At 30.6% G+C, this 57,671-nt stretch carries 48 protein-coding genes and 19 pseudogenes (2 of these 67 only partly in view); 39 read left to right on the top strand and 28 right to left on the bottom strand.

Annotated features, from left to right (window positions below):
- On the top strand, nucleotides 1-404 hold the 3' end of the coding sequence (locus tag OTBS_RS07885) for an aminopeptidase P family protein (RefSeq protein WP_011945023.1). The gene continues 1,369 nt to the left of window position 1, outside the view; the window shows 404 of its 1,773 coding nt (coding positions 1,370-1,773); its start codon lies off the left edge, out of view; its stop codon occupies nucleotides 402-404.
- Nucleotides 405-646: 242 nt separating this feature from the next.
- On the opposite strand, the pseudogene OTBS_RS07890 reads toward OTBS_RS07885, so the two are convergent.
- Nucleotides 647-1,057, bottom strand: a pseudogene (locus OTBS_RS07890) (transposase); the annotation flags it as partial.
- Here OTBS_RS07890 and OTBS_RS18505 point away from each other — a divergent pair.
- Nucleotides 1,037-1,257 (top strand): annotated as a pseudogene (locus OTBS_RS18505) (hypothetical protein); the annotation flags it as partial. The pseudogenes OTBS_RS07890 and OTBS_RS18505 sit on opposite strands and share 21 nt — an antisense overlap.
- A 22-nt stretch (nucleotides 1,258-1,279) precedes the next feature.
- Here OTBS_RS18505 and OTBS_RS07895 read toward each other — a convergent pair.
- A pseudogene (locus OTBS_RS07895) lies at nucleotides 1,280-2,084 on the bottom strand (DNA adenine methylase).
- A 137-nt stretch (nucleotides 2,085-2,221) separates the two neighbouring features.
- Between OTBS_RS07895 and OTBS_RS07900 the strand changes: the two are divergent.
- The 16 genes and pseudogenes from OTBS_RS07900 (at nucleotide 2,222) to OTBS_RS07980 (ending at nucleotide 14,104) form a co-directional block, all read left to right on the top strand.
- Entirely contained in the window at nucleotides 2,222-2,446 is a 225-nt protein-coding gene (locus OTBS_RS07900) for an ATP-binding protein (RefSeq protein WP_232488982.1), read from the top strand.
- A gap of 22 nt (nucleotides 2,447-2,468) precedes the next feature.
- Nucleotides 2,469-3,404 carry a sensor histidine kinase gene (locus tag OTBS_RS16995; RefSeq protein ID WP_041621150.1) on the top strand — a complete coding sequence of 312 codons (936 nt, stop codon included), beginning with the start codon at nucleotides 2,469-2,471 and terminating at the stop codon, nucleotides 3,402-3,404.
- A gap of 5 nt (nucleotides 3,405-3,409) precedes the next feature.
- The gene (locus OTBS_RS07910; RefSeq protein ID WP_041621331.1) at nucleotides 3,410-3,766 is read left to right on the top strand and encodes a hypothetical protein; all 357 of its coding nucleotides are present in this window, start codon (nucleotides 3,410-3,412) and stop codon (nucleotides 3,764-3,766) included.
- Between the two features lie 26 nt (nucleotides 3,767-3,792).
- Nucleotides 3,793-3,957, top strand: coding sequence for a hypothetical protein (locus tag OTBS_RS07915; protein ID WP_232488983.1), 165 nt, complete (start codon nucleotides 3,793-3,795; stop codon nucleotides 3,955-3,957).
- A gap of 390 nt (nucleotides 3,958-4,347) precedes the next feature.
- Nucleotides 4,348-5,586, top strand: a complete 1,239-nt coding sequence (locus OTBS_RS07920; protein WP_080571893.1) for a tyrosine-type recombinase/integrase — start codon at nucleotides 4,348-4,350, stop codon at nucleotides 5,584-5,586.
- A gap of 125 nt (nucleotides 5,587-5,711) precedes the next feature.
- Nucleotides 5,712-6,047, top strand: a complete 336-nt coding sequence (locus tag OTBS_RS07925) for a hypothetical protein (protein ID WP_011944246.1) — start codon at nucleotides 5,712-5,714, stop codon at nucleotides 6,045-6,047.
- Nucleotides 6,047-6,598: a TraE/TraK family type IV conjugative transfer system protein gene (locus tag OTBS_RS07930; RefSeq protein ID WP_011944688.1), complete on the top strand. Its 552-nt coding sequence runs from the start codon at nucleotides 6,047-6,049 to the stop codon at nucleotides 6,596-6,598. Before OTBS_RS07925 ends, OTBS_RS07930 begins: the two co-directional genes overlap by 1 nt.
- A complete protein-coding gene (locus OTBS_RS07935; RefSeq protein WP_011944247.1) occupies nucleotides 6,595-6,996 on the top strand; it encodes a hypothetical protein in 402 nt (133 codons plus the stop codon). Before OTBS_RS07930 ends, OTBS_RS07935 begins: the two co-directional genes overlap by 4 nt.
- A gap of 111 nt (nucleotides 6,997-7,107) precedes the next feature.
- Complete coding sequence (locus tag OTBS_RS07940; RefSeq protein ID WP_011944248.1) at nucleotides 7,108-7,572, top strand: TrbI/VirB10 family protein; 465 nt, start codon at nucleotides 7,108-7,110, stop codon at nucleotides 7,570-7,572.
- On the top strand, nucleotides 7,572-7,862 hold the full coding sequence (locus OTBS_RS07945; RefSeq protein WP_011944249.1) for a hypothetical protein: 291 nt from the start codon (nucleotides 7,572-7,574) through the stop codon (nucleotides 7,860-7,862). Before OTBS_RS07940 ends, OTBS_RS07945 begins: the two co-directional genes overlap by 1 nt.
- 52 nt (nucleotides 7,863-7,914) lie before the next feature.
- Nucleotides 7,915-8,738: pseudogene (locus tag OTBS_RS07950) on the top strand (TraU family protein); the annotation flags it as partial.
- Between the two features lie 80 nt (nucleotides 8,739-8,818).
- Nucleotides 8,819-9,139 carry a type-F conjugative transfer system pilin assembly protein TrbC gene (trbC, locus tag OTBS_RS07955; RefSeq protein ID WP_011944350.1) on the top strand — a complete coding sequence of 107 codons (321 nt, stop codon included), beginning with the start codon at nucleotides 8,819-8,821 and terminating at the stop codon, nucleotides 9,137-9,139.
- A pseudogene (traN, locus tag OTBS_RS18510) lies at nucleotides 9,136-10,827 on the top strand (conjugal transfer protein TraN). The gene trbC and the pseudogene traN overlap by 4 nt, the downstream one beginning before the upstream one ends.
- A 5-nt stretch (nucleotides 10,828-10,832) precedes the next feature.
- Nucleotides 10,833-11,537, top strand: a pseudogene (locus OTBS_RS07970) (conjugal transfer protein TraF).
- Nucleotides 11,534-12,834 (top strand): annotated as a pseudogene (locus OTBS_RS07975) (conjugal transfer protein TraH). The pseudogenes OTBS_RS07970 and OTBS_RS07975 overlap by 4 nt, the downstream one beginning before the upstream one ends.
- 313 nt (nucleotides 12,835-13,147) lie before the next feature.
- Nucleotides 13,148-14,104, top strand: coding sequence for a type IV secretion system DNA-binding domain-containing protein (locus tag OTBS_RS07980; protein ID WP_041621523.1), 957 nt, complete (start codon nucleotides 13,148-13,150; stop codon nucleotides 14,102-14,104).
- 1 nt (nucleotide 14,105) lies between these two features.
- Here the strand turns inward: OTBS_RS07980 and OTBS_RS07985 are convergent, their stop codons facing one another.
- The 3 genes from OTBS_RS07985 to OTBS_RS13060 form a co-directional block, all read right to left on the bottom strand.
- Nucleotides 14,106-15,017, bottom strand: a complete 912-nt coding sequence (locus OTBS_RS07985; protein ID WP_011944584.1) for an Rpn family recombination-promoting nuclease/putative transposase — start codon at nucleotides 15,015-15,017, stop codon at nucleotides 14,106-14,108.
- A 50-nt stretch (nucleotides 15,018-15,067) separates the two neighbouring features.
- Complete coding sequence (locus OTBS_RS17010; RefSeq protein WP_232489038.1) at nucleotides 15,068-16,171, bottom strand: toprim domain-containing protein; 1,104 nt, start codon at nucleotides 16,169-16,171, stop codon at nucleotides 15,068-15,070.
- Between the two features lie 880 nt (nucleotides 16,172-17,051).
- Nucleotides 17,052-19,520, bottom strand: a complete 2,469-nt coding sequence (locus OTBS_RS13060) for an AAA family ATPase (RefSeq protein WP_232489062.1) — start codon at nucleotides 19,518-19,520, stop codon at nucleotides 17,052-17,054.
- Between the two features lie 293 nt (nucleotides 19,521-19,813).
- Here OTBS_RS13060 and OTBS_RS08000 point away from each other — a divergent pair, with 293 nt between their 5' ends.
- Nucleotides 19,814-20,269 (top strand): conjugal transfer protein TraD, encoded by a 456-nt coding sequence (locus OTBS_RS08000; RefSeq protein ID WP_011945025.1) that lies wholly within the window; start codon nucleotides 19,814-19,816, stop codon nucleotides 20,267-20,269.
- 94 nt (nucleotides 20,270-20,363) lie between these two features.
- The gene (locus OTBS_RS08005; protein ID WP_011945026.1) at nucleotides 20,364-20,912 is read left to right on the top strand and encodes a hypothetical protein; all 549 of its coding nucleotides are present in this window, start codon (nucleotides 20,364-20,366) and stop codon (nucleotides 20,910-20,912) included.
- A gap of 80 nt (nucleotides 20,913-20,992) precedes the next feature.
- Here the strand turns inward: OTBS_RS08005 and OTBS_RS08010 are convergent, their stop codons facing one another.
- The 3 genes from OTBS_RS08010 to OTBS_RS17015 all read right to left on the bottom strand — a co-directional run bounded on the left by OTBS_RS08010 (nucleotide 20,993) and on the right by OTBS_RS17015 (nucleotide 24,288).
- Entirely contained in the window at nucleotides 20,993-21,826 is an 834-nt protein-coding gene (locus OTBS_RS08010; protein ID WP_157866439.1) for a hypothetical protein, read from the bottom strand.
- A gap of 184 nt (nucleotides 21,827-22,010) precedes the next feature.
- A complete protein-coding gene (locus OTBS_RS08015) occupies nucleotides 22,011-22,586 on the bottom strand; it encodes an HD domain-containing protein (protein WP_011945028.1) in 576 nt (191 codons plus the stop codon).
- Nucleotides 22,587-22,686: 100 nt separating this feature from the next.
- Nucleotides 22,687-24,288 (bottom strand): ATP-binding protein, encoded by a 1,602-nt coding sequence (locus OTBS_RS17015; RefSeq protein WP_011944723.1) that lies wholly within the window; start codon nucleotides 24,286-24,288, stop codon nucleotides 22,687-22,689.
- Nucleotides 24,289-25,451: 1,163 nt separating this feature from the next.
- On the opposite strand from OTBS_RS17015, the gene OTBS_RS08030 reads away from it, so the two are divergent.
- Together OTBS_RS08030 and OTBS_RS08035 are read left to right on the top strand one after the other, a co-directional pair.
- Nucleotides 25,452-27,320, top strand: coding sequence for a hypothetical protein (locus OTBS_RS08030; protein ID WP_011944903.1), 1,869 nt, complete (start codon nucleotides 25,452-25,454; stop codon nucleotides 27,318-27,320).
- 969 nt (nucleotides 27,321-28,289) lie between these two features.
- A pseudogene (locus tag OTBS_RS08035) lies at nucleotides 28,290-29,102 on the top strand (DNA adenine methylase).
- 3 nt (nucleotides 29,103-29,105) lie between these two features.
- Here the strand turns inward: OTBS_RS08035 and OTBS_RS08040 are convergent.
- From OTBS_RS08040 to OTBS_RS08060, 5 genes and pseudogenes are all read right to left on the bottom strand, one after another.
- Nucleotides 29,106-29,609 carry a hypothetical protein gene (locus OTBS_RS08040; protein ID WP_011944266.1) on the bottom strand — a complete coding sequence of 168 codons (504 nt, stop codon included), beginning with the start codon at nucleotides 29,607-29,609 and terminating at the stop codon, nucleotides 29,106-29,108.
- A 100-nt stretch (nucleotides 29,610-29,709) separates the two neighbouring features.
- Nucleotides 29,710-30,354, bottom strand: a complete 645-nt coding sequence (locus OTBS_RS08045) for an ankyrin repeat domain-containing protein (RefSeq protein WP_011945029.1) — start codon at nucleotides 30,352-30,354, stop codon at nucleotides 29,710-29,712.
- 37 nt (nucleotides 30,355-30,391) lie between these two features.
- A pseudogene (locus OTBS_RS08050) lies at nucleotides 30,392-30,658 on the bottom strand (bifunctional (p)ppGpp synthetase/guanosine-3',5'-bis(diphosphate) 3'-pyrophosphohydrolase); the annotation flags it as partial.
- 425 nt (nucleotides 30,659-31,083) lie between these two features.
- Nucleotides 31,084-33,039 carry an ankyrin repeat domain-containing protein gene (locus tag OTBS_RS08055; protein WP_011945030.1) on the bottom strand — a complete coding sequence of 652 codons (1,956 nt, stop codon included), beginning with the start codon at nucleotides 33,037-33,039 and terminating at the stop codon, nucleotides 31,084-31,086.
- Nucleotides 33,040-33,526: 487 nt separating this feature from the next.
- Nucleotides 33,527-33,883, bottom strand: coding sequence for a hypothetical protein (locus tag OTBS_RS08060; RefSeq protein WP_011945031.1), 357 nt, complete (start codon nucleotides 33,881-33,883; stop codon nucleotides 33,527-33,529).
- A 459-nt stretch (nucleotides 33,884-34,342) separates the two neighbouring features.
- Here OTBS_RS08060 and OTBS_RS17020 point away from each other — a divergent pair, with 459 nt between their 5' ends.
- The 4 genes from OTBS_RS17020 to secD all read left to right on the top strand — a co-directional run bounded on the left by OTBS_RS17020 (nucleotide 34,343) and on the right by secD (nucleotide 37,616).
- Nucleotides 34,343-34,555, top strand: a complete 213-nt coding sequence (locus OTBS_RS17020; protein ID WP_232488984.1) for a transposase — start codon at nucleotides 34,343-34,345, stop codon at nucleotides 34,553-34,555.
- A gap of 406 nt (nucleotides 34,556-34,961) precedes the next feature.
- A complete protein-coding gene (locus OTBS_RS13070; protein WP_410517970.1) occupies nucleotides 34,962-35,297 on the top strand; it encodes a transposase in 336 nt (111 codons plus the stop codon).
- Nucleotides 35,298-35,676: 379 nt separating this feature from the next.
- A complete protein-coding gene (yajC, locus tag OTBS_RS08070) occupies nucleotides 35,677-36,057 on the top strand; it encodes a preprotein translocase subunit YajC (RefSeq protein ID WP_011945032.1) in 381 nt (126 codons plus the stop codon).
- Nucleotides 36,054-37,616: a protein translocase subunit SecD gene (gene secD, locus OTBS_RS08075; protein ID WP_011945033.1), complete on the top strand. Its 1,563-nt coding sequence runs from the start codon at nucleotides 36,054-36,056 to the stop codon at nucleotides 37,614-37,616. The genes yajC and secD overlap by 4 nt, the downstream gene beginning before the upstream one ends.
- 91 nt (nucleotides 37,617-37,707) lie before the next feature.
- Here secD and OTBS_RS18515 read toward each other — a convergent pair.
- Nucleotides 37,708-37,881, bottom strand: a pseudogene (locus tag OTBS_RS18515) (IS630 transposase-related protein); the annotation flags it as partial.
- A gap of 524 nt (nucleotides 37,882-38,405) precedes the next feature.
- Nucleotides 38,406-38,910: pseudogene (locus OTBS_RS08080) on the bottom strand (transposase family protein); the annotation flags it as partial.
- A gap of 62 nt (nucleotides 38,911-38,972) precedes the next feature.
- Here OTBS_RS08080 and OTBS_RS08085 point away from each other — a divergent pair.
- Nucleotides 38,973-39,623: pseudogene (locus OTBS_RS08085) on the top strand (transposase family protein).
- A 20-nt stretch (nucleotides 39,624-39,643) separates the two neighbouring features.
- Here OTBS_RS08085 and OTBS_RS14615 read toward each other — a convergent pair.
- Both OTBS_RS14615 and OTBS_RS08090 read right to left on the bottom strand, forming a co-directional pair.
- Nucleotides 39,644-39,832, bottom strand: a pseudogene (locus OTBS_RS14615) (IS5/IS1182 family transposase); the annotation flags it as partial.
- A gap of 379 nt (nucleotides 39,833-40,211) precedes the next feature.
- Nucleotides 40,212-41,414, bottom strand: coding sequence for a pyridoxal phosphate-dependent aminotransferase (locus tag OTBS_RS08090; RefSeq protein WP_011945034.1), 1,203 nt, complete (start codon nucleotides 41,412-41,414; stop codon nucleotides 40,212-40,214).
- Between the two features lie 108 nt (nucleotides 41,415-41,522).
- On the opposite strand from OTBS_RS08090, the gene OTBS_RS08095 reads away from it, so the two are divergent.
- Genes OTBS_RS08095 through recO form a run of 6 tightly spaced genes read left to right on the top strand, consistent with a single transcriptional unit; the run spans nucleotide 41,523 to nucleotide 46,605 of the window.
- Nucleotides 41,523-42,560, top strand: a complete 1,038-nt coding sequence (locus tag OTBS_RS08095; RefSeq protein WP_011945035.1) for a methyltransferase domain-containing protein — start codon at nucleotides 41,523-41,525, stop codon at nucleotides 42,558-42,560.
- Nucleotides 42,561-42,619: 59 nt separating this feature from the next.
- Complete coding sequence (locus OTBS_RS08100) at nucleotides 42,620-43,453, top strand: VacJ family lipoprotein (RefSeq protein WP_011945036.1); 834 nt, start codon at nucleotides 42,620-42,622, stop codon at nucleotides 43,451-43,453.
- On the top strand, nucleotides 43,450-44,040 hold the full coding sequence (locus OTBS_RS08105) for a phospholipid-binding protein MlaC (protein ID WP_011945037.1): 591 nt from the start codon (nucleotides 43,450-43,452) through the stop codon (nucleotides 44,038-44,040). The genes OTBS_RS08100 and OTBS_RS08105 overlap by 4 nt, the downstream gene beginning before the upstream one ends.
- Nucleotides 44,041-44,067: 27 nt before the next feature.
- Nucleotides 44,068-45,288 (top strand): radical SAM family heme chaperone HemW, encoded by a 1,221-nt coding sequence (hemW, locus tag OTBS_RS08110; RefSeq protein ID WP_041621335.1) that lies wholly within the window; start codon nucleotides 44,068-44,070, stop codon nucleotides 45,286-45,288.
- Between the two features lie 21 nt (nucleotides 45,289-45,309).
- Entirely contained in the window at nucleotides 45,310-45,822 is a 513-nt protein-coding gene (locus OTBS_RS08115; RefSeq protein ID WP_011945038.1) for a pyrimidine dimer DNA glycosylase/endonuclease V, read from the top strand.
- 57 nt (nucleotides 45,823-45,879) lie between these two features.
- Nucleotides 45,880-46,605 carry a DNA repair protein RecO gene (gene recO / locus OTBS_RS08120; RefSeq protein ID WP_011945039.1) on the top strand — a complete coding sequence of 242 codons (726 nt, stop codon included), beginning with the start codon at nucleotides 45,880-45,882 and terminating at the stop codon, nucleotides 46,603-46,605.
- 183 nt (nucleotides 46,606-46,788) lie between these two features.
- Here the strand turns inward: recO and OTBS_RS14620 are convergent.
- Nucleotides 46,789-46,884, bottom strand: a pseudogene (locus OTBS_RS14620) (IS5/IS1182 family transposase); the annotation flags it as partial.
- 339 nt (nucleotides 46,885-47,223) lie between these two features.
- On the opposite strand from OTBS_RS14620, the pseudogene OTBS_RS08130 reads away from it, so the two are divergent.
- A pseudogene (locus OTBS_RS08130) lies at nucleotides 47,224-47,803 on the top strand (transposase family protein); the annotation flags it as partial.
- 215 nt (nucleotides 47,804-48,018) lie between these two features.
- Here OTBS_RS08130 and OTBS_RS18520 read toward each other — a convergent pair.
- From OTBS_RS18520 to OTBS_RS18015, 3 genes and pseudogenes are all read right to left on the bottom strand, one after another.
- Nucleotides 48,019-48,348: pseudogene (locus tag OTBS_RS18520) on the bottom strand (hypothetical protein); the annotation flags it as partial.
- A complete protein-coding gene (locus OTBS_RS18010; protein ID WP_041621338.1) occupies nucleotides 48,325-48,513 on the bottom strand; it encodes a hypothetical protein in 189 nt (62 codons plus the stop codon). The pseudogene OTBS_RS18520 and the gene OTBS_RS18010, both read right to left, overlap by 24 nt.
- A gap of 171 nt (nucleotides 48,514-48,684) precedes the next feature.
- Nucleotides 48,685-48,810 carry an Arm DNA-binding domain-containing protein gene (locus OTBS_RS18015; protein ID WP_308810074.1) on the bottom strand — a complete coding sequence of 42 codons (126 nt, stop codon included), beginning with the start codon at nucleotides 48,808-48,810 and terminating at the stop codon, nucleotides 48,685-48,687.
- Nucleotides 48,811-48,941: 131 nt separating this feature from the next.
- On the opposite strand from OTBS_RS18015, the pseudogene OTBS_RS14625 reads away from it, so the two are divergent.
- A pseudogene (locus tag OTBS_RS14625) lies at nucleotides 48,942-49,037 on the top strand (IS5/IS1182 family transposase); the annotation flags it as partial.
- Here OTBS_RS14625 and OTBS_RS17720 read toward each other — a convergent pair.
- From OTBS_RS17720 to radC, 3 genes are all read right to left on the bottom strand, one after another.
- Nucleotides 49,009-49,137, bottom strand: a complete 129-nt coding sequence (locus tag OTBS_RS17720; RefSeq protein ID WP_269763924.1) for a hypothetical protein — start codon at nucleotides 49,135-49,137, stop codon at nucleotides 49,009-49,011. The pseudogene OTBS_RS14625 and the gene OTBS_RS17720 overlap by 29 nt on opposite strands.
- Before the next feature lie 440 nt (nucleotides 49,138-49,577).
- Entirely contained in the window at nucleotides 49,578-49,901 is a 324-nt protein-coding gene (locus OTBS_RS08140; protein ID WP_011945041.1) for a DUF721 domain-containing protein, read from the bottom strand.
- 38 nt (nucleotides 49,902-49,939) lie between these two features.
- Nucleotides 49,940-50,620, bottom strand: a complete 681-nt coding sequence (gene radC / locus OTBS_RS08145) for a RadC family protein (RefSeq protein WP_011945042.1) — start codon at nucleotides 50,618-50,620, stop codon at nucleotides 49,940-49,942.
- Nucleotides 50,621-50,871: 251 nt separating this feature from the next.
- Between radC and rpsL the strand changes: the two genes are divergently transcribed.
- The 4 genes from rpsL to OTBS_RS08165 all read left to right on the top strand — a co-directional run bounded on the left by rpsL (nucleotide 50,872) and on the right by OTBS_RS08165 (nucleotide 55,644).
- Nucleotides 50,872-51,243, top strand: a complete 372-nt coding sequence (gene rpsL / locus OTBS_RS08150; protein WP_011945043.1) for a 30S ribosomal protein S12 — start codon at nucleotides 50,872-50,874, stop codon at nucleotides 51,241-51,243.
- 23 nt (nucleotides 51,244-51,266) lie between these two features.
- Nucleotides 51,267-51,788: a 30S ribosomal protein S7 gene (rpsG, locus tag OTBS_RS08155; protein ID WP_011945044.1), complete on the top strand. Its 522-nt coding sequence runs from the start codon at nucleotides 51,267-51,269 to the stop codon at nucleotides 51,786-51,788.
- 3 nt (nucleotides 51,789-51,791) lie between these two features.
- Entirely contained in the window at nucleotides 51,792-53,912 is a 2,121-nt protein-coding gene (fusA, locus tag OTBS_RS08160; protein ID WP_011945045.1) for an elongation factor G, read from the top strand.
- Nucleotides 53,913-54,120: 208 nt separating this feature from the next.
- Nucleotides 54,121-55,644, top strand: a complete 1,524-nt coding sequence (locus tag OTBS_RS08165) for a S1 RNA-binding domain-containing protein (RefSeq protein ID WP_011945046.1) — start codon at nucleotides 54,121-54,123, stop codon at nucleotides 55,642-55,644.
- A 99-nt stretch (nucleotides 55,645-55,743) separates the two neighbouring features.
- Here OTBS_RS08165 and OTBS_RS17030 read toward each other — a convergent pair.
- The 4 genes and pseudogenes from OTBS_RS17030 to OTBS_RS13095 all read right to left on the bottom strand — a co-directional run.
- Nucleotides 55,744-55,935, bottom strand: a pseudogene (locus OTBS_RS17030) (IS5/IS1182 family transposase); the annotation flags it as partial.
- Between the two features lie 22 nt (nucleotides 55,936-55,957).
- Nucleotides 55,958-56,053 (bottom strand): annotated as a pseudogene (locus tag OTBS_RS18525) (IS5/IS1182 family transposase); the annotation flags it as partial.
- Between the two features lie 307 nt (nucleotides 56,054-56,360).
- Entirely contained in the window at nucleotides 56,361-56,537 is a 177-nt protein-coding gene (locus tag OTBS_RS18530) for a hypothetical protein (protein ID WP_410517971.1), read from the bottom strand.
- 515 nt (nucleotides 56,538-57,052) lie between these two features.
- Nucleotides 57,053-57,671, bottom strand: partial view of an IS630 family transposase gene (locus OTBS_RS13095; protein WP_011945047.1) — the 3' portion only. The gene runs 248 nt beyond the window's last position; the window shows 619 of its 867 coding nt (coding positions 249-867); its start codon lies beyond the right edge, outside the window; its stop codon occupies nucleotides 57,053-57,055.

Raw genomic sequence — 57,671 nt, forward strand, 5'->3', positions numbered from 1 at the left:
TATGGCATCATGGCCTTGATTATCCTCATGGTACTGGACATGGAGTTAGTAATTGTCTTAGTGTTCACGAAGGTCCTCAATCTATTGGGCAATATAATAACGATGTAGCATTAGCTGAAGGTATGATACTTTCAAATGAACCAGGGTACTATGAAGAAGGTAAGTATGGTATTAGAATAGAAAATCTTATGTTTGTTAAAAATTCAAAATATGAAGGATTTTTAGAATTTGAGACTTTAACGCTTGTTCCATATTGTAGTGATCTTATTTTAACCTCACTACTAACTAACGAAGAAAAAGAATATATTCATCATTATTGTCAAAGAATAAACGATCAAGTGAAGCTACTTCTTAGTGATAAAGCAAAACTTTGGATTGAAAAGCACATAAGTATGAATATTTGAAAATCATGGTTTAACTAAATATTAGGCAGTGTTAACAAACATCTAACCTTATAATAAAAGCATAAGTTGGATAAATTGATACATCATAGAGTAGCAAGAAAGAGGAATGATTTTGTCTTTTTCAGTTGAATGCTGAAAATTTTTAGGATAATGGAAAGTATGAAGTGAGAATGTTGAGTTATAAAGAAAATTTAAATAAAATGGAATAACCTAACATGAAAAAATGCATTGTAAACATCAATTTAGGATAAGGAGTCAGGAGAAGAAGAAGAGATAAGATGGGGATTAAGTTTAGAGATAGAATAACTAGCAAGAGAAGCAATTATATGAACAAAGAAATTAAGAGGAGAACGGTGTCTAGTATGCTCTAAAAGCATATGTTTTTTTAGTACATTAAAGACAGATTCAATTAAAGAACGTTTATTTAATAACCGATTATCTTGTATATCCAATAAATATGTTTTCATATTTTTACGAAGATTAGTAAATAAACGTAAACCATTGGTCAGCAGTTGATGAAATAACTCTTTAGATATGTAAGCTTTATCACCAAACAATTTACCAGATAAGCATTTAGAAAAAACTGAAGATACAGATAGGTCGCTTTTATTGCCTTTAGTAATTTTAACTGACATTATTTTGCCTTTATTATTGAAGGTAACAAAGCATCAATTTTTGTTACAGGTGGCCTAGTATCAGTTTTCAATGGTGATAGCGATACTGGTATAGACTTAGGAGTTGGTATAACAATAAACTTATCAAGAGATACATAGTTAGACATTGAATGTAGCACAATGGCTAACTATATACACTTCCTATTCATATACGGTTTGAATGGCGAGTTCGTCTTTAATTGCTAAGCTCAGGTCAAATAGTTAGGTTGAATAGTTAGTAATGATTAGCTCATTAACAGGATTGCGTTGTTCATTGATTGAGTATATGACTGTAACGGTATTGATATTAAAATCTTTGTATAAGTCTCTAATAAAGGTAGTGTTATTGTTAGAAATCATAATCTTAACACCTTTATTTGTTAATTCTTGGACAAAATCCCGTAATCTAATTTGATCTTTTTCATCAAATGGAAGTCTAGTATAGAACAGTTCTCCAGATTTATGGTAAGGAGGATCAAAATAAACGAAGTCATTTTGTTGAGGCTCTATAAATGAAAAATCAGTAGCATATTGATACGCCATGTAAAAGGTTGCTACATTGATTTATTCTAGATGCAATATGGAGTTTAATGTAGCATTCACCAGAAAATGTTTGAGCAGATTGTCCATTTTTGTAGACTCTATAAATTCCTCTAAAAGAATATTTATTAAGATATATAAATTTTGCGGTAATCTCATTCGGATTATTACTATATTTGTTTTTAACTTTATAATAATAATCCTTCGAATGATTTTTGTGATATAGATTTAGTAATCTATTGACCTCATTAGGATTATTTTTAACAGCATTATAGCTAGTAATTAAATCGAGATTGATGTCAGACAAAAAACATTGTTTAAAAAGATGCCTAACTTGAAAAAATAAAGCACCTCCACCAAGGAATGGTTCATAGTGATTATAGTGTGGACTTTGAGGAAGATGTTCTATTAATTTATTAACAATTCTTCGTTTACTACCAATCCAATGAAGAAAAGGCTTAGACTTATTAGCAACAGCTACTGACACATGAAGTTTAATTAATTGCTGTTAGTTGAATCTCTATTGAGATTATACCAAAAAACAGCTCGTAATACTAGTAATAATAACGCTTACAAGGCTCTTTATGCATATCAGATTCAAAAGATAGAATATTGCAATTTGTAGTGCATAGCGTAGGAGATGGCATTTCAAAAAACAAATTACAAGAGATGAACTCTGAATTAAAAAATCCACACTTAATTAAGCATCAAGCATTAGATTCAGGGTTAGCATTTATCAAACATCTTACATATGAAATGAAAGGAAGCATTAAGATAGACAGTAAAGAAGGACATTATACAAAGTTTTTAGTCAGCATTCCGATACAAACTAGTAATTTAAATTCGTAACATTAGTCAAATGGAGAATATTATGAAAAATAAAAAAAAGAATATCAAGAAAACGAAAGACATTTCTCAAGATGTTTGGACAATTCATCTACCACCTATTCCAGTTAAGTTAGTATCTACAGCTAAGGAAAGAAATATTTATCTTTGTACCGAAAATATGAAGGCAGATAAATATATTGGAATGAAAATAAAGCTACAACAAGCGAAAGATTATCTAGAGGAAGCTGAGTCAATGAAGCAATATTGTATAGATTTGATTCAAAAAATTAAATATACGTTTGATCTTACTACTGCTAAAATCAAAGATCTAGCAGATGATCTACTATGCAGGCAAAGTGATTTCAAAGAAAAAGAATATAAAACTACTAGCGTAGCAAGAATACTTAATTGTGCCGCTAACCTACAAGACTACTGTAACAGGATAGTTTACTCACTTAGAGGCCAAATTAAGCTTCAAAATGTACATTCAAAAAAATTTAGCATACAAAAACTATTGAAGGATACAATTAGCTCGCTGAAAGAAATTGCTGAAGATAGAGAAATATCGATCAGTTACAATGTTCAGGATAACATCAATGATATTGTTATTGGAGATAGTTGTCTATTGCAAACTATACTTAGTCAATTAATAAGTGGAGCTATTAGAGTTAATAAATTCTGTCAGGTTGATGTTATAGTTAGGTTATTTACTTCGCCGTATCGAAAGGCGAATGAAAAAGACAGAATATTAAGATTCATAGTACGTGATAACGGAAAAGGTATTTCACAAGAAAAACTACAAGAAATAAATGCAAAATTTACTGATTTGCATCCAGCATTAGAGTATCCAGAAATATTAAACTCGAGTCTAGAATTTGCAAATTACATTGTTAACAAACTAAGTGGCAAATTAGAAATAAAGAGCGAGGCAAATAAGTTCACAGCTATTACTTGCGATATACCAGTACAACTTAATTAAAAGATATGGAAGCATTTTATGAGTCATACTATAAAATCTGGAGATTTTGGTATTCAGGCAAAAGTAAATGTAATATTAGAGCACTGAAGCCATTCACAGAAAATAAAGGAATAAATCTTAGCTGCAATTTTAAAAATGATATAAAAGATTTAATCATTGTAAATAGTATTCAAATACAGGCAGTACTAACACTATTAATTTGCAATGCTACTAATAGTAAATGCAGCGAAATTAGTGTTGAAGTTGATTTGCTGGCTTCTACAAATCAAAAGACAAATCATAGAATATTACTATTAATTGTTCATGATAATGGAATTGAAATTTCGACAGAACAATGGAATAATATGATGACTGAAAATTAGAATTATTAATGGAGACTGATGAAATAATGTTGGCATTTTTAAATTGTGAACATATCAATAAACTACTTGATAAGCTGGACTTGATTAATCATAGTTTTGATAAACGCATTAATCTTGATAAAGTTAAAAAAGCTATATTTTATGTAAAAACATTGCCTACTAATAAAGCTACAAAGACATATCAAATATAAAGAAGAAAAAATGTTAATTTTTATTAACTTCTATACTTTATAGAACCTACTATTAACTTGTGTTAACTTTTATTAATATTTATAATTAATCTTCAACTTTAACTATAAATATATTTCCAATATTTGTCAATATAACAAAAAAATTAAAGCAAAAGGTTGACAAAAGGTTGACAGAAAATTTAGGAAATTGGGGGCCAGTTTTCAATCTAGAGGTTAATCTAATGATCGAAAAATATATACAATCTAGGATTGATAAGTGATTTTTAAGTTATATGTATTATGAACAAATTAGTATAAAAATTTGCTATCAAATAAAAAGTATAATATAGATCATCTGTTTAATTAAACGTAATACTTTAATAATAAATATTAATATTATGTGGGGTGATTATGACTTCAATATCATCAAAGTTTATAAATCGAGCACTACGTAAAATTAAAATTCCTAAGGGAGAAAAATTATTAATTATCCACGATCCAGATATAATAGGACTTAAACTGAAAATCTCATGTACAGTCTGTGGAGGAATAGTAAGAAAAACATGGATTTTAGAACAAAAATATAAAAACCAGAGTTTAAAAATAAGGATAGTGGAATTTCCATATTTATCTATTAAAGAAGCTAGAAAAATAGCAAGAGAATTAAAGACATTAATGGCGAACGGAATAGATCCAAGAGCAGTAAAACATCAACAACAGATAGAAGAAAATGAGAATCGTATAAAAGAAAGAGAAAGAAAAGCTAACGATATTACATTCAAAGAGCTGTGTTATAAGTATATTGAAGAGTATGCCAAAATATATACTATAAACTGGAAAGAGAATGCTGACAGAGTACATACTTATGCACAAGCATTATATGAAAAAAAGATAAGCAAGATTCGAATGAGTGATATTGAACCAATATTCAATGATATCAGCAAAGAGGGAAAATATGCCACAGCAAATGCATTGCTAGCAACCTTACGCACTATATTTAATAAGGCAATAAAATGGGGATTAATAGAAAACAATCCTACTCTAGGGATAGAGCAGCATAAACTGCAAGCAAGAGAGAGACGTCTAAGTTACGATGAAATGGGTAGATTTTTACAAGTATTATGCGGAGAAGCAAGTCCATTGATAAGAGATTTTGCATTACTAGCGTTATATACTGGAGCTAGAAAAAGTAATGTGTTAGAGATGGAATGGGACAATATAGATTTTGAAAGAAAAATATGGCATATACCAAAAACTAAGAACGGAAAGGCGCAAAATATACCATTAACAGATGAGGCAATGGAAATATTGCAAGCAAGGAAATTAATATCTACAAGTAAATGGGTACTACCAAGTTCTACTAGCGAAAGCGGACACTTATCGCATCCAAATACCGCATGGAAGATAATTTGTGAAAAGGCAAGCATAAAAAATTTCAGAATACACGATCTAAGAAGGACGTTTGCAAGTTGTATGTGGGATGCAGGCGAAAGTCAGAGGACAATTAGTATAGCATTGAATCATATTAATCCAAACTCAACAATACCTTATACTATAGCTTGTATGGAGTTAGTACGAGAGTATATGTCTAAGGCTATACAAATAATTAGTGAATGTGCTAGAAGTTATAATATTTATAATACTATCTGACTGATATAAACGTTGTGGTAAGAATAGTGCGATTTCATGTCGCACATGCATATATGAACACTAATTATTGCAGGTAAAATCTGTGTTTGAAGATATTTAGCTAATTTAAACATTATAGTAGCAGAATGAGAAATCTCATGCTACAATTGAGGCTGAAGGTGATTATACAAAATCAAAAATTATGTTGGGCATTATCGAGGCCGTTGAAGTATATGGGTTTGAGCATTGACGAATGGGGAGTAGTGCTAGCTGGAGTAGCTCCAGGAATTGTACTACTAAACAGCAGGCATGCTAAATTAGGCCTAGCCTTTATGGTTGGAGGAATTGCTCTATGTTATTGCTTTAAGAAAATTAAGAAGGTATCTGAGAATTTTTTGCTAAAAAGTTTTTTAGTAGCTAAAGGTTTATTGCCAGCTCCATTAGGATATCCAAGGCTTTTGGGCAAAAAAGTTGGCAAGTAATGAATCATCTCTTTAAGCAAAATGCTATACAAGAGCTGGTTAAATATAATAAATGCTTACTTTCAGTAACTATATTGCTAGCTGCAGCTAATATAATTGCGATAATGGCTGCAATTACCAAAGAAGAAAAGTGGTTATTAATTCCAGCAATGGAGCCTGATCGTAAAATGATGGTTTCATCAAAAAATTACCATGAAACCTATTTAAAGGAATGGGCAATTTATGTAACGAAACTCTTATTTACTACTTCTCCAAATGAGGTAGAAAGACAAATAGCAGACATGAAAGTTGCATCTAGTAATACTGAATCTTTAAATAAATTTTTTCATGATCACTTGCAATTTGTTAAAGGCTCAAATGTGTCTTCAGTCTTTTTTCCGAAGAAGGTTGAAGTGATAAAGGATGGAGTATTAATTAGTGGAACGCTTCGTTATTGGTTTAGCGATAGTAAACATATAGCTGTCGATAAGACTTACCTTTTGACTTACAAGCGAAGTCCTAATTACCTTTTGTTGTTAACTGGCGTTAAAGAGAATGGAATAAAAAAATGAGTATTAGAATTTTGAGGTTTATGATAGGGTTTATTGCTTTAGTCAAGTTTAGTGATGTATATGCGGTAGAATATGAGTTAGAAGTTGATAATTTGCTGAAGCTTGAGATTTCTGATAGTGGGCCAACAAGAATTAATCTTAAAGATGAAAAAATCAATGATATTTTTATGTATCCTCAAAATGCAGCCGAAGTTGTAGTTCATGAGTCTGGATGTTTGTTTATTGCTCCACGAGAAGAAGAAAAGAAGCTTTATTTAACAGTAATAGGAGAACACAAAACAATTCAAGATTTAATGTTAACTTTTACTCCAAAAACTCCAAGCCATGTAACGCTTATTAATGCTGCTACAGAAGAAGCTGAAAAGGATAATTCAAAAGGAAAAATAAAATTAGCTTAAAATGCTAGTTTTTACTTTAAAGCTTGTTAAGCTCAGCATCAAGCATATTAAAACTGCTTCAAAGTAAAATTTCATTATGGAGATATTATTGAAAACAAGGCGGAAGGCTGGTTGATAGGTGAAGATGGACGTTCTGGAATTAAAGGAATCGTGGTAGATAAATCGTCTAACATAGCAAGCATGGCTGCATTAAATGGAGTATTTAGCAATATTGCTAAGTTTCTACAAGCTAAGGCTATTAAACCTGATATGCTACCAACTTTAAACCTAGTAGCTGGAGGTCATCAACAACAAGAGTTTCAGATTGGAGATGCGCTTCAGTCTGGAGCTTACTCTGGAGCTAGTAATGCTTTTGATAAGCTAGCTGATTTTGCTATAAAACAAGCTGATTCTATGAGCCCAGTCGTTCTTATTGCGTCAGGTAGAGTCATCGATGTTGTATTTAAAAAAGGTTTTGACTTACGTGAGCACAAGAAGAAGCCACATAATTTAACTTATTCACAATCAACTAACAATGAAAAAGTTAATTTGCATAATAAATTCGACCAATCACAAAAGTTAGAGGAGCATTTATAATGAAGTTTTTATTATTGCTATTGGGCTGTATGAGCCTAACAAGCTTCTTTTTCGAAAGTAATTTTGATTGTAAAATTCCTAAAGGGCAAAAATGTAAGTCTTTATATGAAATAAAGAAAATGGCTGCTCAAGGAGTTTTTGACCCTGATAATGTTGAGAAAGTTGAAACATCAAAAATTAAATCAAAAAGGCGTTGTGTTCTATACTGTAAGCGATCTAAAGCAGTTCAAGGTGTAGCTGTTGTTAACACTTCACCTAAAAAACCAAAAATGAGTGATATTGCAACTTAAAAATGATTTATGTGATAATATAGGTTAAATTACTATATCTCTGTACTTTACAAACACTTCAATGCCTGATACTAATGCTTCTGGTAGACTTATATGTCTTTGTCCTAAGCCAGGGATTCCAATACCTGTACCTGGTATATTCCGGTAGGATTTTGGGAGCCAGTACGCCTTGTAGATGTTACAAAGTCGCCAATGTGTATGGTAAGTCTTGGAGGTTTGTCATTTGGAAGTGCTACTCAAAAAGGCATGAAAGATGAGGCTGAAGGAAGTGCTTTTTATCACATTCATTGGTATGTCTATCCTGTGATTTATTGGCTGGAAATTTTGCTTGATTTTATTTGTCTGGAAATGGCTGCAGTCGATATAGCATATTTAACAGAGTTTGATCCATTATGGAGTGATGACGCTAAATCTGCGATTTTAAATCCAGAAACGCTGTTGTTTCAAAATGTAGCTGCTTATCAAGCATGTATAGCTGATTGCATGAGTTGCAGCGCTGGTTTATTAGCAAGTGATTATGCTTTTTGGTGTGCTGAATGTCAAGGAATGCTTTACCCTTTTACTGGAACAGCTGCGGCGCATAATGGTGGAGTTGGAACATCTGTATTAATGGTAAGTAAGTTTATGGCTAGAATGCATAGGCAACTGATGTTATGGGGATATTATGGTTATAAAGGCTTATGTGGCAAGTATCCCATGCCTATTATGAAGAAAAGTCAGTATCGACTACAAATGACTTATCCGATTCCAGAAACCAGATCCTGCAAGAGCATAGGCCAAACAGAAGCTACATGGCAGGCTGGAAGAGAATTTCCAGTTAATGGTGAAGATTTTGGTTACTTGATTTGGCGAAAAAGAGATTACTGTTTGCTTTGATAAGGGTTAGAGAGGAATATGGTTATACGAGTAATGATGTTGATGGTTTTATTATTTGTTAATAATGCTAATGCTTTTTTTTGGGCCAGCAAAAAACTTTTATTTTTGTCTCATTTTCAATGAGTGATGAGGCTTTAAAAAGCTATTTTGCTGAATCTCAAAAGGCTGGAGCTCAATTGATTATGCGTGGGTTAATTAATAACTCATTTACACAAACAAAGAATAAAACTATGGAGCTTGGTATTAGCTTCGATATAGATCCTAGCTTGTTTGAACAATATAAAATTGATGTTGTTCCTGTGATAGTAATAGATGATGAAAAAAGAGGATTAACCAAGAAATTAACTGGCCATATTCCTTTAGCAATAGCATTAGAAATTATGAATGAGAATACTCAATGAGATTATTATCTATATTAACTTTTTGATAGTGCTCAATATTAGCTGTTGTTTAGCTTCAATGCAAAGCAGTTATAATGAAGCTAGCAACTATAATGTAAATCTTGGAAATTCTTCAAATACACAAGAATTATTTCATCAAGGTAGTAATGTCAATTATCCTAACAATGATGAGGATTTAACCTACCATGGCCGTAATCAGCTTGGTACAGAAAGTGGGGCAATGTTATTTCAAGCTGAAAACAGTAAAAACAATGCCTTAACTCAACATAATATCAACGATCAAAATTATATGATAGCTAATTCAATGAGAATTGAATCTGATCCTTTAAGTGCCCTTGATAGCAGTAACTTCGTAACTCAGACAAGTAAAACTAATACTGAAATTATTCAAAGTTGTAATGAAGGTAGTAATTTTAACATTGAACTTATTCGAGAATTAAATGTTGAGTGCAGATTAGAGAATGTATGGCTTTCTTGGCAAAACCGGCAAATGGAATTTGCAACAGAAGAAATAGTAGAGAATCATAGTAATTGGCTTAATGGTCGTGCAGATTTCCATGACGTAGATAAAAATAATGAAAAAATATACAAGTTAGCAGGTGATAGCCAAATGGCTGCAAGACGAATGAGGAGTGCTGTTGCTGATAGGCTTGGCGTATCTATAGAGCATATTGGAACAAAGTTTATATTATATCAAAAAGAGGTAAAATATGTATACTTCGCTATGACTACAGAGATAAGACTCAAGAACTAAGGGAAGTAGCAGAATATTGGCAAGTTGTAAAGCCTGAACTTGAACAATTAATAGAAAGTAATGAATGCTATGAGGTGAATAGACTCAACTATGAGAGTGGTGATAGAGTATTTTTTGACAAGTTTAGAGTCAATCGTTCATATTGGAAACAAAAGATTGTTTTTTCTTGTACTAGCGATCCAAAAGATGGTTGCAAACACCTTAAAATTCAAAATTGTGAATTAAAAACAGCACTTGCCAAAAATCAGTAGCAAATATTTGTTTACTATGGCAGCATGACTATAGCTGTTCAACTGATGAGCAAACAATGCTACACTCATCATTGCGTAATAACTCAATTTTTTGTTTAGGAGGTAATTGCAACACTCCGACTATTATACCAAACAGAGATATAGCTAAGGTAGCTCATCTAGCGATGCTAAATCAGATGAGCAAGGACATTAAAACAAATCCCGTTTCTGTATTTTCAGGTAAACATCGAAAATGCAAAAAAGATGTATTTAGTTTTTTGAATTGCTGCTCTTCAATGACTGGCTGGGGGCGTGATATAGGCTTATCGCAATGCAAATCTAAGGAACAAGAATTAGCTCTATATAGAAAAAAAGGTTACTGCTATTACATTGGAACCTATTGTTCTTCAAGAATTCCGATATTGGGTATTTGCCTAGCTAGAAAGTCTACTTATTGCTGCTTTCAGTCAAAACTTGCAAGAATTTTTCAGGAAGAAGCAAGAAAGCAGCTAAAAATAGACTTCGGTACACCTGAATGTCCAAAGTGTAGAGGCCTTACTGTTGAAGAGTTACAAAAAGTTGATTTCACTAAAATCAATATGGATGAACTATTTGGAGATATACTCACTAAGGCTCAAAACAGCATGAACAAAGACATTATTGCAGGAATCAAAGATAAAGTTCATCGTATGCAACAAACTTAGTCTAAATGAGCAGATTATTAATGTTTATGATATTAATTAGTCATTTATCCACTGTTGATGCTTCACCAACAAGATTTTTATGGTACAATGATAAACATGGTCATGAGCTTGATGACTCTGCTGCTAATTCTAAGTTGATGAGTAGGCCTCATGACCAGAGAATCGAGGAATTAAAGGAGCGATTTAATCGAGCTTAGCGTATAGCGCTGGATAATCCAACGCTCGAAAATGTGATTACAGCTCAAAGATTGCAGAAGCAAATCATGGAGAAGGCTCATAAGTTTGCTACTATGTGGCAACTAGCTACTCTACTTGATTACCAACTGATTAATGCTAATGAGCCTGCTAATAGCTTACATAGAAAGCTATATCAAGAAAAATCAGAGCAAAAAAATGATTTCAAACTCAAAAACATTGCTAAAAACTGGGGATTGATTTTGCAAGTTAAACAAGATTGCTTGCTCTGTAAGGCCTTTATGCCTATTGTTCAGTGCTTTGCTAATAAATATGCATTTCAGTTGCTAGCTGTCAGTAAGAATAATGAGTTGCTTAATAAACTAAATCCTAAGCATATTGTACCTGTATTATATTCAGTAGCTAGCGATGGTAAAAAAATATATGCAGTAGCTAGAGGCATAATCTCTGAAGATAAAATTATCGACAATATTCTAGCAATCGATAGATATTATCATAAGTTGGAGACTACATGAGCACCAAAATCAGAGTTTATGCCATTACAATGCTATTATTGCTACAAGCTCCAGTATCACTAGCTTGGAATATCGAAAACGTATTTCAAGGAATGAGTATTAATGTCACAAGATCTGGATCATATCAAGATCAAGCGGCTGGATATTATGCGGCTGGCGGATTATCTGCCAGAACAAGCCAAACATCATTTCAGCCATTTGCTATAACTCCACCATCTTTAAACATGAGCTGTAGCAGTATTGATGCCTATCTTGGTAGCTTCTCTGTTATTTCTGGAGAAGAATTAGTTCAATTGATGAAAAACATTGGTTCTCAAGCTAAAGTCTATGCTTTTTCATTAGGATTAAAAACATTTGCTCCACAGATTGAGAACGCTCTCAAGGACTTACGTAATCTAGCAATGGAGATGAATCAATTTGCCAAAGGAGATTGTGAATTAACAAAAGCATTATTTGCTACAGCTTTACCAAAGAACTGGGCTATGAGAGAAGCTGTTTGCCGTGATATACAGTCACAAAGCGGGTTTGATTATTTTGCTGCTGGTAAAAAATGTCGTAATGATTTAGCCCAAAAACAAGCTCTGCGACAAGCACAAAATAAGGATTCAGAGTTATGCTGGATGATTATAACATCTTCACTAAAGCAGCAGCAAAGGTTGGAATACCATCAAATATGCGTGATTCAATCATGTCTATGACTGGCACTATCGTGGTTACAAACAATAATGTGTACTTTTTTGACTCCTTAGCTCAGGATGAAAAAAGTTGGATTAGTCATTTAAAAGGTGGAGAATCAGCTTCAATTTACAGCTGTGATAGTGTTAGTTGCCTGCATCCAAGCCTACAACGAAATATCACAATATCACCAGAGCAGTCTTATGCAGGTAAAGCTAAGCAAAAATTGACTGATCTAAAAAATAAGTTTGATAAGAATTCTGAATATAGCAACTCTGAGATAGCCTTTTTATCTTCGATTGGAGATATATTTCCAATTTATGATTATATCACATTAGAAGCTATTTCTGGAGTCACAATTTTAGAGATCTCATCAGAATTAATAGCTAGCTATACATTAGTTCAGCATTTGAAGGAAGTAATCACCGAAATACGTAGAGCCGTTACTTCACTAGGTGCTAAGCAAGTTTCGAATGAACATTTAGAAAGATATTTGAAGGAATTGAATCGAGTACAACTTTTTGCAAATGAAAAATGGACTAGCCTACAAACCGATGCAAGTCGAATAGATAAAAGGGCTAGATTAATAGAGCAGCATTTAATAGCGAAGGAGAAAAGTTAATGGATTACGTAATATACACATTTGGTGGTGGAGATCTGTTATGGCATGTGTTTAATGGCATAGGCAGAGGTCTTTGCTTCAAATAGCGAATACTTCACTCCAGTGGGTCACTTAGCCTTGACTATTGGTGGCATATGGGCTGCTACTAGGGCTATTTTTAGAGGAAATATCGGCATCTTTGCTATGGGAATGGTTTTTTCCATCGATATTTATTTTTACGCTGTTATTTGCCCCCAAATCTACTGTTTGGCTGAAGGATGAAGTATCAATGAGTGCGCCAGTAAAGGTTGATAATATTCCCATAAGTATTGCAATGTTTGCTTCTCTTTCATCGCAAACGAGTTACTTTGTATCTAAAATTGATGACTTTTTTGCTAAAAATGCTGAATTAGTCTTGTCTGAAGCGTTGAAGCTATATCAGGATGACAAAGATATCATAAAACTAATTCATACAATCATTTACTCTGATAATAGACAATTTGTAAAAGCTTTTAGAAACACCGCTGTATCAGGCATTATAAGCGAAAGCGCGCCTGAAACTTCTGCAGGAATTCAATCTACTCTTGGAAAGAATATTACTTCGCTACAATATTTAAAGCCTGGAGGTAATTTTAGCATCAAGGAATGGTTTAGTAATTCTGCTGAAACTGGATGGTTATTTATCACAGCTAACCCAAGTCAAAGAGCTACTTTACGCCCACTTATTTCAGCCTGGATAAGCATAGCTATCAAGGCTTTGATGTGTAGAAATCCTAATCATGATAACAAAAACATGTGGTTTATACTTGATGAACTTCCAGCTCTACAAAAAGTTTCGTCTTTACCAGTTGCTTTAGCTGAAAGTAGAAAGTATGGAGGTTGCTTTGTTGCTGGATTGCAGAATATTCATCAATTAGAAGCAATATATGGTTCTGCTGAATGCGCTTCTATGCTGGATTTGTTTAATAGTAAATTTATTTTTCGAGTTAGCGATCAGGTTACAGCTTATAAATCAGCATTAACACTAGGTGAGGAAGAAATTATTGAAACTCAAGAGAACTTGTCATATGGATCAAATACTATGAGAGATGGAGTAAATATGAATAATGTTGAGCGTAAAAAGCTTTTAGTTATGCCATCTGAAATTATGAATCTACCAGACCTTACATGTTATGTAAAGCTTGTTGGTAACTTTCACATCACAAAACTAACTATGAAGCTACAAAACTTAAATATAGCATATGTTTGGGGATATACATTGCTCAAAAAACTTAAGTTAGTGAATTATTAATTCAAGAATTATCCATGCTAACTTTTAAATTAACCACTTCTTCGTTTGATAACCCAGTATTTTCAGCAATAAATTCAACTGAAAAGCCAGCTTTTAATAAGTTCCTTGCAAGCCCTTGTGCAGCTTCAGCTCTGCCTTTAGCTATGCCTTCATCAATATATTTTGCAGCAATAGTTCTCATAATATTACCTTTTTCTTCTTCAGATAAATACTTAGCCAGAATCTGCTCTAATTCTGGTTGCTGATTCTCTAGTAATTTAGTATCAGTATACCATAAAAATGATCTTAGGTAAACATAACCTTTTTCTTTATCAAGTATTAAAACATGTTTGAAGTTTATTAGAAACTCTTGCCAAAGCTTTAACATATCTCGTTGATGAATGTGTTTTAGCATATATTCGAGCATTCCGATATGCTTTTTCCTAATAATTTCATCATTCGACATACTTTGCAAATCGACTAATTGATAGTCAGAGGTCATTAATTGCTTAGCTATCATTGAATCGGTAAATAAATCCCACAAATTTCTAGGTGCGTTGTAGACTTCTTTGCCGTTATAGATCACTAAATTATACACTAATGGTAATTTAGTTTTTTCTTTCTTATGCCTTTCGCACAATAACAATGTGTATCTCCATAACCGCAGAGCTGTCCAATAATCAACGGTTGATTGAGCTTCAATTAATATATAAATAAAAGCATTGCCATGCTTTTTGGTTGCAACTTTATAGACGATATCGCTATATTTTTTTAACGATTCTTCTATATAACTTTCTTGCTCTACTTTTATTTTTGATAAATCTATTAAACTCTTGAAATCACTTGGTAAATAATACTCTAGAAATTCTTGTGCAGCCACTGGATCGCTCATGATTGTCTTTGCCAATGAATCATGCTTTAATTTTTTTGTCATATTTTTCAGCCTATAGTTTTTTTTATAAAAAATGCTGCGTCATACTCTGCCTAGTGTTTCAGACATAATCTTGGTTGTATATTAGTTTGTATGGATTTATTCTTTTCATTAAGTTTTCTTATTTCAGGGCTGATAATATTTCTAACAGCATATAATCCTTGAGTTTTTAATACATTATTGAAGTCATTTTTGACTGTACAGACTACTGCTTCCTTATCCTCTAGAACTTTTTCAGCTTTTTCAGTATTTACGTCATTTTTAACTGCTAGAATGATCTTTTCTTTTGAGGCAGGATTATAGTTTTGCAAATTTTGGGCTTCAATGGCACATAAGATTTTTCCTTCGACTCCAGCATGTTTAATGCTTAGAGCAGTTTCAATATTCTCTGTAAGAATTGTTATAGAAGAGTAGTCTGAATTTTGTTGAGCAATTTCAACAAATGATCCACTAATTGTACCAACAGAATTTTCAGCTGCATCCGCTTTATTACATGTTTTTGAATTCAAGGCTAATATCTTAGCTCCAGTAATTTCATCTTTGTCATTTTTAACAAAAATAGTGAGTGCAGGCCAGGATTTTTGAGTCTCTTCATCAAAAACCATATTTGCTCTTAAATTAGGATTGTCAAAGATTTTTGAACTATAAATTTCTGTATGATTTTCTAAAAATTTGTTGACTGTTGTTACTTCCGCATTAGCTTTTTCCTTTTTGTTATAGTCGTATAGGGGCAAAGATTTTGCATATAATTCTTTAACGTCACTTTGATTAGGTATTTCAGATGATTTATTTTGTATTTCGTTCAATTTAATAAGTTTGGCAATTTCAGGTATTATAATCTGTCTAATAGCTTCAGCCCCATGAATTTGTAATAGGTCGTTGAAATCACCTTCTTGTGTTGGCATCACTTTTAACACCTTTGCTCCACTATTTTCGAGTGTTTTTTTCGCTTTATCAACAGTATTCATTGTTATAGAATTTTGTCCATCATTATCTGCCGCTATGATTATGTTTTCTCCTTCAAATGGTTGATAGTTCTTGAAATTATGTATGCCAATAGCAGCGATAATTTTTCCATTAATTCCTGCTTGTTTTAGACTTAAAGCTGTTTCAACGCCTTCTGTTATAATTGTTATAGGCGAATCATGTGGTGCCAATGGAGTAATTCTAACAAACGATTCGCTAATTTTGCCAAAAGCCCTCCTAGGGACTGAAATATCTGCCTTATCGCACGTTTGCGAATTCAAATATACAACTTGTACACCAGTAATTTTACCTTTCGCATTTCTTGAAAATGCTGAAAATGCTGGATAATTTTCATTCGTTTCTCTATCAAGAATTACACTTGCTCTCAAGTCAGAATTCATTGTAAAACAATCAATTCCTCTATGTTGTTCAAGATATCTTTTTACGATTTGAACTTCAGTATTATTAGTAAAATATAATGGAGAAGACTGATTATAAAAGTATTGAACTTTTCGAATTTTAGCTAGCTCATTTTGAGTGGCTTCTTTATGTACCTGCCGAGGATAAGACTCATTATAAGTTGACATTCCTACTATGCTTGTTAGATATTCCTTAGCTCTAACAAAATCACCGCCACGTTCTTTTCTAGCTAAGTCAAATAAATCTCCACCTTCGCCAGAACTAAAGTCATACCATTTTCCAGCATGCTTGCCACTAGTATTGACGACAATTTTCCCTTTATCTCCCCAACGTGTCTCTCCACGTCTTGATAAATGTTTATTAGGCTCTCCAAGCAAATCACATGCTATGGTTTCTGCATGAGAAGCTATTCTGTCTCTCAATTCTTCCATTAAATTATGATTGTTTGAATTATTGATTTTATCAGTCATACAGAACCTCACCTTCGCTAAATTTATTTGTATTTTTACCGTTTAAATGGTATAATATTTTTGCTGAGTGATTGTTGAGATAGTATTTCTGTTAACGAATCTCTCTAAGTTTCAGGACTTTCGCATTCTGCTTAGCAAAGTCGTATTTTTATTACCCTTGAGCTGCTCTATGCAGCTCATTTTACCTTCGAATACTAATTCTTGGATTTTGTTGTTCAGGCTTTGTGTTGATTTTTTCTGTAGTTGAAATATCGTTTGCGGTCTTTGTAGCCTTTAATTCATTATTTGGACTTATTTCTGATTTTCTTATATCATTAACTATATTAGGTTGTTCGATCTTAATGTCAGCTAATTGCTCTGGTTTTTTATCGTACTGATAATATTTAGCGTTTTTATGAAATCTGTCTCCTACATCAGTTACTATAGACTTAAACCAACCACAAATTTTACTTAAAATAGTTGGATTTTCTTTATTTAAATCTTCATTAGTTTTTAAGTTTATGCTTGCTGATTTATCATTTGGTCTGCTAAGCTGATTTATTAAGCTGTTAATGCTTCTAGTTGCTTCCTTATTGCAATATAGCTGTAATTTCTCTATATGCCTTGTCATAGCTACGTATGAGCTGCTTATATTACTTACTCCATTATGTAAAACGTATACATCTTTTATAGAAGCTCCCTGGGCCTTATAAACAGTACTTGCATAACCATGTTTAAATTGTATTTTGCTTGGGTCAAAACTCACATCTTGTCCTGCATCTGTCTTAGCTACAAATTCATTTTTATTAACCGAAGTTAAAGTTGCAAATTCACTATTTTGTATTTGTAAATCCTTATCGCTTTTTTGAAATACAATTCGATCTCCAGCCATGTAGGACTCTTTCCTTCCAGCTATTGAACGCCTATATTCTGTGCCTTGTAGCGTGCCATTAGCTTTTAACAAAGATCTAATACTTGAATTAAGAATGTCTACCTCTTTATTACGTACTGTAATTACCAATTTTTCATGTAGCTTAAACTTGCTTAGACTCCAGTTGTATCTTAACTTACTCATTGAGTCCTGCAACGTATTATCAAACTTAATACATTTATTTTGTCTCAGTAATGTTATACCGCTTAAAATATTACTCTCAGCAAACTTTGTTGCTGCTTCTCTACTCCAGTTTTCACTTTGTCTTCGAATATTCACTAAAACATGTGAACTGAAAATATTACTCAGCATCTCAAACATTCCGCCTCTTTCTATTGAAGCTAACTGCTTTTCATCTCCAGCAAGTATCAGTTGACAATTATTGTTTCTAACTACTCTAAACAGCTCTGCATATTCTCTAGTAGCAACCATTCCAGCTTCATCTACTACTATTAAACTGTCTCTAGTAACGCTATTTTTATATAAAAATCCTTTTATTGTATCACATTTCTGGTAGCCATTATCCTTCAGCACTGATATAGCCTTATGTGTAGGAGCAAGTCCAATAACATTTTGTCTACGATTTGTTGCAATTTTATATGCTTTTGCTAAAACAGTGGATTTACCTGTTCCAGCTCTTCCTCTTAGTATTCTAACTCCACTATTACTAAGCAAAATACGTCGTAGAGCATGTTTTTGCTCTTCACTAACACTTGTTAAGCTTTCGATATCGTTTTTAAGATGATAAATATCATTGTAATAAGCTTGAGTATCGATTTTATTAGCTATTCTTATTATTCTTGCTTCCTCATCTCTAACCTCAGTTGTCGTAAAATATTTACTACTTTCACCATCATCATGATATAACTCTAGTATTCTATTTGAACTAAGCACTTGCTGAACTAACAGTTCTCTTGCTGTTAGGTCTGGTATATCTTTCACGGCTTTTTCAATATCATGCTTAGTAAAAATAGATTTGTAATGTGTTATAGAATCCGTTATTACATCAACATCATTAATAATCTTCAAATGAGCCTCTTTACGTAACTCATTTTCATTTGCAACTTCATTAATTAAACCCCTAATTCTAGTAGGTCCAATATGCTCTTGCGGAACTGTACTTATCTTATCAACTCTATTTGTTAAGCCTAATTTAGCAAAATATGCATTAATTATTTCCTTCACTTTTTCGTGAATCATCTCAGCTTCTGGAATAATAAATGCCTTACCTTTTGATGTTCTGAATTTAGGCTCCAAGTCAACAGCTTTACCACCTAATTCTTCGCCATTCTCTTTAAATCTTCTTGTAGTAACCAATATATGCACATGCCAGTTTTTATCTCCTCTATGAGGCTTATGAATATCTATCTGTACTCCAAGACCATTTTTTACCCATTCCATTACATCAACTATTTGATGAGTTATTTCTATTCTATGCTCTAAATTCAATTCCTTATCGTCTGGCAGTGCTATTACGATATCCTTCAACAACTTACTGTTTCTTCGTTTTTCTGTTTGTTCCACCTCATTCATTAATCTTTGGACATTCTTGAATTTTTGATTTACATAATCTGGTATCAGTACTGTATGATATACGTTATCTTTCTTATAAGAGAAGTTATACCTTATATTTGTCTGCTCATTTTTAACAATAGTTCTTGCATTATACGCTGCCTTACAACAACTATCTCCTCCTTTACTTCTACTTAAAAATTCAATCATTGCAAACTGTATAGCCATCTCAACACCAATTCTCACCTGAGTTTTAAGTTAGCATGGTTTTTTTGATTTTGCTAGCACAAACTTCTTTTTTTTAACACTCAATCGGCTAATGAGTGCTCATTTTTTAGCAGTAAACTTTCAAGTTTACATATTGCGTATAAGCTTATTCTTTAATGAAGCTTCTAACCTGAATTCACGTTTTTTTGACTATAATTATTTGATGTTGGTTTGGCAGGTGCGGTTTTTTTCTTTACTGGAATTTTATTTTGATATATTCTTGCCTGATTTTTTTATCTTTCTGAATTACTAACATGGCAAATCTTATGCAGCAAAAAATTACTCTCCAACAAAAAAAGGCTAAGCTAATCATGGATGAGGTTAACCTTAAAATTAAAGAACGTAAAATGCGTACTCGACGTCTTATCGAAATGGGTGGATTAGTTGCTAAGGCTAAGCTTGATCACTTATCAGCAAATACTTTATTTGGTGCAATTGTTTCACTAAAAGAAACTTTAACACAACATCCAAATGTTCAGAATCATTGGACTACAATCGGTAAAGATATTTTTGATAAAGAACAGCAAAATAAAGCTGCCGTGATTTTAAAATTTTCCTCTGAACCAGACGAAAACACTAAGCTCCACATTCGCCTTCATGGCTTAAAATGGAATAGCTTTCACCAAGAATGGTGCGGCCATGTTAAGGATATTGAAGCCTTAAAGAATGGCCTTCTTAATGTTCAATATAATCTAAAATTGGTATCCTGAATTGAAAATATTTAAGCAACAAAAAAGTTATTGCTAATTAGCTAGTATAATTTATAAACTTATAATATAAACTTACTTAACAATAGGGTGATTTATGTATAGTACTAATTTTTATCAAGCTGAATCTAGTAGCGAAAGTTCGATAAATATAGCGCAGCTAGCTACAACTTTTACATTAAAAAAAGAAGGCAATAATACTTTAATCTTGATTGGATGGAGTAATATTGAATATGCCAATATTATTCAACAAGTAAAATTGAATTGTAATAGAGAAAAAGAATCAGTTAGTTATCGTTATGTAGATAGTGATAGTAGTTATATAGCAATAGAATATCATGAGTACGCTGTACAAACATGCAATACATTATACGCAGTAGAAAACTTTAATTATGACCAACTTATGTCTGTAGTATTAAAGTATGATCATGAACCTCTTAATTATCAAAGACAAAAGTCATTAGATAATAAGGATTTAACCATTGCATGTAATGATTTGAGTGAAAATCTACTAGAGCAATTAGATATATTCACTGATGACAATAGACTTGCCTATTATAGTGATAATATTCGTGTTCATAATTATGATCAATTTAAAGATTTTATAGGTGGTATATTATTAAGTGATGTTCCAGAAGAAAGATAATACATGCAAATACTACATGTATCTAATCTAGCATTAATAAGCATAAAGAGACACTCAAAGTTAAAGAAGGACGGGCATTACTATGCAGTAGTGCTGCCAATTGGTTGCATATCAGCAATAGCTTCATTAAGCTCTACAAGACTTTCATACAAATTATCTTCTTCATCTTCTTCATCTTCTTCATTAGTAGTGCTGCCAATTGGTTGCATATCAGCAATAGCTTCATTAAGCTCTACAAGACTTTCATACAAATTATCTTCTTCATTTAGAATTTCGGTTTCTGTTTTTCTATCTTTAACATCAATAATATCAGTCTTAATATGCTTTACTGCTATAGTAGTTGGGCAAGTTAGCTTCTTCAAGAGCTTGTATGCCATATATAATGTTCCTCCTGCTGGTACTAAATATACTGCATATTCTGCAGCAAACTTCCAAGCTTTCTCAAAAACACCAGAAGCGTTTTTATCACTATCAATATTATCATCGAGTCCTTCTTTAAAAAGTTCCATAACTTTTTGTAGATAATTAATACAGTGATCTATAAAACAACGATTCAGACAATATCTTTGCTTGATAGGGTCATTACATGCTAACAATGTATCATTAAATTTAAACGTGGATATACTCTGGCTTGTACACTTGTCACCTACGCCTGAGCTGTTTTCCAAAAAAGGTCCTTCCACTTTAATACTCCGTTGTATATTATAAATAATAGCATCATAGCTATTATTAAGAAGCCTTGTAAAGAAATCACCACCTGTAGCATTACATTTCAACTGAGCTATGTTTTCTGTACTAACTGATGGTGCTGTATCTGTAATTGTAGTAACTGTACATCTATAGGTATAACCTGTTATATTTTTGTATTGTTCACTAGCTATAAAATCTTTAACGCAGCTAACAATATACTCCATAGTTGTTTTTGCTGCTTGTAAAGCTGGTATGTTATTAGTTATAATAGTCATAAATCACCCATATCTTGACTGTATTTATGTTATATTATGAGTTATCTCTATTACCTGTCAAGGATATTTAGCGCCTTTAACAATACTAAACTGATATTAATAGTATGATTGCTAGTTAGAAAAAGTTTGCATTCTAACTAGCATAAAGCTCACAGTATTTATTTAGTTCTATGGCAATTTCTCGTAATTTAAGGTATTCAGCAAGAGGTATAAATTCTTGCTGAGTTTCAATGAGTATTTTTTGTCTTTTTTCATAAGGTTTTATATGTATGGTTTGAATATTATGGAATCGATCGAAAAGCTTAATTAATAATAGTTCTGTTTTATTTTGCCTATAAAATGTTTGAATCATTTCTCCAGAACTGATTTTTTGATTATCCTTAATTCTGGTGAGGTCTGAAACCTGTTCTGCAATATTATTACCAAATTCTTGACTTATTATTTCTTTGGTTAGTGTTGTGTCTTCGAGTGTATCATGTAGTATTGCTGTAATAATCGTATCAGTTTCAAAGCTGTAGTCTGCAACCATATAAGCTACTTCTAATTGATGTGTGTAGTATAGTTCTCCAGTATCTCGCTTTTGCTGACCATGATATTTTTGGGCATAAAATATAGCTTTTTCAACTTTATCAAGATCAATTTCAGTATTAAATCTTACGTTGGTTTCAAACAGCTTATTTAGTAAGCTTTCGCTATAAAAGTCTATCATTTTTCATCTCTAAATAATCTTTAATAAATTATACAATAAATTAAACTTTTTATATACTTCAATCTCAGATAAAAACTGTAAAAGAAGCGAATTAATTTGATTAAAAAAGTTGTACTGGAATATTGCAAGTAATGGTTGTAAACTTGTCTTTTTCACTCTCTATTTCCATTTCTCCATTAAGTTGATTAATAAGGTAATTTACAAACCATAATCCTGATTCAAGCATTAGCGGACAGTCTCTTACCAAGTCAAAATCAGCTAATTTAGCTTTTATATTCCCTAATTTTTCTTTTGAAATACCGCTTCCTTTATCGTGTATTCTAAATTGTAGTATGTTATCGCTTTTTATATAATTTTTTACAGTAAACAAATGAACTGTAATTATAACCTTGTAGCTGTGATTAAATCTAATGACGCTTCCTATTAATTGACTTAATATAGCTTGTAAGTGATCATTATTTCCAATCACAATATCCTTCATTTTGTACTGAAAATTGTAATTGATTTTTATATCTTTCTCTTTTGCAATGTCTTCTAGTCTCCTGACAGCATCCTTTACTAACTTTTGTATGCTAAATTTTTTTAAACATAAATTTTCATTCTCAATTTCGCTTCTAAGCGTGTAAACTACATCGTTACAGTACTCTTGGAGATTTGCTGATCGATTTAATATTGTTTTCAGCTTATCTTTATTTTTTGAATCACTTAACATGATCTCGCTTGCTAGCCTTACAATTTCACTAGTTGCAATATTAAATCTATATTTGATATTCTGTATCAGATTCACACAATATTCTTTCAATGATTCAGCTACCTCGACCTGATACTTAGCTTTTCTTAACTTTGTTATTATCTCTATATATTCATCGATATTCTCCCTTTCTCCATTTACCAACGTAATTAGCATTGAAGGGATTTGTACTATCCATTGGTTACTTATTTTTTTTTCATAACATTCGCCAAAAGAAGAGTTAAAACTAGTTATTGGAACTTCAAATGCAAAAGTTATGTAATTATTTTCCTCTTTTGCTCTTAGCCTTCCTTTTAGCTGATGTATAAGATGTTTAATAAATGCTAATCCTTCTCCTAGTTCTTGATATGTTACCAAATTCAAATTCTCTAGTTCGGAATTTATTCTTTCTAATTTTTCTTTAGAAGGGCTTAGTACTATATTTTGTACTGTAAATTGTAATATTTCTGAATACTGATTGATGTTAATAGTAATCTTGCTATGCTTACTACTATTTATAATAGCACTACCAATTAACTGGCTTATTACTGCTTTTATTCGAAAACTATCTCCAATCAGAACTGTCTTTATATCATTTTGAACATTTAGATTTATATTCTCATTTTCAAAATTTTTCCTCATTCTGATAACAGTATTATTTATTAGTGATTCTATGTTAAATGTTTCAATCCTTATATTTGTTGATGCTATGTATTGTCTAAATAAAAAAATTATTCCATTCAGAGAAGCTATTATATTTATCTTTTTTTTATCATAGTTATTTACGATTCGCCTAAAATATTGTATCCAATCTATGAGTTTTATGCTTACTTGCCCAGATTTTTCCAGCTGACAGTATAGTTTTTGCAATTCTGCATCTACCTGTTTTATTGTTGTGCTATTAATTCCTTCTGTAGATAATTTTTCGGTTAATTTATTGATTTTATTTTGACCTTCGTCTTCAATAGGCATAGAATTCTCCTGCTATTTAAGTTGTTAAATTGCTTCCTAGAGATTAAAAAGAAAATTTTGCGGTTTAAGTTTTAATCTCTATCAGAATATTATCTAAATCTTAAATCTCAGATAATATCAGGTATACAGTATCATTTCGATTTTTATCAGTACATGACTTTTTGTTATATTTATGAAATTTTTTTTCATAATATTACACATTGATGCGAAATTATCGCATTGTCATTTACATCTGAAAAAAGCAAAATATCTTTCAAAATGAGATATACAATTGATCCTGAGTTATAAAAGGACTTTGATAATTTAGTATATTAATTGAAAAAGTTCTGGACTTATCTTATTTGCTCTTAACTTAAACATCAGGTTCAAACACGTCTTTAAAACGACCTATAATATCTAAAATATAAAAATCAAGCGCTGTATTAACTAAGTCAAAATCTTTTTTCTCTATAGAATTAAGACACAAGCTTAGGATAAAGAAAAGTATGAAAGGTATAATCTAACAGTTCTGCAAAGAAAAATATTTTGTTATAACGTTTAATACACTACATTAAATACAATCTTAATTTAGAACTATGCATTTAACATTTACTGCTCTAATATTTCTAGCAAATATGCATTTATAATATCCATTCTTAATAATTGACTGTTTTTTGTATGCCTTCTATATTATACCTTTCATGCTTTCCATTATCCTAATAATCTGGCGTTTAAGAGCTTCTTAAGTTGTAATACTGCTCTGTTAAACAACTGTTTAAATATAAGTTAGGTATAAGAAATACAGCAAAACTTAAGAAGAATAAGTGTTATATCTCTTTTAATACTTATGTATGGCGTAACATATGTATTTTTGTACTTCTTTTGTTTAAATGCTTACTGAAATTCTCTATTAGGAAAAAAACTTAACTATAGAAATCATAGTAGTTCTTCTTGTTTTTTAGAGTTATTCTATCCGTATTTATATTTCTTCTTTAGTTTTATCTTTTTTTATTTTTTTGTAAATCTATCACTGTAACTCTTATTCTTCCTACTTCTCATTATTTTACTTATATCGAACTTGTGATAAATCAGATCCTAATCTTAACATTTCTTAACTTTTTAGTTGCGTTTTTTAATTATTCATAATATATATAAAAAAACTTTAAACTATAAGGTAACGATATATGGCAAATTTTATCCTTGAGTATATAGAAAATGCTCATACAAATATAGAAGCTAAAATTGAACAACAGGAATATGTCCAGCGAAAGTTGTTCATTATGACTCAAACCATAAAAACATCAGACTTTAATATAAAATATGCAATTGCGTACTTAACGCCGTATGATCAGCAACTTGTAAAACAAAAATTAATAACCAAATTAACTCCACTGTTTAAGGAATATTTTACAAAGTATGGTTGCGTTGAAGAAGTAAGCGAAAGAATGGCTGAATGGCTTATAAATCAAGAATCACAGTCTGATAAACCAAAGCTTATAGCATCAAATTTTGCCAACTTTTTTAACGATAATAAATTACAAAAGACTATTAAAAATAATATAACAAAGCTAACAACAGATACTCAGAATCTGTATAAAGGAATTTTTTGCTTAAAAGTTTTGTCACATATAACACAATCTTCACTACAAAATATAACTTCAGGCGCAATCGATATTTTAAAAACAGAATTAACACAGCGATTTGAAGAAGAATACTTGGTTGAATGTTTTATAGAATGTATAAAACCATTTATACACAAATTTGCATGTTTTTTTATTATGCGCACTGAAGGAGATGGACATATTGATATGGCAGATGAGTTCTCAGATGTTAATAGTTGTATAGAAGATATTTACAATTTCAAGTTTGATGAATCAGGCAAAAATGCAGTTACAAAAATGAAATCTGAAATAAATCATCTTATAGAACTAAATCATCTAAATAAGAATTTTTTTACAAGCTTAAGTAGTAAAATGGTTACATTTATAGAAAAACATAAAACACAACAGCCTAATTTCATTGCCATGAAAACAGACATTGAGACTGAAAATGGAAAAAGCAACAGTGACATTCAGTCAATACAATCTGATCAATATTGTGACTTGAGTTATATGGAAGCTGAAACTGAAATTGATACTGAAAGTGAAACTGAAAATGGAAAAAGTAACACTGACATTCAGTTAATGCAATCTGATCAATATTATGATTTGAGTTACATGGAAGCTGAAACTGAAATTGATACTGAAAGTGAAATTGAAAGTGAAAATGGAAAAAGCAATAGTGACATTCAGTCAATACAATCTGATTTATATTATGACCTAACTGATATAGAAGATCAAATAGAAGTTGACCTGCGAGATGCTGGATTGCTATCTGAAGACAATCTACCTCAATCTGAAAAATTGTCTGAAAACATTACAGAGCAGCTTAGATTGATACTTGAAAACCAACAACACGACTTAACTAATAGTAATATTGACAGCGACAATGAGATTATGTTAACAGAAGCTGCAGACTTAGTAATAGACGGACGGGTATTGAAAGATATTCCTCAACCTGCAAAATTTTCTGAAAACATTACAGAGCAGATTAGATTGACATCTGAAAACCAACAACATGACTTAACTAATAGTAATATTGACAGCAACAATGAGTTTCTGGTAAGAGAAGCTGAAGACTTGGTAATAGACGTATGGGTATTGGAAGATATTCCTCAATCTGAAAAATGGCCTGAAAACATTACAGAGCTGATTAGATTGACATCTGAAAACCAACAACATGACTTAACTAATAGTAATATTGACAGCGACAATGAGTTTCTGGTAACAGAAGATCAAGACTTGGTAATAGACGTATGGGTATTGGAAGATATTCCTCAACCTGCAAAATTTCCTGAAAACATTACAGAGCTGATTAGATTGACACCTGAAAACCAACAACATGACTTAACTAATAGTAATATTGACAGCTACAATGAGATTATGTTAACAGAAGCTGAAGAATTGGTATTTGAAAAGCTTCCTAACCATAATGAAATACCTGACTGGATATAAACTGCTTTTTATTAAGTAAAGATGAAACTAAAATGCTATACCGCATGTAGATCAGCCTGAAGAGTAGTCACTTATTGCGCTATGTTATCAGCACAGCCTCAATTTAATTATGTAATAGTAACACATAGTATTCTTGTTAACTAACCAGAGTTTGATATAACGGTAAGGAAGTATAAAGATAGTAAGCATTATAGCTCTTTTTACACTTATTATGCCTAAGGTTTTATATTTCTTATATCGAACTCATGTTATTAAAATTTGTATTAAATTTTTTTGTTCTGTATGACTATGCAAGTCATTAAAAAAAGCAAACCATTTTTCCTGTGAAACTGAAAAAATTTGTGTTGCTTTATTTTGTTTGTATAGGTTAAACATTCGATAGAACAAGTGTTTTGCTGCGCTTAAGACTTGTATATGCATACTTTACTCTTTAAAACCCCGCATAATATTTAACAATTATATATTTATTATTAATCTTGAGTTATAAATTGAGATAGCCTAAAATAATTAGGCCATTAGCAAAATGTAAAACGTAGCTATGGAGATAGCGTATTTTTAGATTTTTTTTGTTTATTGTTATTCTTATAACTAATAATCATAGCATTACTTTTGCTATTTGAAGTAGTAATTAAAGTGTAGCTAGAGATTCATTTGTACCTTTAATAGCAGATTATGAAGTTTTAATGAAATAACCTCTAGCTAAATATTATCTAAATCTTGAATCTCAGATAATATCAGGTATACAGTATCATTTTGATTTTTATCAGTACATGACTTTTTGTCATAATTATGAAAAATTTTTTCATCTTTTTTAAAGTAGATGCGAAATTATCACATTGTATCTCTAGCTTCAAAAACATCATTCAAAAAAGATTTATAAAAAAAGCTCTGCAGCAGTTATTATTACTAGCTTTAAGGCTTATTTTCTACTATAATTCATAGTAGAGATTTAATTAATCAAAAATTCTTGTGTCAATAGCAATTTCTAATGAACCAAAGCCTTTTCTTCACTGGGTTGGAGGCAAAAGGAGAATTGTTGCTAAACTAATAAAGCATCTTCCTTCAGGGCCATACTATAATTACTATGAACCATTCCTTGGAGGTGGGGCTTTATTTTTTCAAGTTAGGCATCTGTTTAAACAATGTTTTTTGTCTGATATTAATCTCAACTTAATTACTAGTTATAACGCTGTAAAAAAGAATCCAAATGAGGTTAATAGATTACTAAATCTATATCACAAAAACCATTCTGAAAATTATTACTATAAAATAAGGGACAATTATTATAGTAATGATCCTAACGATATTACTGCAAAATTTATATATCTTAATAAATATTCCTTTAGGGGAATTTATAGGCTAAACAGAGACGGCACATCCGCTCAAACATTTTCTGATAAGTAATATCTTAAGCTTCATATTTGCTCTAGAATAAACAAATGTAGTAAACTTTTAACCGATGTATCAATTTGCGCAATGGATTTTTCATTTATAGGGCCTCAACAAAATGACTTTGTTTATTTCGATCCTCCTTACCACCAATCAGGAGAAAGGTTCTACACTAGAGTCCCATTTGATGAAAAAGAGCAAATCAGACTACGAGATTTTGTTTATGAACTCAACAATAAAGGTGTTAAAATTATGCTTTCAAATAATAACACTACCTTTATTAAAGCTTTATACAAAGACCTCTTCATCACTCATATTGGAGTTACATACTCAATTAATGAACAACGCAATCTCGTTAATGGGCTAATAATTACCAACTATAAAACTTATTAGTTATTAAATGTGAACCCGCCATCCAAAACGTATATGAATAGGAAGTGGTCTATAGTTAGCCATTGTGCTACATTCAATGTCTAAATATGTATCTCTTGATAAGTTTATTGTTGTACCAACTCCTACATCTATACCAGTACCACTATCACCATTGAAAACTGATACTAGGCCACCTGTAACAAAAATTGATGCTTTGTTACCTTCAATTATATTGTAATAATAATTTCCTTGAACAAAGTTATCTCTACAGTTGTGATGCCCAATAAATCCTAATCTTATATCCATTCTGTGCCGATCTAATCTATAACCAATTCCAGCTTCTAATGTATCGTAGTTAGTAGCAATACCAGTTGAAAATTTTATATAGAATTGTGAAGTATCAATACTAACTTTAGAAGTATTGAAGTTTACATTATTATTCGCTGTACATATTGATGGTGAAGATAATACAACGAATGCTAATATAACAGCATAACACGGTTGTAAAAGTGATTTTAAAATACTCATATCAGTATCTATCTAATTTAATATTTTTATAAAGTTAATGTTAATTATACTTTTTGTCAATTCTATTTCCTGGAATTAATCTATAGTTGTCTGTTGAAAATTAATACCATGGGACCAATTGTTCCGTTAGAAGGTTTAATACATCTGCATTACCGCTTTTAGCAGCATAATCTATAGGATTCATGCCGTTATCATCTTTTGCATCAATATCTGCTCCATAATCAATCAAAAGCTGTATAACATCTATGATTTCATTACGAACAGCAATATGTAGTAGTGTTTCTCCTTCATCATATTTTTTATTAATACTAGTAGAATTATGTTTTAGCATAATTGCTAAAGGTTCTATACATCTGCATTCAACAGCATCAGATAAAGGTGTATTACCTTGATTATTCTCGATATTTACATCAGCATTATATTTTAGCAGTAATGCTATATGATCATTGCAATAGACAGGATATTTTTCGAAAAATTCATAATATACTTGAATTCTGTCAACGACAAGATGTAAAGCAGTGTGCCCATCATTATTTTTTGCATTTACATTAGCTCCATTGTTCAGCAAAATCTTAGCAATAGGTAGATTCTTATATTTCAAAGCAACAGATAAAGCTGTAGTACCATCTTTATATTTTGAATTGACAAGTGTACTATCCTTATTAATAAGCTGCTTCACTTTTTTAATATCACTATCTTGAATAGCGCTATGTAAAGTATATTTAGTCTTAGATTTGAATATCATATATTTAATCGCTTCATTCTCAATTATTTACTACATTTTAACTAGCATGAAGTTTACAATATTCACTTAAGCGTTCTCCAATCTCTGGTAGTTTAAGGTATTCAGCAAGAGATATAAATTCTTGCTGAGTTTCAAATATTATTTCTTGCATTTTTTGAGGAGGTTTGATGAATATAGTTGTAATGTTATGGAATCTATCAAAAAGCTTGATCAGTAATAGTTCTGTTTTATTTTTGCTACGTAATATTTGTATCATTTCCATAGCACTGATTTTCTTATTATTCCTAACCCTTGTAACGCCAGATTAGGATAAGGAAAAGTATGAAAGATCTAATGAAAAAGGGCTGCAAGAGATAATATACAATTATAATTGCGCAATATATTTAAATATAATTTCAATTAATAGCGGTTTATTTATTGCTCATATTTCTACAAGTATTAGTTCATAATACTATACTTAATAACCTGAACATTCTCCATTGTAACACTTGTATATTATCTCTTTCTAACTGTTTCTTATTCTAAATTTGCATTTGCAGATATGCGAACAATAAATAAACCGTTATTGACTGAAATTATATTTAAATATATTGCATAATTATAATTGTACATTATCTCTTGTAGCCCTTTTTTGTTATGCTTTTCATACTTTCTCTTATCCTAAATCTGGCGTACTAAATAATACTATCATTTACACATAGTAGGAACACATATATCATTTTCAGATTCTTATTGCTGTATTTCATTTGTACAGCTTTGACCTGCTACTTGTATATTAAGATTGTTGAAATCATCTTGAACTTCGTCTATACGTACTAATGCTGCTTTATTAAGATTTTCAATACCATCATTGCTGAGCTGATTTAGTATGGATTGTATGCAGTCAAAATTAATCTCAAATATCTGAAAAATATCTTTTTCTGAACTTTCATCACTTTGATATTCCTTGTGTACTTGTTTAATATTGTCAATCTGTTTTTTTCTGTCAGTTATTCTATCTATGATATCTATAATATCATTAGCCATAGGTACATCAATAGACTGATTATTAATCTCAGTACATATTTCATCAACCTTTGCTTTATCAAATATAGATGGCAGATCTTGATCTTTTATATCATTATTCATAAGAACATCAAAGAATGTTCTTTTATCATCACTATTACTTTCGCAAATTTTGCCCTTGGAATGTATAAATTTTACTAGTTTAATCTTTGTATATATTTCTAATAGAATAACAGTATCAGAATCAGACCTATCAGATATCTTGTTATAAAAATCTTCTTCACATAAATCAAATATTCCAGCATTTGAATAATCTTTATCCAAGATCAGTTTTATAATTTTCATATCATAACCACATCTAACAGCATAACTTAATATAGGAGTCCTTGTTAAAGCAGGATCTGCACCTGCATGTAGAAGATGATATATAATGTCTTGGTTATTATTACTCATAGCAGCACATAAAGCAGACAGTCCATAATCATCTTGCAGATCAATATTTGCCCCTGCAGCTATAAGTGTCTGTACAACATCTATGTAACCTCGTGCACTAGCCATATGCAGAGCAGATCGTCCATTATTATCTTGCAGATCAATATTTGCCCCTGCAGCTATAAGTGTCTCTACAACATCTATGTCACCTATTGTACTAGCCATATACAGAGCAGACAGTCCATCATTATCTTGCAGATTAATATTTGCCCCTGCAGCTATAAATTTTTGTACAACATCTATGCAACCTCGTGCACCACTAGCCATATGCATAGCAGATTGCCCATTAATATCTTGCAGATCAATATTTGCCCCTGCAGCTATAAGTGTTTCTACAACATCTATGTCACCTATTGTACTAGCCATATACAGAGCAGACAGTCCATCATTATCTTGCAGATTAATATTTGCCCCTGCAGCTATAAGTTTCTGTACAACATCTATGTAACCTCGGGTACTAGCCATATGCAAAGCAGACAGTCCATCATTATCTTGCAGATCAATATTTGCCCCTGCAGCTATAAGTTTCTGTACAACATCTATGTAACCTTGTACACTACTAACCATATGCAGAGCAGATTGCCCATTAATACCTTGCAGATCAATATTTGCCCCTGCAGCTATAAGTGTCTCTACAACATCTATGTAACCTCGGGCACTAGCTATATGCAGAGCAGATTGCCTATTAATATCTTGCAGATCAATATTTGCCCCTGCAGCTATAAGTTTCTGTACAACATCTATGTAACCTCGGGCACTAGCTATATGCAGAGCAGATTGCTTATTAATATCTTGCAGATCAATATTTGCCCCTGCAGCTATAAGTTTCTGTACAACATCTATGTAACCTCGGGCACTACTAGCCATATGCAGAGCAGATTGCTTATTAATATCTTGCAGATCAATATTTGCCCCTGCAGCTATAAGTTTCTGTACAACATCTATGTAACCTCGGGCACTACTAGCCATATGCAGAGCAGATTGCCCATAATTATTTTGCTGATTAACATCTGCACCTGCATCTAGAAGCTTCTGTAGAATTCGTATGTCTTCAACATAAATTGCAAGCTGTAAAGCAGTTATTCCACTATCAGTTAGCTCATTATTTATATCATAGCCAGCATCTATCAGCATTTCTACTCCTGCTAAATCATTATCGGTAATAGCCTTGTATAATTGAAAATTCATTTGTATAATGTATTAAGTGATTTTAATATTTTTTTGTTTATAATTATCTTCAAATTTTCAAATAACAGTCTGAGTTCGATATAAGAAATCTATCAAAAATAGGAAGAGCAAGGATTACAAACTTTTTATGCTTGTGTATAATGTTAAACATTATTTTCGCAATTCTTTCTTAATAAAGTTTCTATTAAGAAGCAGATCTAGCAACATGAAAAACATGACGATAAAATCAATAACTATTAATTAAATATATATCATGATTAATAACTATTAATTAAATATATATCATGATTAATAACTATTAATTAAATATATATCATGATTAATAACTATTGTAAATAATTTTAAAATACTTACTTTCTGTATACACGACTGCAATGTATATTTGCAACAAAAAATGACTTCATCAGCTAATTTTATGTATAATTTATGTTAGATGCTGATAATGGATATAGTGGTAGTGGTTCTACATTATATACCTCATCCTCCATCAAGCAATATTGAATGATTTTCTATATTCATTGTCTTTATACACACTTATTATTGCTTCTCTAACCAAGTAGGTAGGATTTTGTATGAACTTACTATTGTCTTTTGCAACTTGTTCAAAAAACTCTTCAAAAAAATTAAGCGCTACCTCTTTCTTAGTTTTATTACAATTCTCAGCTTCCATTGCTTTAAATCTCATAATACTATCTAGTAATATCATTACATCTTGTCTCTGAAAGATGTTTTGATTTTCTTGCACATATATGCTTTCTTCTTCCAGAGCTTGATTTAAATATTCTTCAATATCTTCAGTAGCAGCAAATCCATTAAATATCAATTTATACTTATCTGAATGCATTTCACTAGAAGCTTCTAATCCTATGTAAATTGTGTTTTTTGCGCCTTTTACTCTATAAACTCCAATTTAGGATAAGTAAAAGTATGAAAGGTAGTGAATAAAAGGTATACAAAGAGAGAATGTTGAGTTAAAAAGAAAATTTCAATAAAAAAGGAATAACCCAACATGAAAAAATGTATCATAACAGTATACTATTTAATAGACAATTTTTGCAAGATATATCAAGGGTAGGAAAGAAAGAGATTAATACCAAGTAGTAATAAAAGAAATAGAGATGGAAAGTTGTCCTTAGCTGAGTTATTAACAATAGCGATATATTTTTATTTATCTCCATGCAAGGATTTTAAAAATTATTATCTATATTACTTAAGTCATAAGTATAAAGGATACTTTTGTTTACCAAGCTATAGTAGGATAATACAACTGTGGCCTAGAATGTTGCTACCATTAGCCGTATTAATGCATTATCTGAAAGGAGAAGAGACTGGTGTATATTACATCGATTCTACAAAGTTAGCAATTTGTCATAACAAACGCATTTCCATCAATAGAGTTTTTAACAGAATTTCTAAAATTGGTAAGAGTAGTTATGGCTGGTTCTTAGGCTTTAAGCTACATCTTGTAATTAATAATAAAGGTGAAATAATGTCAGTTAACGCCAGATTAGGATAAGGCAAGGTATGGAAGGCATAATAAAAAGGCTCGCACGAGATACTGCACAATCAAATTATGTAATATATTTAAATATAATTTCAATTAATAACTGTTTATTTATTGCTCATATTTCTACAAGTATTTAGTTCATAATACTATACTTAATAACCTGAACATTGACCATTGTAACACTTGTATATTATCTTTTTCTAACTGTTTCTTATTCTAAAATTGCATTTGCAGATATGTGAGCAATAAATAAATGGCTATTAATTAAAACTATATTTAATATCTCACATAATTATAATTATACATTATCTCTTGTATACCTTTTGCATTATGCTTTTCATACTCCTCCTTATCCTAATCTGGCGTAGTTAAAATTACCAAAGGCAATAAAAGTGATCTATCTATAGCTTCAGTTATTTCTGAAGGCTTATCTGGTAAATTGTTTGGTGATAAAGCCTACATATCTAAAGAGTTATTTCATCAACTGCTGACCAATGGTTTACGTTTATTTACTAATCTTCGTAAAGATATGAAAACATATTTATTGGACATAGATGATAAGCGTTTATTAAATAAACGTTCTTTAATTGAGTCTGTCTTTAATGTACTAAAAAAACATATGTTTTTAGAGCATACTAGACACCTCTCTCCTCTTAATTTTTTTGTTCATATCATTGCTTCTCTTGCTAGGTATTCTATCTCTAAACTTAATCTCCATCTTATCTCTTCTTCTCCTGACTCCTTATCCTAAACTGACATTTATAATACTTGTATATTACATATTTCTAATTGTTTCTTACCCTAAAATTGCATTTACAGACATGTGAGCAATAACTTTACCATTTCAAAGAGCAGCTATCATACTTCTTTTCATGTGTAATAATAAGCTTTTTTACCATAGCACATGTGACCTATTGAGCTCAATTCATAGTTACAGCATGCATTATCTTCTATTTTTTTTATTAATTTCATTATTTCAGTTCTTTTCTGATATAACTTCCTTTTTGATTTATGCTGTATCATAATGTAAATTTGAAAAATAATATACAGATATAAACTTAGTGCAAAATATTAGATTTTATGATAAAAGCTTAAATTATCTATAGCAACAATTTAAAATATTGAATAATATGTCACAAGCTAATAACATCAATACTGATAATACAAATAATAATATAACAGTAGTAGATCAAGCAATCGATGATACTAAGACAGCTATTCACTGGGAATGGATTAATATAATACCATTAGTTTTAGTTTTTACAGTAGTATATTTCTTGTTAATTAGACCTCAAGAAAAAAAGCGGAAAGAACATGAACAACTTATTCGCACTATAAAAAAAGGAGAACAAGTTATTACAACTAGTGGAATATATGCTTCAATTGTTAGTATTGATGAAAGTACTGATATTATAACACTTGAAATTGCTCCTGGTACTAAAATCAAAATTTTGAGAGCAGCTATTGCTGATGTTATTAGTAGAAAACCAGCGTCAAAAGGCAGTAAATGAAGCAATTCTTATTTAATAAAATATTTATTACAGTACTAATTACAGCTATAGCACTTTGCTTCGTAGTACCGAATTTTTTTGATACTACAAAATATCAATGGTTGCCTCAAAAAACTATTAACTTAGGATTAGATTTAAAAGGAGGGTCGTATGTTCTGCTCCAGTTAGATTTTGATACCTATGTTACAGAGCAATTAAATATTATTGTTGGAAATCTTAGAAAAGAATTACGAAATAATAAAATTGGTTACAAAGAGTTAAAAATTCAAAAGCAATATATTCATTTAGAGTTACGAGATAGCGAGGCTCGTTTTAAAGTAGAAAATTTATTGCGCAACTTAGAGACTAGTATACTAATTAAGTTTAGTCAAAATAATAAGCTACACATTAGCTTCACAGATCATAAATTATCAGAGTTAAGAGAATCTTTGATAGAAAATAGTATGGAAATAATAAGAATGAGAGTTGATAGTAGTGGAACAACTGAAGCAAATATTCAAAAACATGGAGATAACAACATAATATTAGAAGTGCCAGGAATTGAAGATCCTAAACATTTAAAAAATTTAGTTACCAAAATAGCAAAGCTTACTTTTAACATTGTTGATAGTGGAATTGTTGCTCAAGATCAGCACATATCTAAAGATTTGATGTTAGTTAAGGAACAGAATAATCCAGAAAATAAATTATTAGTAAGAAGACAGCCAACAATAGGCGGAGATTTGCTTACTAATGCAAACGTAAGTTTTAATAAGTATTCTCAGCCTGTAGTTTCATTCACATTTAATAGCTTAGGAACTAAATTGTTTGCTGATATTACAAAAGAATACCAAGGTAGACGGTTAGCTATTATTTTAGATGGCAAACTGTTAAGTGCTCCTGTTATTTCTGAACCAATATTAGGAGGAGCAGGTATGATTTCTGGCAATTTTACTATCGAATCAGCAAAAGAACTTAGCCTATTACTTAAATCTGGAGCACTGCCAGCTGCATTAAGCGTTATAGAAGAAAAAACAATAGGCCCAACTCTTGGAAGCGATTCAATTCATGCAGGTAAACTTGCTGGTTGTATTGGATTCGTTTTGGTATGTATTTTTATGTTATGTATATATGGCATTTTAGGATTATTTGCTAATATAGCATTATTTTTTAGTTTGATATATATATTGGCAATATTATCAATGTTACAGGCAACATTAACGCTGCCAGGAATTGCTGGTATAATATTAACTATAGGCATGGCTGTTGATGCTAATATATTAATTTATGAACGAATACGGGAAGAGTTACAAAATGGCAGCTCGATTTTATATTCAGTTAGAGAGGGGTTTAAATTGTCTTTTGCTACTATTATTGACTCCAATATTACTACTTTATTAGCTGCAATTCTGCTTTATATATTTGGTACTGGAGCAGTTAAAGGTTTTGCGATAACACTAGCAATTGGTATACTATCTTCTATGTATTCAGCAACAATTATAACTAGGCTGTTAATAGATTCATGGGTAAAGTATAAACTTCCAATAAAGTTAAACACTACAACAATTTGTAAGAGGTAACTGATATATGCACATATTAAGGCGATATACTTAGCTAAAAAAAGAGAATTAGAAATTGTGAGAGGAAGATTAAGCTACTATAGCTACACTACTATAAACAATTATAATAATAAGATGTTAAGATGTATGTAATATTTAATCTCTTTAATGCTTTTTGTATACTAGACTTACTTGCTCCTAGCCATTCAGCTCTTTCATATTGATATGCGTCACTATATTGATTCACATCTTCTTTTAGTTTATTGATAGAGATTTTTGTTAGATCTCTGTTTCTGTTTTTTTAACTGCAATATTTTTTTACTTCATACAAATACTTTATTCTTTCCTATTCTAAAACGTTTTGGTGCTGATTCAAAACTTATTTTCTCTCTTTCCCTTAAATATACAGTATGTTTAAAACTTTTTTCCTAAAATCTATAGAATATGTCATCTTAATTACTTTTTCATTATATCTTATTATTATAATTGTTTTATAGTATTATTTAGAACAAAAATTTAGACAAAATGAGTGAAAAAATAGTGCCATATCCAGATTTATAGTTATTTACAATGAGGTTTGAGCAAGAAATAAGAGATAAAAATTAATAGAATCTGTTGGTTATAAAGTTATTTTTTTGCTACCTTATTCTTCAGATTTAAATTGGATAGATATGAATCTATCGTAGCTTCTTTCTATGCTCAAACCTCATTGTAAATGACTATATCTGTTAGAGAAGCTAGAAAAAAGCAAAAGAATTTAAAGACATTAATGGCGAAAGAAGTAGTATATTAGACCTCTTTCGAAACCGGTTAAGGTAGTTCAAAATTATAAATGCCAGAGATCAAATTAAATCTAAGACCGAATCTTTCACGTCTATTTCGATATTTATCAGCAATAGTTTTGAACCGTTTTAGCATAGCAATAACGTTTTCATTGACAACTCTTTCTCCTGCTAACCTACGATTATTCTTTTTATCATTTTTAGTTAAAGGATTTTTCTTGCTTTTTTTCTTTGGTAATTCAGAATTATTGTGAATTTTTTGTATACCTTGATATCCTGTATCAGTAATCGCTTTAACCTTAGGATGAATAAGAATTTTGGATTTCTTAAATAATCTAAAGTCATGTTTTTTACCGTTAGAAAAATCTGTACATATTACTTGGTGCGTTTTCTTGTATATCACTATTTGAGTTTTTAGTGTATGCCTTTTCTTCTTTTTTGAATAATAGAATTTTTGTTTTTTTGAGTCTTTCTATAGGACTCTCAGTAGCATCAATCAAGACTACTTCATAATTCATATCACTCTTCATTAAATTTCTTTCAAAACTAGAGAATGATGTAGAATAGTGTTATAAATATGTGATTTGAAGTAATAATGAAATTCGATCAGATTAAAGAGTTAAAAGATGAAAAATTTCGTCGATTAACAGGAGTAAGGAAGGGAACATTTTCAAAGATGGTGAATATTTTGAGGAAAGCTGATAGTCTTAAGAAATTAAATGGTGGGCGTAAAAATAAGCTCAATTTGGAGGAACAGTTGCTGATGGCCTTAGAATACCTTAGAGAATACCGTACTTATTTCCATATAGGTCAGAACTATGGGATTAGTGAAAGTTCAGCATATAAAGCTGTAAAATTGGTAGAAGACACCATAGTTAAACACCAAAATTTTGCTCTTCCAGGTCGTAAAGCTATAATGAAGAGTGATATGAATTATGAAGTAGTCTTGATTGATGCTACTGAGAGTTCTATAGAAAGGCCTAAAAAAACAAAAATTCTATTATTCATGAAAGAAGAAAAGGCATACACTAAAAACTCAAATAGTGATATACAAGAAAACGCACCAAGTAATATGTAATGATAAAAAAATAATCGTAGGTTAGCAGGAGAAAGAGTTGTCAATGAAAACGTTATTGCTATGCTAAAACGGTTCAAAATTATTGCCGATAAATATCGAAATAGATGTAAAAAATTCAGTGTTAGATTTAATTTGATCTCTGGCATTTATAATTTTGAACTACCTTAACCAGTTTCAAAATATGTCTATTCTCTAAGGTATTCTAACACCATCAGCAACTGTTCCTCCAAATTGAGCTTATTTGTACGCCCACCTTTTGATAAAGACCATCAGCTTTCCTCAAAATATCCAACCATCTTTGAAAATGTTTCCTTCCTTACTCCTGTTAATCGACAAAATTTTTCATCTTTTAACTCTTTAATCTGATCGAATTTCATTATTACCTCAAATCAGATCTTTATAACACTATTCTACATCATTCTCTAGTTTCAAAAGAAGTCTAATATCTTTATCAGTTAAATTTGAAAAGGGGGAGGAAAAGTATAAGTATAGCTTCTTGTTATAGTTACCAATGAATTTTTGAAAATTACCAGAATAATAGTAGTTAATTTTATCTGCATAATAATCTGTAAAACCTTCTGTAAACTACTTTAGCCCATTCAACATATTACATCATGTTATTTGTGATTATTGACGTTGCTATCCTGATAATGAGATATATTTGTAGGCATATAGTTCTTGGAATAGTTCACAATATCAAGTTAAGATTTTGTAGATTCTGTTTTGTCTACTTATGTAAATTATATAACAAACTTACTATATCAACTTCTCGCAAGCTTTTTTGATTTGCAGACATGCAATATTTAGTTCCGCTGCATCTACTGCATAAGATAATCTAAAGTATCCATTTATACCAAAAGCTTCGCCAGGTACTACTGATACTTTTGACTCTTCGAGTAAGTAGCAAGCGAAGTCGTTGCTTGTATTTATTTTTTGACCAGTAGAAGTAACTTTATGTAACAGTTCTTGACAAGAAACAAAAAGATAAAATGTTCCTGTTGGTTTATAGCACTTAAGCCCAATGGTATTATTGAGAATATTAAAGGCTAAATCTCGGTTTCTTTGTAAAATTGTAATATTGTCTTGAATATGACTCTGACTGCCTGTTAATGCTTCAATTGCTGCAACTTGACTAATAGAACAAGGATTAGAAGTACTATGGGACTGAATTTTAATCATTGCTTTAATAATTTCGCTATTGCCAGCTCCATAACCAATGCGCCAGCCAGTCATTGAATATGCTTTTGAAACTCCATTAACAATAAATATTCTTTCCTTTAAATTTGGAGCTATAGCTGCTAAAGTATAAAATTTATTGTTATCAAATATAATATGCTCATAAATATCATCACACATTATGTGTATATTTTTATGTATGCTAAGTATTTCTGCTAATAATTTTAACTCTTCAATTGTATAAATGGCGCCAGTAGGATTATTAGGTGAATTTAGTAATAGCCACTTAGTTTTATCAGTAATCGCATTACTAAGTTGTGCTGGAGTAATTTTAAAATTAGAGCTTTCATGACAATAAATAAATTTACTAGTAGCGCCAGTTAGAGATATAATATCAGGATATGACACCCAGTATGGTGTTGGAATAATAACTTCATCTCCTATATCCAAAGTAGCTAATAGAGCATTAAAAATAACTTGCTTAGCTCCAGAGCTAACTATTAGCTCATCTAGTTGATAATCAAGATTATTTTCAACCTTGAATTTATTTTTTACTGCTTGTTTTAATTCTTGCATACCACCAACATCAGTATATTTTGTCATACCGCGATTTATAGCTTCAATAGCTTGAGCTTTGATGTTATCAGGAGTATCAAAATTTAACTCGCCTACACTTAAGGAAATTATATTTCTACCTTGTTGCCGAAGTTCAGCTGCCTTTTTTGCAACTGCCAATGTTGGAGAACTTTTTATACGATTGATTCTATGAGTAATAAGTGACATAAATTAACTACATAATAGTAATATTTAAAGCTATAAATTATTAAATTACATATGCTACCAAGATATAATTGTTATATTTAAGTATACATTATTTAAATCAAAAAACATATGTCGATTATTAAAACAGCAAGAAATATCATTATAAATAATGCTAACAAACTTAAAGAGGTTTATTTGTTTTTTACTTCATTACCATCTTATATAGCTCAAAAAGTCGCTTTAGCTAAACAACATATTCTGGAAATAAAAAGCAAATTTAAAAATCTAGGCGCTACTAATGTTGACTTAGGTATATACCATCTTCAAAATGGCAATTACAATGAAGCCATTATAAGGTTCAAGATAGTATTGATGTTATTAAAAAAATGTTCAGATCAAGCAAACTATTGGTTGTCATTTGCATATTTAATTAAAGGAAATTATAAAAAATCATTACGACATGCAAAATTGGTAAATCAACAAGATGTAACTGAATTACGAAATATTTTAGAAAAACCTTACACATTACATTCAGTACCAAGACAAATCTGGAGCATATATAAAAATATTACTTTTGAATATTATAATTCAAGATTTATTGGAAAAGATATCAATGTTGCAAAAGAATTTGTTTATACCTTACTGGAAGTAGTAGAGGAGTTACCACAAGACTGCAAAATACTAGATTATGGTTGTGGAAATGGCATTATTGGACATACTATCTGTGAAATGATTGTTAAAGAGTTTACGCTTATAGGAGTAGATTGCTGTGATATGCTAAATGAAATTGTTAATGCAAAGCATCAGATCTATAATCAAGTTATGTCATTATGGCCACAAGATTTTATTGAGCAAAATTCTACAAAAGAGCAATTTAATATTGTTATTGCTTTTGCTAGTATTGCCTATAGCATTGATATTAATTCAATAATAACAACACTATACCAAGTGTTATTACCAGGAGGATATCTTGGCATAGTATTACCTGCTAACAGAAGTAATACAGTTTTTGATTTACAATATTTATGGTTTTCTTATAATGTATGCGATGTGGAAAAAAACTTGCAGAATTTTAATGAGCAAGGCCAATTCAGTTTAGTAAGAGTAAGGGAGATAAAAATACCAGATCAAAATTTATCTTATAGCATTCTAATACTTAGAAAATAGATATCTAAAGTACTTTGCTATTTGTTATCGATTAATGTAGTCAACAATAAAAATTAATAATGCGTATTATAGTTGCTATAATCATTACATGTACTACTGCTTTAATGATAAAAGCTGATACTTTATCTATTAAAAATAGTGATAACTATAAGTATACAGAAAACATCAAAGAGATCGGAGATAGCTATTACTCAGATATATCAGATATAGATGAAGATTTTTGTTTAAAAGCTTTTGATCCATTAGAAAGGATTAATAGAAAAATCTTTTATTTGAACTTGTTTCTTGATTACCTTATTTTAAGGCCAATAGCTAACTGTTACTATAAAGTAACAAACAATGATGTAAAAGAGGCGGTAGAAAATCTTATTAACAACACTGCTGTGCCAGTTACAGTTATAAATAGTGTATTACAATTTAAATTTAAGAATTCTATAGTTAGTGTATGGCAATTTATAGTAAATACAATTTTAGGTATTGGAGGTTTACATAATATTGCAGCAGAATTTGGCTTGCAGTCTCAACAACTAAATTTTAGCAGTACATTAGCTAGATATGGCGTTAAGTCTGGTCCGTATATTATTTTACCAATTTTTGGTGGCATGAATTTGAGAGATATCAGTAATATAGCATTTGCTCAGTTAAGTCCATTACAGTACATTATTGATAAAACTCATGCCGACAAATTAATTAATACAGATATTTTATTTAATAAGAAATTTGCTAAAGGAGTTAAAATCATTGACATGGTACATAAAAGAGCTAAATTGTTCGGTAATGCTGAATTTGTCATGAAAAACTCAATAGATCCTTATTCTGTATATAGAAATATTTCATATCAAACATCAGATTATTTTCAAAAATGTCGAACTAATAAAATTTCTAAGAAATGATTATGATACAGCTAAAACGGAATATTATTATTTTCTTGTTTTTTATATGTAGTACTATTCCTGCTTATGCTACACAAGATGTGAAAGAATATATCGATAGTGTAATGCAAGAAACAGTATCTATAATAAAAGGTCAGTTTTCACAACAAGAAAATAAAAGTATACAATTGAGATTATTATTAGAGAAAAAATTTGATCTTAACTCAATGGTAAGCTCAATGTTAGGTAGAAACAAAGTTAAACTGTCTAATGATCAAATAGATGAGTTTAATAAAATATGTAAGGATTATATATTAACATATTGCAGTAGAATGCTTGCAAGTTATAATATTGGTAATATTAATATTAGAATGGTATCGCCTAATGGGCCTTTGTGCTATATGGTAAGAACTGATATCATACAGCAGAATAATCAAGTATTAAAGGTTGATTTTTTAGTTAAGAAATTAGATCATGAATATAAAATCGTAAATATAATAATTGAAGGAATAAGTTTTATTACTACTCATTCTGTTGAAATAACAAATGTTATTAGAGATAAAGGTTTTGATTATTTAATTAATAGTTTAAGGGATAAAAGTATATAAAGTAAGATTTAAAAATTAAGTAAAATTTTGGTTTTTCCTGGTAATTTAGCCGATGAAAGTATATCTATTTATATTCATTGGCCTTTTTGTTTGTCAAAATGTCCTTATTGTGATTTTAACTCTCATGTTGCTACTAAAGTTAATTTTAATGATTGGCAGCTAGCATTTCGTAAATCAATTAAGTATTTTGAACCTTTGCTAACAGGTAAGATAATTAAGTCTATATTTTTTGGCGGAGGAACTCCTTCATTGATGGAGCCAGAATTAGTAGCAAGTATTCTTAATTTGCTTTCTAGTTTAGCAAAATTTAGTGGCACAGTTGAAATTACTCTTGAAGCTAATCCAACATCCGTAGAAGCTAAAAAGTTTCAACAATTTAGGTTGGCTGGTATAAATAGAGTATCCATTGGTGTGCAATCTTTGCGGTCTAATAACTTAAAGTTTTTATGTCGTACTCATGATGTAGAATCAGCAAAACATGCCGTTACTTTAGCTAAAACAATATTTCCAAAATTTTCATTTGATTTAATCTATGCTATAGCAGAGCAAGAAGTTGAAGAATGGAAACAAGAATTACAAGAAGCAATGTTAATTGCTGGTAGCCATGTTTCCATTTATCAATTGACAATTGAGAAAGGAACTAAATTTTTTGGTGATTATCGTAAAGGCAAGTTTACACTGCCTAGCGATGAAACAGCTGCTAAACTTTATAACTATACTAACCACTATTTGAAAAATCTTGGTTATCATCGTTATGAAATTTCAAATTATAGTAAAATTGGAGCTGAATGTTATCATAACTTAAATTATTGGAATTATGGAAGCTATTTAGGAATAGGGCCAGGAGCACATAGCCGTATTGTCTGTTATAATCAGGGAGTTAATGGTGATAGCAAATCGGTTAAAGCAATAACTATGCAATATAATCCTCAAAAATGGCTGAATGCTATTCAGCTAGCTAGTGGTAATGGCATTCAAGACTTACATACTTTAACTAATGAAGAAGTTATTAAAGAAGTTATAATAATGGGTCTGCGTCTATCAACAGGTATATCGCACGATAGACTATTAGAATTAACTAGATGTAATTTTCAGCAAGCATTAAGCATGAAATATGTACATCAATTACAAGATACTGGATATATTGTTATGTCTAATAATAATATTAGACTAACAGATAAGGCAATGTTAGTTTATAACTATATAGTTAATAAAATAGTTATTGATAAGTATTTTGTTGCAGAGTAGCAAATAAAATAAAAAGATATAATGAACATTTTTGTCTTACATAAAGACCCAAATATTGCAGCCCAAATGCTTTGTGATAAGCATATAGTAAAGATGCCACTAGAAACTGCTCAGCTATTGTGCAGTGTATTTTTAGTAGCATTAAATAATTCTGATTCTATAGTTAGAACTAAAAGCTATACCATTACAGTCCCATATAAGCTTACTCACTGCAATCACCCCTGCTCTATATGGGCTAGAATATCACAAGGAAATTTTGATTGGTTAATAAAGCATGGACAAGCTTTATGCAAAGAATATACTTACCGGTATAAAAAAGAGCATAAGTCAGAAAATGTAATAAATTGGTGCTATAATAATAAAGATATACTGCTTTTTCAAACAGATTGTATACAAAATTTTGCACAAGCATTGCCAGAACAATATAAATGCAGTGATGCTATTAAAGCTTATAGAGAATATTATTTACATGAGAAGTTAAGGTTTGCAAGATGGGAGAATGGTAGAAAAGCCCCAAATTGGGTAAAAATATAATTTTATAATTTTTTTACTAAACTTGATTTCTATAAGTTGATTATTTACTAATTTTTTATGAATTTTAGAGACAAAGCAATAATTCTAAAAAAAAGAAATATCAAAGAAAATTTAGCAATTGTAACAGTATTAACTCAATCATATGGAATTTATTCTGGAATTATAAAAGATTTACATAGTAAAAAAAATACAATCATATACCAAATAGGTAATATAGTAGATTTTTGCTGGAGTGCACGCTTAGATAAGCATTTAGGTACTATAAACTGTGAGCTAGTAAAATCTTACTCCTATTTGATTATGTCTAATAAACGTAATCTATTTTACACTCACAGCTTAATCGAATTAACTTTAATGTCTTTTAAAGAAAGAGAGTTACACGCTAATTTATTTGAAAAATGGTTGGGAAATCTTGAATCAATAAATGTTGGCAATATTAACATTAAAAATTATATTAATTTTGAGCTTTTAATTTTAAAAGAAGCAGGATATCAACTCACCTTAGACAGATGTGGTGTTACTAACTGTACGCAAAATTTAATTTATGTTTCACCTAAGTCAGGACAAGCTATATCTGCAGCTGTTGGAGAGCCATATAAACACAAACTGTTATTATTACCTAAATTTTTGGTTCATAATAATTGTGAACCAGAAGATATTTATGAAATTCAGGCTGCATTTAACTTAACAGCGTATTTTTTTAATAAGTATGTACTAATAAAAAAAAAATTACCAATTGCTAGAGAGCTATTATTAAAAAGTATACTGGCATATAGTTTTTAAACATGGATTTTTTATGACAACTTCATTAATTAATGTTTAAATATTCTTGAATTTTTGATTTACATAAGCCGGTATCAGTACTGTATGATATACGTTATCTTTCTTACGAGGGAAGTTTTATACCTTATATTTGTCTGCTCATTTTTAACAATAGTTCTTGCATTAGACCTCTTTCGAAACTGGTTAAGGTAGTTCAAAATTATAAATGCCAGAGATCAAATTAAATCTAAGACCGAATCTTTTACGTCTATTTCGATATTTGTCAGCAATAATTTTGAACTACCTTAACCAGTTTCGAAAGAGGTCTAATATAGATAATAATTTTTACAATCCTTGCATGGAGATAAATAAAAATATATCGCTATTGTTAAAATAACTCAGCTAAGGACAACTTCCCATCTCTGTTCCTTTGATTATACTACTTGGTATTAATCTCTTTCTCTCACACTCTTGATATATCTTACAAAAATTGTCTATTAAATAGTATACTGTTATAATACATTTTTTCATGTTGGGTTATTCCTTGTTTATTTAAATTTTTTTTTATAACTCAACATTCTCTCTTTGTATACCTCTTATTCTCTACATTTCATATTTCCACTTATCCTAATCTGGCGTTATAAAGCTGTTAAATGGGTAGAAGATACCCTAAACACCCGAACTTTGCTCTTCCAGGTCGCAAAGCTCTAATGAAGAGTGATATGAATTATGAAGTAGTCTTGATTGATTCTACCGAGAGTCATATAGAAAGACCCAAAAAAAACAAAAATTCTATTATTCAGGAAAGAAGAAAAGGCATACACTAAAAACTCAAATAGTGGTAGACAACCAAACATACCAAGTAATATGTACAGATTTTTCTAACGGTAAAAAACATAACTTTAGATTATTTAAGGAATCCAAAATTCTTATTCATCATAAGGTTAACGCGATTACTGCTTCAATTACAGGGTATCAAGGTATACAAAAAATTCACAATAATTCTGAATTACCAAAGAAAAAAAGCAAGAAAAATCCTTTAACTAAAAATGATAAAAAAAATAATCGTAGGTTAGCAGGAGAAAGAGTTGTCAATGAAAACGTTATTGGTATGCTAAAACGGTTCAAAATTATTGCTGATAAATATCGAAATAGATGTAAAAGATTCGGTCTTAGATTTAATTTGATCTCTGGCATTTATAATTTTGAACTACCTTAACTAGTTTAGAAAGAGGTATAATATAGCAAAACTATTATAACATAATCATAGTAATGAGATGTAATAAAAAAGTAATTAGTATAGCTAAACTAGTATAAAACAGTTATGTTATATTTAAAAAATTGCTTTAAGCTAAATTAAGAAGAATAAAATATCACTATATAAACACGCTTTTTGGAAAAATATAATATAACTGTTTTATACTAGTTTAGCTATATTATCAGGTCAAAATTTTTAAATCCTCCAAGCTTTGAATCAAGATCAAACAATCCGCTACTGATGCCATGAATAGAGTTTTTATTCTGAATAGAAGTTGAAATTGATGTCCATGATTCTTCAATTGAAATTTGTAATTTTATAAATCCTTGACTTAAAGTTCATCTTGAACATAAATCATAACGTAACTTAAAATTATCTTTAATTATTGTCCTATTTTTAACTTCAATAAAACCTGCATCTCTTAGTTCTATTGAGCGTCGCCTAACTCTTCGTTGACCAACATTCAGCTTATCCTCAAAAAGCTAATAACTTTCCTGTAAGTCATCTGCTTGCATTTTATGCTTCTCTATCACCAGAGTAGGATTGTTTTCTATTAATCTCCATTTTTTTGCCTTATTAAATATAGTTCCTAAGTTTACTAGAAATAGATTTGCTGTCGCATATTTCTGCTCTTTACTTATATCATTGAATATTTGTTCAATATCATTCATTTGAATATCGCTTATCTTTTTTGCATATAATGCTTGTGCATAATTCTATATTCTTGCAGTACTCTACTTCCAGTTTATAGTGTATACTTTGCTATACTCTTCAATATACTTGTTATGCAGCTCTTCTAATGTAATTTCTTTAGCTTTTCTTTCTCTTTCTTTTATACGCTTCTAATTTTCTTCCATATATTGTTGACGTTTTACTTCCCTTGGATCTATTCCGTTCACAATTAGTGTCTTTAATTCTCTTGCTTTTTTTCTAACTTCTTTAATAGATAAATCTGGATATGGCCCTATCTTTAGTTTTAGCCCTTCTTTTCTAAATTTTTTTTTTCAAAAAACCATTTTTTCTTCTTGTTCATGATATTCTTAGTTTAAGTGACAGTTCACATGTATCAATAGACCTCTTTTGAAACTGGTTAAAGTAGTTCAAAATTATTGCTGACAAATATCGAAATAGACGTAAAAGATTCTGTCTTAGATTTAATTTGATCTCTAGCATTTATAATTTTGAACTACTTTAACCAGTTTCAAAAGAGGTCTATTGATGATTGATGTTCCTGCATTTAGAATTTTTATTTTTCTTAGTAACCTATTTGTTAACTTTAATGATATTGAAGGCATAATTACCACATAATATTAATGTTTATTATTGTAGGTTCTATAAAGTGTAGAAGTTGATAAAAATTAACTTTTCTTCGTCTTATGCTAATTGCTGTAATTTCCAACTTTTCATATAAAATATTCTTCTTTTAAGTTGAATCTAGTAGTATATTGAGTTATACTGCTTATGCCATATTATGTAACTTCCAATATACGTTATATGTTTTTAATAGGTGGCTTACTTCGCTAATTTTAAGTACAGTGTTTTCTCCTTTATTATGGCTAGCATATCTTGTATTTTAAACTTCATACTTAAAAAACCAAATTGATCAAAAAATACGTGCCTGCCTAATAGATTGTTCAGTTCAATATGATTACCATTAACTAACACTATCTTTCCTGGTCTAGATTCTCTTGCCCAACCTCTGATCTTTCTATTATATCAAACTTGGGTTTGATACTTAATTTTTATTATTTAGAGTTGGCTTTAAGTTAATTACAACCTTCTTTATAGATTTATAACCCAAATAAATAGCAATTTTCTCAGTAATTATTTCTCTCTGAAAATTAAGTTCAAGATTTGTAACTGAGTCATAAACATTAACATATAGTGTGCAATTATTAGAGTTTTTTGGATAAATAACTTTGTATGGATAGGATTGTCCTTGAAGTTTTGGGCCAACGATTTTATCCCAGTACAATACTATATCAGCATATTCTTTTCCGTATTTGCTTGAAAGTATGTTTCGTATAATTTGAAAAGTAGTTTTGCTGATTAATTGCATGGTGATAATTATTTTAACATTTAGTAGTGCTCTACAACTTATAAAAGTAAGTTTGATTTAAAACTAAAAAAATTATTACTACAGATAATAACATGATCATGTACAATAATGCTGAAAGTTTTACAAGCTTCAACAATCTTTGTAGTAATTTCAATATCTATTGCTGATGGTTTAGGAGTGCCGCTAGGATGGTTATGCACAAGTATTATAGCACTTGCTTCATGAAATAATGCTCTTTTTACTATTTCTCTTGGATATACTGGAGTTTGATCAACTGTGCCAATACCATGTAGTTCATCTGCAATGATAATATTTTTTTTATTAAGGAATAATACGCGAAATTGTTCAGTTTTAGCTTTCCCCATAGTAATTTTTAAGTATTCTAATAAAGCTGACCAAGAGCTTAGCACATGTTGATTGATTACTTTTTGCGCTAGAATTCTACGAATAAACTCTTTGACTAAAAATATTGGTATACAGACTGAATTACTTACCATAGGTACAGACATAAGCTTATCCTTTTCAGCGTATATTACATTCGATAGGGTAGTAAATTGCTTAAGCAATTCTTTCGCTATTGGTTTTACATCTTGTCTTGAAATTGAGTGAAAAAGTAACAATTCTAGCAGCTCATAGTCAGGCAAACTATCACTAGGAATGGATCGCAAAAAGCGTTCTTTTAATCTTTTTCTATGACCAATGTAATATTGTGAATTCATAAAATTAATGTTAATGTTAAAAAAGTAAACATGACTCCATTGTATGGAAATTTACATAGTGATCAATAACTTAGTGATCACTATGTAAATAAAATTCTTTTAAAGTTACTTGATTTTTTCAATATAATTGGATATGTTTCTTTCCTAAGTAGTTATTTATACTTATCATGAATTCTTTAAAGTTAGTAATACTTTTTGAATTTAATTTTTAATTAATATATTAAATTATATATTCTGGAGAGCTAAGATTAATGCCAACAAATAATCAACTAGTGCGTTGTGGCCGTAAATCTAAAATTAGAGCTTCTAAATCACCAGCTCTAAATGGGAATCCTTTTGCTAAAGGGGTATGCGTTTTAGTTAAAACTATTACACCTAGAAAGCCTAATTCCGCTTTACGAAAAATGGCACGTGTGCGTTTCAGAAATGGAACTTGTGTTAATGCTTATATTCCTGGAGAGGGACATAATCTACAGGAACACTCTACAGTGTTAGTAAGGGGGGGGAGAGTTCCAGATTTGCCTGGTGTGCGTTATCATATTGTACGTGGTGTTTATGATACTCAGGGAGTTAAAAATCGTAAACAAGGTCGTTCAAGGTATGGTACTAAGCGTCCAAAGTAATATCTTAATTTAGGAAATATAGTATGTCACGTCGTTGTACGGAAGTAAAAAGAAAGTCATTACCAAGCAATAAATATCAAAGCATATCTGCTGCTACACCTAATCAAATAATGTTAGCTAGTAAGTTGATTAATAAACTTACACATCATGGTAACAAGGAGCTGGTGGAAAAAATGCTTGATAAAATAATTCAGCATATTAAGCATAAATATAAAGCTGATGGTTTTGAGGTTTTGGAATCTGCATGTAATAATGTTAAGCCATCTCTTCAAGTTGAATCATTAAGAATAGGTGGGGCTACTTACCAAGTTCCTTCTCCTGTTAATGAATTAAGGAGTTACACTTTAGCTATTAAATGGATTATTAATTCAGCTGCTAATCGTACTTTTGAAAAGTCTATGTGGCAGAAAATAGCAGAAGAATTATATGAAGCTTCAAATGGCAGAGGTGGAGCAGTTAAGAAAAAGGATGATAATCATAAAATGGCAGAGGCTAACCAAGCATTTTCTCATTTAATCACTAAGAGGAGGTCCAGAGGTAATTAATTTATGTCAGAAAATCATAAGTTATCTTACGTAAGAAATATTGGAATTGGCGCACACATCGATGCTGGAAAAACAACAACTACTGAGCGAATTTTATATTATACTGGGGTTTCATATAGCATAGGAGAAGTTCATGATGGTACTACTGTCATGGACTATATGAAGCAAGAAAGGGATAGAGGAATTACGATACAATCTGCTGCAACAACTTGTCATTGGATAAAAAAAGATGATTGTGCAGAACAAGCAAGTCAAAAAGAACAAGAATATAAAATTAATATTATTGATACTCCTGGACACGTAGATTTTACTATTGAAGTAGGGCGTGCGTTGCGTGTGCTAGATGGCATGATTGCTGTGTTTGATGGTGTAGCAGGAGTAGAGCCTCAATCTGAGACTGTATGGCGTCAAGCAGATAAATATGCTGTTCCTAGAATCTGCTTTGTAAATAAGATGGATAGAATTGGAGCAGATTTTTTTCGATGCGTTCAGATGATGAAGGATCGTTTAGGTACTAAGCCATTAGTGATACAGTTGCCTATTGGAATTGAAGACACATTTAAAGGTGTGATTGATTTAGTAAAAATGAAAGCTATAGTTTGGAGTAACGAGGATTTAGGAGCAAAATATGAGTACCATAGTATTCCTAGTAACATGCATGCTATGGTGGAAGATTATAGACATCAATTGTTAGAAACAGTAGTAGAAGTTGATGAAGAAATATTTAATTCTTATGTTTCAAATGAAGATTTGTCTGAAGCAGATATTAGAAAATGCATTAGAAAGGGTGCAATATCTGGACTATTTGTTCCTGTACTTTGTGGTAGCGCATTTAAGAATAAGGGTGTTCAGACTTTGCTAGATGCAGTAGTAGATTATCTACCTTCTCCTAACGATGTGAATAGTATTAAAGCTGTTGATGTTAAAACAGAACAAGAAATTAGTAGAAAAGTAAGTGTCGATGAACAATTTTCTGCATTAGCTTTTAAGGTCATTAATGATCCTTTTGTAGGATCATTAACGTTTATTCGAATATATTCAGGAAAGTTGCAAACAGGAAGCACTGTTATTAATACTACTAAAAATCAGAAAGAGCGTATCAGCCGTATGCTATTGATGCATGCCAATAATCGCAAAGATATTAAGGAAGCTGTAGCAGGAGATATAGTTGCACTAACTGGTCTAAAAAGCACAACCACTGGAGATACTATTTGTTCTTTAGATAGTCAAATTATTTTAGAAAAAATAGAATTTCCTAAGCCTGTTATTGAGCTTGCTGTTGAACCAAAAACTCCAGCAGATCAAGAAAAAATATCAGCTGCTTTAGTAAAATTAGCAGCTGAAGATCCTTCATTAGTTTTTACTGTAGATTCTGAAACGAATCAAATGGTAATTAAAGGTATGGGGGAGCTACATCTTGAGATTATTATTGATCGTATGAAGGAGGAGTTTAAAGTTGAGGCTAATGTTGGAGCGCCAAGAGTAGCATATAGAGAAACTATTACTCAATCTTATACAGTGGATTACACACATAAAAAGCAAACTGGAGGCGCTGGCCAATTTGCACGTGTCAAGATTATTTTTGAGCCTTTAGAGGTAGGGGCAGGATTTCAATTTGAAAGTAAGATTGTTGGAGGAGCTATTCCTAAGGAATTTATTCCTGGTGTAGAAAAAGGATTAGAAGAAATCAAAGAATCTGGTGTTGTAGCTGGTTATCCTACAATAGATTTTAAGGCTACATTAATTGATGGTAGTTTTCATGAAGTTGATTCTAGTGTGTTAGCATTTGAAATTGCTGCAAAAAATGCATTTAAGGAAGGAATAACAAAAGCAGGCCCTAAGTTACTTGGTCCTATTATGAAAGTAGAAGTGATTTCTCCAAATGAATATATGGGAGATATTATTGGTGATCTTAATAGTAGATCAGGTGTAATTCAAAGTATGGAGCCTAGAGGTAATACTCAAATTATTAATGCTTATGTACCGCTTGGGCAAATGTTTGGATATGTTAGTACTTTGAGATCTTTATCCCAAGGAAGAGCTCAATATAGCATGGTATTTTCTCACTATGAGCAAGTGTCTCGAAGTATAGCAGAAAAAATTCAGGCTAAAGATAAAAAATAAGATTGCTGAATAGCTCAATAGCTTTATTTTTTGAATTTTTTTAATTTTTGATGTAATAGTTAACATAAAATTGCAATTATTCTATAAATGTCTTAGTGTTATAGTAGTTTAGTAGATATAGTGTAAAATAATTTTAATCTATACACAATAAATAATGAATTATTAGGTGCCATAATAATAGTTTATAATATATATTTAATCTAAGGTTGTGAATTTAGGCACAGGTAACAATCTAATTATTTTGAAAATTAATATAATGACACAAATAAATCTAAAACAAAGATTCATTCCTACTATTTCTAGTAAATCTATAGTTCAAGATAATTTTGATGAACTATTTAATAAAATAACTAATGAGCAAATAAAAGCTGGTACTGTTGTTAAGGGCAAGGTTGTAGAGATAGATGATGAAGTGGTTATAGTAGATATTAAATTAAAAAATGAAGGTAGAATTCCTCTATCAGAATTTAAGCTTGCTAGCGATGTTCCTCTACCTCAGATAGGAGATCTAGTTGATGTATATGTTGAAAAAATCGAAGGTCGTAATGGTTGCACAGTTTTAAGCCGTGAAAAAGCTTTAAGAGAAGAAGCTTGGTCTGTACTTGATGAAGCTCAAAAAAATGGCTCACTAGTAGATGGTGTTATCTTTGGTAAAGTAAAAGGCGGTTTTACTGTAGATCTTTCTGGTGTTGTTGCATTTTTGCCTGGAAGTCAAGTTGACGTGCGGCGTCCTATTAAGAATATTACTCCATTAATGAATATAGTACAGCCGTTTCAAATTTTAAAAATGGATAAGAAGCTAGGTAATATTGTAGTATCAAGACGAGCTGTTTTAGAGGAAGCTAGGGCTGGAATACGACAAGAGGTATTATCTAAAATACATGTTGGCATGATACTAAATGGAGTTGTAAAGAGTATCGTTTATTATGGAGCGTTTATTGAGCTTACTGGATCTGATGAGTTAACATTTGATGTAAAAGTAGATGGATTATTGCACTCTATAAATATTTTATGGCGTAAGATTAATCATCCTGGTGAAGAGTTACAGATTGGCCAGCAAGTAAGAGTTGTAGTTATTGGTATTGATATATCAACTGGTCAAATTTCACTTGGTATGAAGCAATTAAGTGCTAATCCATGGGATGATATTGAAAACAGCCTGCAAATAGGTGATATTAAAGTTGGCAAGGTAAAAAGTATTGCAGAATATGGTGCATTTATTGAGGTAACCAAAGATCTAGAAGGGTTATGCCATTCAGGACATCTTGGTTGGGAAAAAATCAATCAAAATCCTAAAAAATCATTAACTATTGGTCAAGAAGTTGTATTTAAAATCTTGGATATTGATAAAGAAAGACATAGAATTTCATTAAGCTTAAAGTTATGTAAGCCTAATCCATGGGAGGTTTTAGCTGAAAAATATCAAGTTGGAACTGTGATTAGAGCTCCGTTACGTAATATAACTAATTTTGGAATGTTTGTAGCGTTGTCTGTTACTACTAATGCAGTAAAATATGAAATTGATGGTAAGGAATATGAAATTGGTGAAATGACCTATCAAATAGATGGAATGATACATGAATCTGATATTCTTAAACATGGAGATACAAATAGCAATTCACTAAAAAATTATACTAAGGGTGATGAAATAGAGTGTATGGTTCTTGCAGTTGATGTAGAAAAGGAAAGAATTAATTTAGGCATTAAACAACTAGCGGATTATAAAAGATAAGTAATTGTAAAAAACTATATAAGTGTATATTAAATAGAATCAGTAAACTAAAGAGCATTGTTATCTTAGTATTTATGAGCTAATAATCATATGTTAAATTCTGGAAGAAGGATTTTTTCTTGCTTTTTTCTTTGGTAATTCAGAATTATTGTGAATTTTTTGTATACCTTGATATCATGTGTCAGTAATCGCTTTAACCTTAGGATGAATAAGAATTTTGAATTTCTTAAATAATCTAAAGTCATGTTTTTTACCGTTAGAAAAATCTGTACATATTACTTGGTGCGTTTTATTAGACTTCTTTCGAAACTGGTTAACGTAGTTCAAAATTATAAATACCAGAGATCAAATTAAATCTAAGACCGAATCTTTCACGTCTATTTCGATATTTATCAGCAATAATTTTGAACTACGTTAACCAGTTTCGAAAGAGGTCTATTGTCTACCACTATTTGAGTTTTTAGTGTATGCCTTTTCTTCTTTCATCATGAATAATAGAATTTTTGTTTTTTTTAGGTCTTTCTATAGGAGTCTCAGTAGCATCAATCAAGACTACTTCATAATTCATATCACTCTTCATTATAGCTTTACGACCTGGAAGAGCAAAGTTTAGGTGTTTAACTAGGGTGCCTTATTTTACAGATTTATATGCTGAACTTTCACTAATCCCATAGTTCTGACCTATATGGAAATAAGTACGGTATTCTCTAAGGTATTCACACCATCAGCAACTGTTCCTCCAAATTGAGCTTATTTTTACGCCCACCTTTTGATTTCTTAAGACCATCAGCTTTCCTCAAAATATCCGCCATCTTTGAAAATGTTCCCTTCCTTACTCCTGTTAATCGACAAAATTTTTCATCCTTTAACTCTTTAATATGATCGAATTTCATTATTGCCTCAAATCAGTTATTTATAACACCATTCTACATCATTCTCTAGTTTCGAAAGAAGTCTAATGTTTCTTCTTCAGAAATTTCAATTTTACTTAGTGATAGTTTTGTTAACTTTAATGATATTGAAGGCATAATTATCACATAATATTAATGTTTATTATTAAAGTATTACACTTAATCAAACAGCTAATCTATATTATGCTTTTTATAGCAAATTTTTTGTACTAATTTGTTCATAATGCATATAACTTGAAAATTCCTTGATTGATCTTAGGTTGCGTACTTTTCTCGATCATCAGTTCAACCTTTAGATCGAAAATTAGCTCCCAATTTCATAGATTTTTTACCTATTTTCCACCTTTTGCTTTAACTTATTTATGTGATATACTTTTGAAGATTTATCAGTAAACAATATTTTAATGAGATAGATATGAGTTGAAACATCATTCCGCATAGAAAGTAATCAAATTTCTGTTATGGTCTTATAGCAATAACGTATGAAATAGGTACAATCAGATAAACTGCATTACGTGTGCTACAGTCATGCTAATATCTTTGAATTGAGCAGTAACTTTTCTTATTTCGTTCTTAATCTTAAACCAATAATGTTCTATAGGATTTAAATCTGGACTATATGTAGGTAAGAATAGAATACTGCAGCCCACCGATTCTATTAATACTTTAATTGTATTATTCTTATGGAAGTTGATATTATCCATAATTACTATTTGTCCAGGGTGCAATTCTTTGATTAATATAGTTTCTACATAAGTTGTAAATATTTCTTTATTACAATTTCCTTCAAATATTACTGGTGCTATAATTTGATTATTACAAAGCCCTGCTATCATACTGACCCTGGATTTATATTGATAAGCTTTATTGCCATAACATCTAGTACCTTTTATACTCCATCCATATTCTCTACAAGCATTATCCTCTATTCCTGACTCATCAATGAATACTAGATCTTCTTTAGAAATTTGCTTTATCTTCTCTATAAACTCATTCCTTAACACAGTATCCCTTTTGGGATGAAGATGAGTTTTTTTATAAGTGTATCCTAGTAGTTTTCTATAATAATTTATTCTAGTTCTTTGTAATCTATTACCTAGTATAATACTTAATTCT

Source organism: Orientia tsutsugamushi str. Boryong, from assembly GCF_000063545.1.
Taxonomy (GTDB): Bacteria; Pseudomonadota; Alphaproteobacteria; order Rickettsiales; family Rickettsiaceae; genus Orientia; species Orientia tsutsugamushi_C.

Bases quoted from the DNA above. Each gene is read 5' to 3' on its own strand.
- OTBS_RS16995 (WP_041621150.1), top strand. From the start codon at position 2,469: ATGAAAAATAAAAAAAAGAATATCAAGAAAACGAAAGACATTTCTCAA.
- OTBS_RS07910 (WP_041621331.1), top strand. From the start codon at position 3,410: ATGGAAGCATTTTATGAGTCATACTATAAAATCTGGAGATTTTGGTAT.
- OTBS_RS07915 (WP_232488983.1), top strand. From the start codon at position 3,793: ATGTTGGCATTTTTAAATTGTGAACATATCAATAAACTACTTGATAAG.
- OTBS_RS07920 (WP_080571893.1), top strand. From the start codon at position 4,348: ATGACTTCAATATCATCAAAGTTTATAAATCGAGCACTACGTAAAATT.
- OTBS_RS07925 (WP_011944246.1), top strand. From the start codon at position 5,712: ATGAGAAATCTCATGCTACAATTGAGGCTGAAGGTGATTATACAAAAT.
- OTBS_RS07930 (WP_011944688.1), top strand. From the start codon at position 6,047: ATGAATCATCTCTTTAAGCAAAATGCTATACAAGAGCTGGTTAAATAT.
- OTBS_RS07935 (WP_011944247.1), top strand. From the start codon at position 6,595: ATGAGTATTAGAATTTTGAGGTTTATGATAGGGTTTATTGCTTTAGTC.
- OTBS_RS07945 (WP_011944249.1), top strand. From the start codon at position 7,572: ATGAAGTTTTTATTATTGCTATTGGGCTGTATGAGCCTAACAAGCTTC.
- OTBS_RS07980 (WP_041621523.1), top strand. From the start codon at position 13,148: ATGTTTGCTTCTCTTTCATCGCAAACGAGTTACTTTGTATCTAAAATT.
- OTBS_RS07985 (WP_011944584.1), bottom strand. From the start codon at position 15,017: ATGACAAAAAAATTAAAGCATGATTCATTGGCAAAGACAATCATGAGC.
- OTBS_RS13060 (WP_232489062.1), bottom strand. From the start codon at position 19,520: ATGGCTATACAGTTTGCAATGATTGAATTTTTAAGTAGAAGTAAAGGA.
- OTBS_RS08000 (WP_011945025.1), top strand. From the start codon at position 19,814: ATGGCAAATCTTATGCAGCAAAAAATTACTCTCCAACAAAAAAAGGCT.
- OTBS_RS08005 (WP_011945026.1), top strand. From the start codon at position 20,364: ATGTATAGTACTAATTTTTATCAAGCTGAATCTAGTAGCGAAAGTTCG.
- OTBS_RS08010 (WP_157866439.1), bottom strand. From the start codon at position 21,826: ATGGAGTATATTGTTAGCTGCGTTAAAGATTTTATAGCTAGTGAACAA.
- OTBS_RS08015 (WP_011945028.1), bottom strand. From the start codon at position 22,586: ATGATAGACTTTTATAGCGAAAGCTTACTAAATAAGCTGTTTGAAACC.
- OTBS_RS17015 (WP_011944723.1), bottom strand. From the start codon at position 24,288: ATGCCTATTGAAGACGAAGGTCAAAATAAAATCAATAAATTAACCGAA.
- OTBS_RS08030 (WP_011944903.1), top strand. From the start codon at position 25,452: ATGGCAAATTTTATCCTTGAGTATATAGAAAATGCTCATACAAATATA.
- OTBS_RS08040 (WP_011944266.1), bottom strand. From the start codon at position 29,609: ATGAGTATTTTAAAATCACTTTTACAACCGTGTTATGCTGTTATATTA.
- OTBS_RS08045 (WP_011945029.1), bottom strand. From the start codon at position 30,354: ATGATATTCAAATCTAAGACTAAATATACTTTACATAGCGCTATTCAA.
- OTBS_RS08055 (WP_011945030.1), bottom strand. From the start codon at position 33,039: ATGAATTTTCAATTATACAAGGCTATTACCGATAATGATTTAGCAGGA.
- OTBS_RS08060 (WP_011945031.1), bottom strand. From the start codon at position 33,883: ATGCATTCAGATAAGTATAAATTGATATTTAATGGATTTGCTGCTACT.
- OTBS_RS17020 (WP_232488984.1), top strand. From the start codon at position 34,343: ATGCATTATCTGAAAGGAGAAGAGACTGGTGTATATTACATCGATTCT.
- yajC (WP_011945032.1), top strand. From the start codon at position 35,677: ATGTCACAAGCTAATAACATCAATACTGATAATACAAATAATAATATA.
- secD (WP_011945033.1), top strand. From the start codon at position 36,054: ATGAAGCAATTCTTATTTAATAAAATATTTATTACAGTACTAATTACA.
- OTBS_RS08090 (WP_011945034.1), bottom strand. From the start codon at position 41,414: ATGTCACTTATTACTCATAGAATCAATCGTATAAAAAGTTCTCCAACA.
- OTBS_RS08095 (WP_011945035.1), top strand. From the start codon at position 41,523: ATGTCGATTATTAAAACAGCAAGAAATATCATTATAAATAATGCTAAC.
- OTBS_RS08100 (WP_011945036.1), top strand. From the start codon at position 42,620: ATGCGTATTATAGTTGCTATAATCATTACATGTACTACTGCTTTAATG.
- OTBS_RS08105 (WP_011945037.1), top strand. From the start codon at position 43,450: ATGATTATGATACAGCTAAAACGGAATATTATTATTTTCTTGTTTTTT.
- OTBS_RS08115 (WP_011945038.1), top strand. From the start codon at position 45,310: ATGAACATTTTTGTCTTACATAAAGACCCAAATATTGCAGCCCAAATG.
- recO (WP_011945039.1), top strand. From the start codon at position 45,880: ATGAATTTTAGAGACAAAGCAATAATTCTAAAAAAAAGAAATATCAAA.
- OTBS_RS18010 (WP_041621338.1), bottom strand. From the start codon at position 48,513: ATGAATGATATTGAACAAATATTCAATGATATAAGTAAAGAGCAGAAA.
- OTBS_RS17720 (WP_269763924.1), bottom strand. From the start codon at position 49,137: ATGCCTTCAATATCATTAAAGTTAACAAATAGGTTACTAAGAAAAATA.
- OTBS_RS08140 (WP_011945041.1), bottom strand. From the start codon at position 49,901: ATGCAATTAATCAGCAAAACTACTTTTCAAATTATACGAAACATACTT.
- radC (WP_011945042.1), bottom strand. From the start codon at position 50,620: ATGAATTCACAATATTACATTGGTCATAGAAAAAGATTAAAAGAACGC.
- rpsL (WP_011945043.1), top strand. From the start codon at position 50,872: ATGCCAACAAATAATCAACTAGTGCGTTGTGGCCGTAAATCTAAAATT.
- rpsG (WP_011945044.1), top strand. From the start codon at position 51,267: ATGTCACGTCGTTGTACGGAAGTAAAAAGAAAGTCATTACCAAGCAAT.
- fusA (WP_011945045.1), top strand. From the start codon at position 51,792: ATGTCAGAAAATCATAAGTTATCTTACGTAAGAAATATTGGAATTGGC.
- OTBS_RS18530 (WP_410517971.1), bottom strand. From the start codon at position 56,537: ATGAAATTCGATCATATTAAAGAGTTAAAGGATGAAAAATTTTGTCGA.